The 40,799-nt window shown below is 37.9% G+C and carries 41 protein-coding genes and 2 riboswitches; of the genes, 4 read left to right on the forward strand and 37 right to left on the reverse strand.

Features of this window, described 5'->3' with window-relative positions; genetic code table 11:
* Window positions 1–131: 131 nt before the first annotated feature.
* The 9 genes from fni to prsW form a co-directional block, all read right to left on the reverse strand.
* Window positions 132–1,187, reverse strand: a complete 1,056-nt coding sequence (fni, locus tag K9B36_RS16260) for a type 2 isopentenyl-diphosphate Delta-isomerase (protein WP_223703478.1) — start codon at window positions 1,185–1,187, stop codon at window positions 132–134.
* Between the two features lie 20 nt (window positions 1,188–1,207).
* Window positions 1,208–2,350: a 30S ribosomal protein S1 gene (gene rpsA / locus K9B36_RS16265; RefSeq protein ID WP_223703480.1), complete on the reverse strand. Its 1,143-nt coding sequence runs from the start codon at window positions 2,348–2,350 to the stop codon at window positions 1,208–1,210.
* A gap of 293 nt (window positions 2,351–2,643) precedes the next feature.
* Window positions 2,644–3,225: a lysophospholipid acyltransferase family protein gene (locus tag K9B36_RS16270; RefSeq protein WP_223703482.1), complete on the reverse strand. Its 582-nt coding sequence runs from the start codon at window positions 3,223–3,225 to the stop codon at window positions 2,644–2,646.
* On the reverse strand, window positions 3,222–3,914 hold the full coding sequence (cmk, locus tag K9B36_RS16275) for a (d)CMP kinase (RefSeq protein WP_223703484.1): 693 nt from the start codon (window positions 3,912–3,914) through the stop codon (window positions 3,222–3,224). Before cmk ends, K9B36_RS16270 begins: the two co-directional genes overlap by 4 nt.
* 134 nt (window positions 3,915–4,048) lie before the next feature.
* The gene (locus K9B36_RS16280) at window positions 4,049–4,231 is read right to left on the reverse strand and encodes a YpfB family protein (protein WP_223703485.1); all 183 of its coding nucleotides are present in this window, start codon (window positions 4,229–4,231) and stop codon (window positions 4,049–4,051) included.
* 66 nt (window positions 4,232–4,297) lie between these two features.
* A complete protein-coding gene (locus K9B36_RS16285; RefSeq protein ID WP_223703487.1) occupies window positions 4,298–4,942 on the reverse strand; it encodes a flagellar brake protein in 645 nt (214 codons plus the stop codon).
* A 279-nt stretch (window positions 4,943–5,221) separates the two neighbouring features.
* Window positions 5,222–6,556: a germination protein YpeB gene (ypeB, locus tag K9B36_RS16290; protein ID WP_223703489.1), complete on the reverse strand. Its 1,335-nt coding sequence runs from the start codon at window positions 6,554–6,556 to the stop codon at window positions 5,222–5,224.
* A gap of 15 nt (window positions 6,557–6,571) precedes the next feature.
* On the reverse strand, window positions 6,572–7,582 hold the full coding sequence (gene sleB / locus K9B36_RS16295; protein WP_223703528.1) for a spore cortex-lytic enzyme: 1,011 nt from the start codon (window positions 7,580–7,582) through the stop codon (window positions 6,572–6,574).
* Window positions 7,583–7,962: 380 nt separating this feature from the next.
* A complete protein-coding gene (prsW, locus tag K9B36_RS16300) occupies window positions 7,963–8,616 on the reverse strand; it encodes a glutamic-type intramembrane protease PrsW (protein WP_223703490.1) in 654 nt (217 codons plus the stop codon).
* Window positions 8,617–8,732: 116 nt separating this feature from the next.
* On the opposite strand from prsW, the gene K9B36_RS16305 reads away from it, so the two are divergent.
* A complete protein-coding gene (locus tag K9B36_RS16305; RefSeq protein ID WP_223703492.1) occupies window positions 8,733–9,707 on the forward strand; it encodes an asparaginase in 975 nt (324 codons plus the stop codon).
* A gap of 15 nt (window positions 9,708–9,722) precedes the next feature.
* Here the strand turns inward: K9B36_RS16305 and K9B36_RS16310 are convergent, their stop codons facing one another.
* The 10 genes from K9B36_RS16310 to K9B36_RS16355 all read right to left on the reverse strand — a co-directional run bounded on the left by K9B36_RS16310 (window position 9,723) and on the right by K9B36_RS16355 (window position 19,785).
* The gene (locus tag K9B36_RS16310) at window positions 9,723–10,697 is read right to left on the reverse strand and encodes a YpdA family putative bacillithiol disulfide reductase (RefSeq protein WP_223703494.1); all 975 of its coding nucleotides are present in this window, start codon (window positions 10,695–10,697) and stop codon (window positions 9,723–9,725) included.
* 105 nt (window positions 10,698–10,802) lie between these two features.
* The gene (locus tag K9B36_RS16315; RefSeq protein ID WP_223703496.1) at window positions 10,803–12,080 is read right to left on the reverse strand and encodes a Glu/Leu/Phe/Val family dehydrogenase; all 1,278 of its coding nucleotides are present in this window, start codon (window positions 12,078–12,080) and stop codon (window positions 10,803–10,805) included.
* Between the two features lie 187 nt (window positions 12,081–12,267).
* A complete protein-coding gene (locus K9B36_RS16320; RefSeq protein WP_223703498.1) occupies window positions 12,268–12,855 on the reverse strand; it encodes a genetic competence negative regulator in 588 nt (195 codons plus the stop codon).
* A 158-nt stretch (window positions 12,856–13,013) separates the two neighbouring features.
* Window positions 13,014–13,937 carry a MerR family transcriptional regulator gene (locus K9B36_RS16325; protein WP_223703499.1) on the reverse strand — a complete coding sequence of 308 codons (924 nt, stop codon included), beginning with the start codon at window positions 13,935–13,937 and terminating at the stop codon, window positions 13,014–13,016.
* Between the two features lie 99 nt (window positions 13,938–14,036).
* Window positions 14,037–14,807, reverse strand: a complete 771-nt coding sequence (locus tag K9B36_RS16330; RefSeq protein WP_223703529.1) for a metallophosphoesterase — start codon at window positions 14,805–14,807, stop codon at window positions 14,037–14,039.
* Window positions 14,808–15,031: 224 nt separating this feature from the next.
* Window positions 15,032–15,496 carry a DUF2663 family protein gene (locus K9B36_RS16335; protein WP_223703501.1) on the reverse strand — a complete coding sequence of 155 codons (465 nt, stop codon included), beginning with the start codon at window positions 15,494–15,496 and terminating at the stop codon, window positions 15,032–15,034.
* Between the two features lie 428 nt (window positions 15,497–15,924).
* The gene (locus K9B36_RS16340; RefSeq protein WP_223703502.1) at window positions 15,925–16,584 is read right to left on the reverse strand and encodes a LysM peptidoglycan-binding domain-containing protein; all 660 of its coding nucleotides are present in this window, start codon (window positions 16,582–16,584) and stop codon (window positions 15,925–15,927) included.
* The gene (locus K9B36_RS16345; RefSeq protein WP_223703504.1) at window positions 16,577–17,200 is read right to left on the reverse strand and encodes a CPBP family intramembrane glutamic endopeptidase; all 624 of its coding nucleotides are present in this window, start codon (window positions 17,198–17,200) and stop codon (window positions 16,577–16,579) included. The genes K9B36_RS16340 and K9B36_RS16345 overlap by 8 nt, the downstream gene beginning before the upstream one ends.
* Window positions 17,190–18,731 (reverse strand): RecQ family ATP-dependent DNA helicase, encoded by a 1,542-nt coding sequence (locus K9B36_RS16350; RefSeq protein WP_223703505.1) that lies wholly within the window; start codon window positions 18,729–18,731, stop codon window positions 17,190–17,192. Before K9B36_RS16350 ends, K9B36_RS16345 begins: the two co-directional genes overlap by 11 nt.
* Window positions 18,703–19,785: a helix-turn-helix domain-containing protein gene (locus K9B36_RS16355; RefSeq protein ID WP_223703506.1), complete on the reverse strand. Its 1,083-nt coding sequence runs from the start codon at window positions 19,783–19,785 to the stop codon at window positions 18,703–18,705. Before K9B36_RS16355 ends, K9B36_RS16350 begins: the two co-directional genes overlap by 29 nt.
* A 256-nt stretch (window positions 19,786–20,041) precedes the next feature.
* Between K9B36_RS16355 and K9B36_RS16360 the strand changes: the two genes are divergently transcribed.
* The gene (locus K9B36_RS16360) at window positions 20,042–20,290 is read left to right on the forward strand and encodes a ferredoxin (protein ID WP_223703507.1); all 249 of its coding nucleotides are present in this window, start codon (window positions 20,042–20,044) and stop codon (window positions 20,288–20,290) included.
* A gap of 173 nt (window positions 20,291–20,463) precedes the next feature.
* Here K9B36_RS16360 and K9B36_RS16365 read toward each other — a convergent pair whose 3' ends face one another.
* Window positions 20,464–21,048 carry an ECF transporter S component gene (locus K9B36_RS16365; RefSeq protein WP_223703508.1) on the reverse strand — a complete coding sequence of 195 codons (585 nt, stop codon included), beginning with the start codon at window positions 21,046–21,048 and terminating at the stop codon, window positions 20,464–20,466.
* A 159-nt stretch (window positions 21,049–21,207) separates the two neighbouring features.
* Window positions 21,208–21,358: riboswitch (FMN riboswitch) on the reverse strand.
* Window positions 21,359–21,644: 286 nt separating this feature from the next.
* Here K9B36_RS16365 and serA point away from each other — a divergent pair.
* Window positions 21,645–23,216 carry a phosphoglycerate dehydrogenase gene (serA, locus tag K9B36_RS16370; RefSeq protein ID WP_223703509.1) on the forward strand — a complete coding sequence of 524 codons (1,572 nt, stop codon included), beginning with the start codon at window positions 21,645–21,647 and terminating at the stop codon, window positions 23,214–23,216.
* Window positions 23,217–23,222: 6 nt separating this feature from the next.
* Here serA and K9B36_RS16375 read toward each other — a convergent pair whose 3' ends face one another.
* The 14 genes from K9B36_RS16375 to K9B36_RS16440 all read right to left on the reverse strand — a co-directional run bounded on the left by K9B36_RS16375 (window position 23,223) and on the right by K9B36_RS16440 (window position 37,081).
* On the reverse strand, window positions 23,223–24,035 hold the full coding sequence (locus tag K9B36_RS16375) for a histidinol-phosphatase (protein WP_223703530.1): 813 nt from the start codon (window positions 24,033–24,035) through the stop codon (window positions 23,223–23,225).
* 77 nt (window positions 24,036–24,112) lie between these two features.
* Window positions 24,113–25,402: a GerMN domain-containing protein gene (locus K9B36_RS16380; protein ID WP_223703510.1), complete on the reverse strand. Its 1,290-nt coding sequence runs from the start codon at window positions 25,400–25,402 to the stop codon at window positions 24,113–24,115.
* Complete coding sequence (sigX, locus tag K9B36_RS16385) at window positions 25,392–25,928, reverse strand: RNA polymerase sigma factor SigX (RefSeq protein WP_223703511.1); 537 nt, start codon at window positions 25,926–25,928, stop codon at window positions 25,392–25,394. Before sigX ends, K9B36_RS16380 begins: the two co-directional genes overlap by 11 nt.
* 789 nt (window positions 25,929–26,717) lie before the next feature.
* Window positions 26,718–27,164, reverse strand: coding sequence for a hypothetical protein (locus K9B36_RS16390; RefSeq protein ID WP_223703513.1), 447 nt, complete (start codon window positions 27,162–27,164; stop codon window positions 26,718–26,720).
* Between the two features lie 155 nt (window positions 27,165–27,319).
* Window positions 27,320–27,655 (reverse strand): hypothetical protein, encoded by a 336-nt coding sequence (locus tag K9B36_RS16395; RefSeq protein WP_223703514.1) that lies wholly within the window; start codon window positions 27,653–27,655, stop codon window positions 27,320–27,322.
* A gap of 27 nt (window positions 27,656–27,682) precedes the next feature.
* A complete protein-coding gene (locus tag K9B36_RS16400) occupies window positions 27,683–28,033 on the reverse strand; it encodes a hypothetical protein (protein WP_223703515.1) in 351 nt (116 codons plus the stop codon).
* A gap of 628 nt (window positions 28,034–28,661) precedes the next feature.
* The gene (locus K9B36_RS16405; RefSeq protein WP_223703516.1) at window positions 28,662–29,165 is read right to left on the reverse strand and encodes an ECF transporter S component; all 504 of its coding nucleotides are present in this window, start codon (window positions 29,163–29,165) and stop codon (window positions 28,662–28,664) included.
* A gap of 3 nt (window positions 29,166–29,168) precedes the next feature.
* Window positions 29,169–29,588: a DUF4430 domain-containing protein gene (locus K9B36_RS16410; protein ID WP_223703517.1), complete on the reverse strand. Its 420-nt coding sequence runs from the start codon at window positions 29,586–29,588 to the stop codon at window positions 29,169–29,171.
* Between the two features lie 213 nt (window positions 29,589–29,801).
* A riboswitch (cobalamin riboswitch) is annotated at window positions 29,802–29,998 on the reverse strand.
* Window positions 29,999–30,088: 90 nt separating this feature from the next.
* The gene (locus tag K9B36_RS16415) at window positions 30,089–31,861 is read right to left on the reverse strand and encodes an ATP-binding protein (RefSeq protein WP_223703531.1); all 1,773 of its coding nucleotides are present in this window, start codon (window positions 31,859–31,861) and stop codon (window positions 30,089–30,091) included.
* Entirely contained in the window at window positions 31,855–32,574 is a 720-nt protein-coding gene (locus K9B36_RS16420) for a response regulator transcription factor (RefSeq protein ID WP_263399410.1), read from the reverse strand. Before K9B36_RS16420 ends, K9B36_RS16415 begins: the two co-directional genes overlap by 7 nt.
* A 73-nt stretch (window positions 32,575–32,647) precedes the next feature.
* Window positions 32,648–33,811 carry a c-type cytochrome biogenesis protein CcsB gene (gene ccsB, locus K9B36_RS16425; protein WP_223703518.1) on the reverse strand — a complete coding sequence of 388 codons (1,164 nt, stop codon included), beginning with the start codon at window positions 33,809–33,811 and terminating at the stop codon, window positions 32,648–32,650.
* Window positions 33,812–33,822: 11 nt separating this feature from the next.
* A complete protein-coding gene (resB, locus tag K9B36_RS16430; protein WP_223703519.1) occupies window positions 33,823–35,478 on the reverse strand; it encodes a cytochrome c biogenesis protein ResB in 1,656 nt (551 codons plus the stop codon).
* 12 nt (window positions 35,479–35,490) lie between these two features.
* Window positions 35,491–36,021: a thiol-disulfide oxidoreductase ResA gene (resA, locus tag K9B36_RS16435; protein ID WP_223703521.1), complete on the reverse strand. Its 531-nt coding sequence runs from the start codon at window positions 36,019–36,021 to the stop codon at window positions 35,491–35,493.
* A gap of 328 nt (window positions 36,022–36,349) precedes the next feature.
* Complete coding sequence (locus K9B36_RS16440) at window positions 36,350–37,081, reverse strand: pseudouridine synthase (RefSeq protein WP_223703523.1); 732 nt, start codon at window positions 37,079–37,081, stop codon at window positions 36,350–36,352.
* 291 nt (window positions 37,082–37,372) lie between these two features.
* Here K9B36_RS16440 and K9B36_RS16445 point away from each other — a divergent pair, with 291 nt between their 5' ends.
* Window positions 37,373–37,597, forward strand: coding sequence for a hypothetical protein (locus K9B36_RS16445; protein ID WP_223703524.1), 225 nt, complete (start codon window positions 37,373–37,375; stop codon window positions 37,595–37,597).
* Window positions 37,598–37,660: 63 nt separating this feature from the next.
* On the opposite strand, the gene K9B36_RS16450 is transcribed toward K9B36_RS16445, so the two are convergent.
* The 3 genes from K9B36_RS16450 to K9B36_RS16460 are packed head-to-tail and all read right to left on the reverse strand — an operon-like array spanning window position 37,661 to window position 39,939.
* Complete coding sequence (locus tag K9B36_RS16450) at window positions 37,661–38,194, reverse strand: spore maturation protein (RefSeq protein ID WP_223703525.1); 534 nt, start codon at window positions 38,192–38,194, stop codon at window positions 37,661–37,663.
* Window positions 38,195–38,197: 3 nt separating this feature from the next.
* Window positions 38,198–38,788, reverse strand: a complete 591-nt coding sequence (locus tag K9B36_RS16455; RefSeq protein WP_223703526.1) for a nucleoside recognition domain-containing protein — start codon at window positions 38,786–38,788, stop codon at window positions 38,198–38,200.
* Entirely contained in the window at window positions 38,785–39,939 is a 1,155-nt protein-coding gene (locus K9B36_RS16460; RefSeq protein WP_223703527.1) for a D-alanyl-D-alanine carboxypeptidase family protein, read from the reverse strand. Before K9B36_RS16460 ends, K9B36_RS16455 begins: the two co-directional genes overlap by 4 nt.
* Between the last annotated feature and the right edge of the window lie 860 nt (window positions 39,940–40,799).

The following is a 40,799-nucleotide window of genomic DNA, read 5'->3' on the forward strand; positions in this document are numbered from 1 at the left end:
GGGAAAGGACTTATGACTCGAGGAGCTAGCCGCTGAAGCTGAACAAACCGAAATGCGCAAGCGGCTCGCGGCACGTTTTGCTCCATTAAAAAAAGCAGCGGTACACCTAAAAAGGATGTACCGCTGCTTTTTTATATTGTTCGATTACTATACTCTTTAGTATCAACGCCACGCTGCATTAACCAGTGATACGTATCACCGCTAAGAACAAGCGGTACTCTCTGTAGATCTTGTACCGTAGTAGCACCTAGGGCGGTCATAATCCATTTGAGTTCTTGATGTATGTCTAGAATCAATTGAGAAAGCGCTCGCTCACCCTCATCTAAATAAATACGCAAGAAAAAACCAGCTATTCCTACACCAGAAGCTCCAAGCGCTATCGCTTTGGCGATATCAAATGCGCTTTGTATACCGCCCGAACCAATTACAGACACCTCAGGAACAAAATATTTTACTTCACTGATTGAACATGCTGTCGTTATACCCCAATCGTCAAAGAAGTTTAATCGATGGTCGCGACGCTCGTTTTCAATTTTAGAAAAATTAGTCCCTCCATAGCCTCCTACATCAATAGTAGTAACCCCTACTTCTCGCAATTGTCTTGCAGCTTCTTTGCTAAACCCAAAGCCGGTTTCTTTGACAATAATGGGAACAGATAAGGAGGATGCAATCTGTTCTATTCGGTGCAGTGCTCCAACAAAATCCCGATCTCCTTCAGGCATGACTAATTCCTGAATAACATTCAAGTGAATTTGCATAGCATCAGCCTCCAGCATCTCCACTGCAAGCTTCGCCTCATCCACTGTTGCTTCACTACCTAAATTCGCAAAGATTATTCCATCTGGATTTTCTTTACGCACTATTTCATATGTATAACGCTCATCTTGGTTTTTAATAGCCGACATTTGTGAACCAACAGCTAACGCAATATTACATTCTCTGGCAACGGAAGCCAAGCCTTTATTAATATTAAAGGTTTGCTCTCCACCTCCACCAGTCATTGCATTGATAAAAATAGGCGAACTTAAATCCAGTTCGCCTATTTTTGTATTCAATTTAATAGCTGAAACACTAGAGTTAGGCAAACTTTGATGAACAAACTTAACATCCTCGAATCCATGATGTTTTAATTGACCAGTTGATAAAGCATGTTTAATATGGTCCATTTTCCTTTTTGCTCTACTCACAGCATATCACCTATTGAAAATTATTTTTTAAGCTTTTTTAACTTATCACCAATCATCTCACCTAACTGAAAACCGCCGGTGTCATCAGATTGTGTGTATTGACTGTAGTCTTGGTCTTGCTCTGGCTCTTCAAGCTCTCGAATACTTAGCGAGATTCTTTGATCAGATTCGTTAATGTCCAAAATTTTCACCTGTACTTTTTCGCCCTCGGACAACACTTCTTGTGGAGTACCGATATGTCTATTGGAAATTTGAGAAATGTGAACCAGTCCTTCAACTCCAGGCAGTACTTCTACGAAAGCACCGAATGACACTAGGCGTTTCACTGTACCTTCTGTCACATCTCCATTGGAGAATTTTTCGGTTACTTGGCTCCATGGTCCAGGTAAAGTTTCTTTAATTGACAAAGAAATTCTTTCATTGTCTCTGTCGACGGAAAGCACCTTAACATTAACTTTTTGGCCCTCTTCTACTACCTCTGAAGGGTTCACTATATGTTCATATGAAAGTTGGGAAATGTGAACAAGACCGTCTACACCACCGATATCAACGAATGCGCCAAAGTCAGTAATTCGTTGTACCGTTCCTTTCAAAACTTGACCTGTTTCAATTGAGTCAAGAAGTTCGTGCTTTTTATTGTGCATTTCTTCTTCAACTACTGCTCTGTGAGAAAGGATTACACGATTTTTTTCTTTTTCTAATTCCACTACTTTAAAAGTTAAAGTCTTACCTTTATATTCTGAGAAATCATCCACAAAATAATTTTCTACCAATGATGCAGGTACAAATCCACGTACACCAAGGTCGACAACTAATCCACCTTTTACTACGTCCTTCACTTCGGCTTCGAATACTTCTTTGGATTCAAATTTTTCTTGTAAGTCTTCCCAAGCTTGATCTGCATCGACTGCTTTTTTGGAAAGCACTAAAAGTTCATCTTCTATTTTGGTAACTTTAAGCTCAAGTTCTTGACCGTCTGAAACAACGTCTGTAGCTTTTTCCACATGAAGGCTGGAAAGTTCACTGATTGGAATGATGCCATCTAACTTACTACCGTCTATAGATACAAGAACTTGCTTTTCTTCCACTTTGGTTACAATCCCAGTCACTCTAGATCCAACCTCTAAATTTTTCACTTCTACTTGATTCATGTCTTCTACCATATTATTACCTCCTCTATACAAACCCACTATTCCATTATTTATGTAAGTAACGGTAGCCGTTACGTAAATATGATGAGCATTCGGAACAACTCTCCAAAGATTCATCATAAGTACTTAACCAAAGAAGCATATTCTTGTGTAATAATTTATAAAAGATAAACCATCTATCTTTTATAGTTTAACAGACAGTTCAACTTTCGAAGAAGAAACTAATATATTTCATCAAGAAAAATATAGGTTTCTTTTATAAACTTCTAATAAAAAGAGTATTTTGTCAAGTCAAAACTCTTAAACTATTTATTTTTTTCTAAAAGCTCTTTGATCGAGTTCATAATGATTAGTGTTGCTTCTTCCGCTGAGATTTTATTGTTTCGATGTTCTTCGAAATTAATGGGTTTCCCATAAACCACCTTCAAAGATTTAAATGGTTTGTATGGGCCAATGATTGCACAGGGAATTACCACTGCATCAGATCTTAATGCAAAAAAACCCGCACCTGCTAACCCTTTCTGCAATTCTCCCGATTTACTTCTTGTTCCCTCTGGAAACAGTCCTAATACATTACCCTCTTTTAGCACTTTTAATGCACTTCTTAATGCTTCTCTGTCACTCATGCCTCTTTTTACTGGAAATGCATGTATCTTTGGTAAAATAGTCTTTAATATCGGTACCTTAAAGACCTCTTCTTTTGCCATAAAATGGACGGTTCTAGGTGCTGTGATACCTACTACAGGAGGATCGAGATTATCGATATGATTGGAACAAAGCAGGACAGGCCCATTGTTTGGCATGTTTTCTGCGCCTATAACTTTAATCCGAAAGATAGGCTTTAAGATAATACTCACAATGAATTTAGCGAATGAGTATAAAGTCATGAGTGATTAGTCCTTCCTATATCTTCTACCAAGACCATTATTCTATCCACAACTTCATTAATCGAAAGGGAAGTTGTATCTATCTCTGTTGCGTCTTTTGCTTTTATCAAAGGTGCTATCTCTCTTTCAGAATCCAATTTGTCTCTACGGGCAATTTCTTCTTTTAGTCTTTCTAGATCTGATTCGAATCCCTTGGACAGATTTTCTTCATGGCGTCTTTTCGCACGCTCTTCTACAGAAGCTAATAAGAACACTTTAACTTCTGCATCCGGCAACACATGTGTACCAATATCACGTCCATCCATCACCACTCCGCCTCTTTTGGCAAGAACTTGTTGGCGTTCTACCATTTCCTTCCTTACTACTTGATGCTTTGCCACTATAGATACTGAATTTGTTACTTCATTGGTTCTTATTTGATCTGTTACATCTTCCTGATTTACTAAAACGCGCTGCCCTTGGTTCCCTGATGTTTGTAAATCAATATCCATCCTGCTTACGAGTTTTCTCAACCCATCCTTGTCTTCTAGTTGAACATGATGGCGCATCGCTTCAAAGGTAACAGCTCTGTACATCGCACCTGTATCAATATATATATATCCTAGTTTGTCTGCTACAATCTTTGCTACCGTACTTTTTCCTGCTGCTGCCGGTCCATCGATTGCTACTGATAATTGTTGATTTTTCATAAGTCCTCCTGATTAGACAAAAATGCATTATTATTGTACTTGAAATTTTTCTAGAAAAGTCTATTTTCACCAATGAAAAAAGCAGGTTTCCCTGCAATGATTTTAAACGGTTTTCCAGTAATATTTTATCATATTCATCTGTTTTGGTCGAATGTTTCTATGTGCTCCATAATTTCCATGCCGTCAACACCTTCATAGTGAATGACCTTTGTTAGGTAAGGGGCTACTCCTGTATAAAGAATCATAGCCTGTGCCACCACAAGACAGAACAATTGAATAATAATCAATTTAATAATGACTTTTTCAAATCTTTTCATATTTTCCACTCCACTACGTTCATCACTTTCTTTTATTATGAGTGAATAATGTGGAAAATATTCTCATTACTGAATTTTTCTTAATAAGAGTTGTTGTTCAAAACAATATTTGATAATAACCTGTCTTTCAAATTCTTTAATCTGTTCAAATTGAAGAGATGCTCGTTTTCTACCATTTTGTACATTTACCACTCTGATCACCTTACTTTTCAACTTTAAATAATGTATTTCTCCACTATTTAAATGAATAACAAAGCTTGTTGAGATTGTTTCATTTTCCGGGACAGTTCTATTTGGTGGGAGATTAATGGAACTTCCTCCTGCGCTTATATCATGTGTTAAGGTAGTAAAGGAAGGAAAATCAACCGATATAGGATGCACTGCAACATCGACACTGCTTTCAACTCTCACATATTCTCTTCTTTGTATTTTTATTAAATTATTATGGCCGGGGTAGGAGAATTGGATCATTGGGATGGATTGCATTACTCTCCCTAGTACTTCACTATCAAAACAATAAGCAATTCCTTCCTCTGTTACGAAAGAAACTTTAACTTGGGTACCATTTAATATATATGTAGTCTTGCCATTCTTAATATGGATGGGATAATCAACGTAAAGATCATTTTCTTTTATTTCCTGTATTTTGCATCTATATTTATCTTCACCTTCATGCATCTGAAGGGTTAAAGTCATTCCTGCTTTCAACATAATAATCGCCCCCCTTACAACCACGAGTCTTTCTCTCTTTTTTTACCATTCCTTATAATTAAACCATGTAAATAAAAAAAGGAAAAGCTGAATTTTCGCTTTTCCTCAGTTTTCTTCATTTATGTCTGTTTTCTGATTGATTGTTGCTTTACAATCGTTGCTGTCGTGCTCTTTCCTGTTAAATTACAAATCACTCTTAATCTTGATTGAACAGGACAGTGAAAAATCCAAATGCCGATTTTTTACTGGCTTACAGAACCACTCTTTAAGAAAAGTGCCTTAAAAATTGTAAAGCTCTTCAGGATTTTTTAATTTATCTACTTTTTCTTCTCGACCGTTTTCTGCATTAATAAAGATTTGATATGTGTCTTCATTAATTGTTCCTAAAAATTCATAACATAGCACTTCTTCTCCAACGTCATTTTCAATAACAGCTAGACGGTCTTCCATGATTTTAACATTTCCATTGATAGACTCTTTTGCTTCTTCTTTGGATATACCCGGTTCAGGAATTTCTCTTGACTTATGGGACATAAGATAGTCTTTAGAAGAAAACCCTATCATCTCCCCAGTATCCAAGCTGACTTTCATCTTAATAGCGTCTGGGTAGATTCTCACGCCGTCTTTATCAGAGACAAAGGTGAAAATTCCTACTTTATTGTATTCCACGCTTTCATAGAGATCTAAGCTCTCATATTTGTTCTCCTTTAAAAACGTTCTAGCTTTTTCCGTTGCTTCATTTAGGCTGATATTCTTTTCTTTCGCTTCTTTGTTTTGCACAATGTAGATTGGAATTCCACCTTTTTTGGTTATATCCATATACGTATCAACCTGGTTTTTATCTACAATTTTCAAGCTATAGAAGCCATAGCTTGAACCTTCCCCATTTTCAGTAATTGTAATTTCTTCATCACCTTCAAGGTCAAGATATCTATCGGCTATTTGCTTTGCTTCTTCTTTAGATATTTTCTTTCCCGAGAGATTACTGAAATCTTTATCCTTGTGAGTAATAAAAGTTGGTCCAAATTCTGTTTCCTCATAGCCCTCTACATCTTTTTCTACTGTTTTGAATCCATTAATTATCGTATTATCCTGCGGCTGGTCCTTGGCGGATAAAGCAACCTCTACATCCATCCATCTAAGATTCTCTGCGATTACCATACTCTGAACCTTCCGCAACTCTTTTTGAACTTCACCAGATTTTGCATATAAATTTTGCAGCGTCTCGTATTCTTTTGTTGACAAAGGGTTTTTATCCAAATCACGAATGGCAACCTGATAAGTATAGTCACCAATATTAGATAAAAACTCCTCTGTTTTATTAAAAGGTAGCAGCGTTAAAGGTAGTTGGCCCACATCATTTTGCGCTTCAGATGTTATTCTCCAAACCTCTGCAAAAGATGGAGACAACTGCTCTTTTGAACTCATTGCTAAAGTGGTACCAATTTTGTCATGCAACAGATCCACATGATAAACAAGGTCATGAAAGGAACGCTGATAGTTGTTTTCCGCATTTATCAGGATGGCATTTTTATCTTGATGCTCTTGGTAACCCCAATAGCCAGTTCCAACTACAGCAACCGTTAGTACAGCTATAATGATCATTCTCAACATAATTTTCCACCTCTTTTAGTCACAGAAAACGTGTTTTCCGATCCTTTTTATTTGGGGACGTCCCCATATCCAACCACTAGTAGCAGTATCAGGATTAAAATAATAGGTAGCTCCTTCTGAAGGGTCCATGCCATTAATTGCATCTACAACAGCTCTTTTTGCAGTCTCATTTGGCGTTAACCATATTTGTCCGTCTGCTACTGCGGTAAAAGCCAATGGTTCAAAAATCACGCCAGAAACCGTATTAGGGAAGGTGGGACTGTTTAGTCGATTCAAGATAACGGCAGCAACTGCGATTTGACCTTCATAAGGTTCTCCTCGAGCTTCTCCATATACCGCATTGGCCATTAATTGAATATCATTATCCGAAAATCCCCCTGGCATATTGGTAGATGTTTGCTGTTCTTCTTCTGACTCTTCTTCCGGTGCCGGTTCTGCCGGTTCCTCTTGGGGTGCTGGAGGATCAGCAGGTTGTTCTTGTGGCGCAGGTTGTTGCTCTTGTTGTGGTGTTGGTCCCGGCTCTGCTGGCTGCTCTGGAGCCTGCGGAGTCGGCGCTTGCTCCGTTGGCTGTTTTTGAGGTGCCGGTTGTTGATATTGAGGTTTTGCTTTTTCCCACTGAGAAGCAGCCCTTTGCTTAGCCTTTTCTACTGTTGCGGGAGAAGGCTCCACTTGGTATTTCAATTCCATTCCGCCATAGTGAGTGAACCGCTTACCGCTATTAATTTGTTGGTGCACCCAATCTTTATAAAACTTGGTGCTTTTATTCAACATATCTTTTGTTTTTGGTCCTACTAAACCATCAACATCGTCTAATCCGAATTCCTGTTGAAAATTCTTCACTGCCCAGTAAGTCGTCCACCCATACACACCATCAATTCTTGATTGATAATACCCGTTGTATTGAAGACGCGCTTGCAGCTCAACGACATCATTTCCAGTGGCACCTTTTTGAATAACTTGTTCTGAAAAGGCATTTACACTAGTGTGGTTTATCGTTAAGAGCATACTTGTGCAGAAAAGAAACATACATGAAATTTTAAGGAACTTTTTCACCTTACATTTCCTCCTTTAACTACTTTAAACATTTTGTTACATGTATTTTCTGTAGATGTTGGCATTTTATACAGTTTGTTGGTAAGAAAATAATTATTCCATGAAATGATTTTGCATAGAGTGCGTGATGTTTAGCGTCCTTCCCTGTTGCTTTCCGGTTCAAGTGTTCGCTTTCCGCGGGCCGGTGCGGTAGCCTATTCGGCTTACGTCTGTCGGGTCTCTCGTCTACCGCTACCTCCCCCCGGAGTCTCACACCTTTCACTTCAGTTCACAGGGGGGCATTTTGGCGAAAACGTTTTTACTAAAGGGCTAAAGCCAAAAAAAAAGCTTATAAGGAATGAGTTCCTTATAAGCTAAATTACTGCTGTATTCGCTTGTTTGACTTTCCGTAAACCCAACCACCAAAGGAATATCATAAATGGAACCATGTAAAAACCCCAATGCTTCTGCGTTAAAATAATTACATCATATGTACCATGCAGTAAAAACGGAATTAGTAAAGAAAGGATCAACCAAAGTCTCCGTTTTCTTTGATAGAAGGAAAATTTTCCTTTACCTAGATAAAAACCCATTATTACGCCGAATAACGCATGACTTGATACAGGAAGAACGGCCCTCCCTACTGCAAGTTCTACTCCGTTTGCAACGAGAAAAAGAATATTCTCAGCTGTAGCAAAGCCGAGAGAAACAGAAACTCCATACACAATCCCTTCGTAGTGAGTTTTAAAGTGGATATTATGAAGCACAAGATAGATAAGTATAAACCATTTGAAAAACTCTTCTAGTAGCCCTGAAAGTAAAAAGGCCTTTATAAAGTGGGAAGTTACTCCAAGTTCCAACTGAATCACGTATTGAATAAACATTAGTGGAAAAACGAGCAATGCCCCAAACATAAATATTTTAAATACAAACGATATTATTGGTTCTTTCTGAAATTTATCTCTTAAATAAAAATAAGACAATAACGCTAAACCTGGCGCAATCCCTGCGGATACGATTGCTAGCATAAGAAAGCCTCGTTTCAAACTGTTTTTTTTTATCGTATCATGTTATCGTAATTAAGGAAATGATAGATTAAGGATTTATTTGGATTAATTTGTAATAATAATGAGGTGAAAATAATATGAAAAAAAAGATTTTACTCTTGCATACTGGTGGAACCATTTCCATGTCAGAAGACGAACAAACTGGGGAAGTGTCACCTGGAGACAAAAACCCTCTTGCTTCCACACCCTTAGTGGAGGATCCTACTTTAACAATAGATGGGGTTGAACTGTTTAATCTACCTTCTCCACATATTACCCCAAAGCATATGTTGGAACTTACTAACTTCATCGATCAGCAAGTAAAAAACAATACATACGATGGAGTTGTTGTAACTCATGGTACAGACACACTGGAAGAAACAGCATTTTTTCTCGACCTAACTGTTCAGACAAAAGTACCTATCGTAATAACCGGTGCAATGCGGTCCAGTAATGAAATAGGATCTGATGGTCCATATAATCTTTTATCTTCGGTAAAGGTTGCAGCCAGTAAAGAGGCGCAAGGTAAAGGAGTTCTCGTGGTTCTAAACGACGAGATTCATACCGCAAAGAACGTAACAAAAACTCATACAAGCAATATTGCAACCTTTCAAAGTCCTCAATATGGACCAATTGGAATTGTAACTAAACGCGGTGCATCATTTCATCACTCTCCAGTCACAGACGATAAATATACGATAAGTTCCGTCTCCAAGAACGTTATGCTTTTAAAGGCATATGCAGGGATGGATTCAGCTATTTTTTACCTGTTTAAGCAGATGGAAGTGGATGGCGTTGTGATTGAAGCATTAGGACAAGGCAACCTACCTCCAACAACATTAAAGGGGATTAAAGCTCTCACCGAATCCAATATACCAGTTGTCCTTGTTTCGCGCTGCTTTAATGGGATAGTACAGGACATTTATGGCTATGAGGGTGGAGGAAGACATCTAAAACAATTTGGTGTTATCTTTTCTAATGGTTTGAATGGACAAAAAGCAAGAATTAAATTAATGGTCGTCCTGGAAACCACTAACGATATCGAGAAAATTCAATCTTTGTTTTTAAGATAGAAAAAGGTCGCTCGTTTATGAGCGACCTTTTAATTTGATATAATCTGCAATAAGGCCACCGTGGAATCGACCATTTTCAATAAATATTTCGTTGGCATTATTTCCTGCCGCAATAACTCCTGCGATAAAAATACCATCTATGTTAGTTTCCATTGTTTCTGGGTTAAAAGAGGGCCGCCCCGATTCTTCATCAATCGCAACTCCCATTTTGGTAAGGAATCGGTGGTCTGGATGGTAACCGATCATTGCAAACACATAATCATTCTCTAAAGTTTCTTCTTTCCCACTCTTATCCCTATATGTGATTGTATCTTCCGTTATTTTCGTTACAGTGGCTTCAAATACCATGTTTATCGTCCCATTTCTTACTAAAGCCTCAAATTCAGGAAGAATCCATGGCTTTATGCTAGGTGAGTAGGCATTACCACGATAAAGAACTGTCACACGGGCATCTGCCTTTACTAATTCAAGTGCAGCATCAACACTTGAATTCTTGCCTCCAATAACAGCAACATTCTTTTGGAAGTAAGGATGGCCTTCTTTAAAATAATGAGAAACTTTTTCTAAATTCCCCCCAGGAACACCTAGCTTATTATGGTTATCATAATATCCGGTTGCTATGACAACATATGGGGTACAATAGCTTTCTTTAGAAGTATGTACAATAAAGGTGCCATCTTCCTGTTTATCGACTGAGATTACATTTTCGAATGAATTTACTTCAACGTTTTTTCTTTTGACTACTTCCCTGTAATAGTTTAGCGCTTGAATTCTTACCGGTTTACGGTTTTCTGTAATGAAAGGAACCTCTCCTATTTCCAATTTCTCACTTGAGCTGAAAAAGGTTTGGTGGGTAGGGTAATGATAAATTGCATTTACTATATTTCCTTTTTCAATCACGAGCGGGGAAAGTCCGATATTCTGAATGGCTATTGCTGCAGAAAGCCCACACGGACCTCCACCTACTATGATGGCATCTCTGTTTATCACGGTTGCTTCAACTCCGTACAACTTTTTTTGGCCTTTAAAGTGCCTTTACTAGAGAAAAAAATCCCCTACACTAATGATAGGGGATTCCTTATGGATGTGCAAATATTAAATCCAGCCTCTAAAGCGAGAAGCTTCCGCCATCTTACGAGTACCAACCATGTAAGCCGCTAGTCTCATATCCACACGACGATTTTGAGAAGTTTCATAAACGGTATTGAATGACTTTACCATTACTTTTTCCAATTTCTCTTCCACTTCTTCTTCGGTCCAGTAATACCCTTGGTTATTCTGCACCCATTCAAAATAAGAAACGGTAACGCCGCCAGCACTAGCAAGGACATCCGGCACCAATAGAATTCCACGTTCCGTTAAGATTTGTGTACCTTGAATTGTTGTTGGGCCATTAGCAGCCTCTACAACAATTTTCGCTCGAATATTATGGGCGTTTTCTTCGGTTATTTGGTTTTCTATTGCAGCAGGTACAAGAATATCACATTCTAGTTCCAATAACTCTTTATTTGTAATTGTGTTATTGAACAATTTTGTAACGGTACCAAAGCTGTCACGACGATCTAATAAGTAATCTATATCCAGACCTTTTGGATCATATAAACCACCGTAGGCGTCAGAGATACCAACCACAACTGCTCCAGCATCATGCATGAATTTAGCTAGATAGCTTCCTGCATTCCCGAACCCTTGTACAACTACTTTTGCTCCCTGTAACTCGATTCCGCATTTTTTTGCAGCCTCGTGTATGCAGATTGTTACTCCTTTGGCTGTTGCCGATTCCCTTCCATGAGAACCACCAAGCACAAGCGGCTTTCCTGTAATAAAGCCTGGAGAGTTAAATTCATCGATTCTGCTGTACTCATCCATCATCCATGCCATAATCTGAGAATTCGTGAATACGTCTGGCGCTGGAATGTCTTTAGTTGGTCCCACAATCTGGCTGATTGCTCGAACATAACCTCGACTAAGTCTTTCTAATTCTCTAAATGACATTTCTCGGGGGTCACATACAATCCCACCTTTTCCTCCACCATACGGAAGGTCTACAATTCCACATTTTAAACTCATCCAGATAGATAGAGCTTTTACTTCTTTTTCTGTTACATTAGGATGGAACCGTATGCCACCCTTAGTTGGTCCCACAGAATCATTATGTTGAGCACGGTATCCAGTGAAAATTTTCACGGATCCATCATCCATTCGGACTGGAATTTTCACGGTTAACATGCGTAAAGGTTCTTTTAAGAGCTCGTATACTTCCTCAGGATACCCTAATCTTTCTAAGGCTTTATGTATCACTATTTGAGTTGATTTTAATACATCTAACTTGTCTTCTTTATTAGTCTGCTCATTGCTTTTCTCGGCTACCATAAGTAAACCTCCTAGATTGTTTCACTTAAAATTTATCAAAGTCCATCTTCATGACATAGTATACACCTTCCATACAGTTATGCAAAGATGGAAAATTATATTTTTCTAAAAAAATGAAACCGTTTACAATAAATTCATAAAATTAAAAACAGCCTAATCTACTAAATCCTGCAGATCAGGCTGGCCCTCATTTGAAATACGTATTTAATTGGTTGATCGCATTTTTTTCCATTATTATCTTCCCATACTCTTGCACACGATGAGTTGTTATAGTTGAAGGAAAGCCATATTCGGATAATAAGGCAATTAAGGTATCTACGTTAACACTTGCAGACACCTCTTCCTCTAATAATAAATAAAATACCTGGCGATGAGAGTAGATAGTCCCACTATTCACATTCAATATTTCTAGCCGTTTAGCTAAATCAATTAGATGATCAAATGAGTGAAATTCGTAAAATAATTCTGTGCTTTCATCAACAGTAACCTGCATTTCTATATATTCGTCAGTGAATTCTTCCTCAGATAGTTCTTCTTCTGTGCATGTGACAATGACAACCATTCCTTGTGCTTGCAGCGCATACACCTCCACCGCTAAGGAACCGTTCACCTCAAAGTTCAACTCGTCGCTCGCTTCATCAATCATATCTCGAAATAGCTGATGAACCTTTAGCGAGTCTTTCCATAAATCCTCCTTTGTTAGCCCTCTATCTTCAAGGTCATCGAAAGTGAGGAATATCTTGATTTTATTATAGTTAATTCGTTCCAGACGCATGAAAGACTCCTCCCAACCTTTACACCCTACTACTTCATTCATTTTATGATTAAAGGTGCTAGTTGGTTCTTTAGGTTACACCGTAGACTAAAGGTAATTGTCTAATATTAAGTCAATATTTAAGATAATTTAACTGAATCTTACTCCCACAACTAAATCTATGCCTTCTCAACAAGATGATTTCTTAACCAATGTTCCCAATCTTTCATTGTACTTCCTATGAGGTTTTCTCTAAATGCTTCCTTTTTAGCTTCCGGCATTCTGTCAATGGCTGAACCACCCACACCAATAATTAAATTGGGATGAAGATTTCGAAGTTGTGTAACGAGATCCAATGTTTTTGAAAGATTGATGGAAAGGGTACATGATAAAAAAAGAAATTTAGGTTTGACTTCGTTTAATACAACATGTATATCTCCATCAGCGATACTTGCACCAAGATAGATGGTCTCAAAACCTTTTCTGCGAACGAATAATGTATAAATAAGCAACCCTAGTTCATGCCATTCTCCTGGACCGCAAACGGAAACAGTCTTAGGTAAAAACCCATTAACGGGAAGCCCGTGTAATATCATTCCGATTCTTGAACGAAGAAATGCTGTGGCAAAATGTTCATGAGCACTCGTTATCTCTCCATTCTCCCATTGTGATCCAATTTTAACCAAAAGCGTCCCTAATATATCTATTAAAACCTTTTCTACTGAGAAAAGGCTAAATATTTCATCCATTATTTCATGCGCTTGCCCTTCGTCAAACTCCATGAGCGCCTTTAATAATTGGTCCAACAATTGTTGGGACAGATCGCCATCTTTATCAGTTTGACTATCGGATGATTCCAATAAAGTATGATTGCTTTTTTCTAAAAGGGCTACTGCTTGACTAATTGTAAATCCTTTATTGATTTTCTGGCTGAGCCATTTAAGTATTTTGATATGTTCTTCTGTATATAGACGATGCCCTGATTCATTTCTAACAGGAGCAATCATTTGGTATCTTCTTTCCCATGCTCTTAATGTACCGGGCTGAATGCCTAGCATAGTTGAAGCGGCTTTAATATTGTATTTACCCTCATTATTTGTCATACAAATCCCTTTCTCTCCTAACAAAATACATAGTTGCATTATATATGAGTAAATTGGACGTGTAAACTTTGTATAGGTTTTGGAGAAGCACGCTTTCCATCAATGACCCGTTATTGTTAAAAGATGTACCTCTGGGGGAGCACCTAGCCTTAAAGGGATTAATGATGTACCAAACCCATTACTGACTAACAAGGTCGTATGGCTTAAATGTTGAATAGAGCCTTTTTCATGTGGTCCATAACCAAATATTCGAATCTGCCCTCCGTGGGTATGCCCACTTAGTACAAGACTGATCTGTTGATGGGCGGAGAATTTCTCAACTATTTTGGGACCATGGCTGACGAGTATTTTAAAGCTGTCAGATGTTGTATCCCCAAGCGCTAAATCTAGGCGGTCCCGCTCATGTATCATGTCATCCACCCCAACAATTTCCAACATTTCTTTTTTTTCCGATTCAAATTTATAAGCTGTATTGTCTAAAATTTTCACACCACTATGTAATAAAAGAGAATCAAGTTCATGATAGTCAACTTCGTAATCATTATTGCCCCATACAAAAAAAACAAGACCAAGCTTTTTTAATGTTTCTATATTTTGTTCCACTTGTTTTAAGGAGACACCTTTTTCTACAAGATCTCCACCAATAATTACAAAATCCACTTTGTTAATCAGAGGCTGGATAAATTCCTCTGTGACTCTTCTACGATGAATATCAGAAATAAAAAAGATCCTGACTTTCCCAAAGCTTTTCGGAAACTCTTCAAAGGCTAAAGTTTGCTCTTTAATATTTTGCTGTTTTGCTTCCATAAACATATAAAGCAGTAATATCATTCCACTTATTACCACCGCTCCACCTACATACCAAATAATCAAACCCACAACTCCCTCTCTTTTTTCGCTTAATACGTACAAGTTAAAGTATATTATTATGTTTACATATTCCTAACTAATCGCAAGAACTAAAACGTACACTTGAAAAAACTAAGGGACAAGGAGTTAAACTAGACCCTACCTATTTTAGGGTATATTACTTTACCCATTTAATACTTGTCCACTAACCTATTCGCACGATAAAAAAAGACCCTAAGCAGGCCTCACTTTGATTCATGATAAAGATTAATATCAAACTCCCTTTTCATCATTTCAAACACCAGATGGCGCTGCTTCCACTCCTCTGGCTGAGCCCAAAAATCATCACTTCGCTTTACCATCTCTTTCCTTAAGTCATGATATTCTTTTTCTGCTTTTTCCTTTTTGTATAGTAGATATTTTACCATGCCAAGCTGAAAAGCAATAAACATGACGACCGGCAAATGAATGGGACGATTAAAAAAGTAACCAAACATATCGGAATAGGAGGAAGAATTCAACATAATAAAATAATAAATGTACACTAAGAAAAGACCGAAAGTAAAAAATGTTGAAAGTCTCCAGAGCCATTCTCTTCTTTTAAACTGATCAAACTTCTTTTTTTTACCTACCAATAATTGGAGTGTCCTTTTAGTAGCATCATCGGTGTGCTTATCCAATACTTCAATAACCGGTTCCAATACTATCACCTCAGACCTTTTCTGTTTACATATGCAATTTTTAGATAAAGGATGTAAGTACGTAATATACCTGACTTGATTACCAAAATTGGGAAACTATTCGCAACTGAGAGACGAAAAGCAAGATAACAAGGGTAACGCAGAATATAACAACCTACTCTAGAAGCAACCACCTCTGCGATATTATCCTAATCTATAAATATGCAAGTGAACAGGCTTATATGAAGGAATATAAGAGTGGTAAGCATACTTAGCAAAACACCAGAGTCTTGTTTTTCAACCAAAATAACACACTAATTACCGAAAAATCCACTTGTTATTTTAAGTAACATAAATCCTTGTTGAGTCAGCTACTTTTTAATATCATAAATAATCCTTCCTTGTTGGAACGCAAAAAGCATAGGAGTCCAGTGCTCTTATGCTTTTCGTTTATTACTCTACTCTTTTTTAACCGGTATAATTAGCTTTTGTCCTGTATTAACTTGATTGTTAATGAGGTTATTATAATCACTAATGATTTTCTCCCCTGATCTACTATTGTAGTAATTCATTGAAATTCGATATAGTGTTTCCCCAGTTGCAACAATATGTTCAATGTATTCCACATTTTCTTCCACTTTTTCCTTATTAATAACTTTTTCCTCTTCTGATTCAGCATCTTTATTCCCATCAGAAGCATCGTTGTTGGCTACTTCAGATTCTTTGGTGGCTCCCGTATCTGTGTTTATTGAAGTTTCAGTAGCTTTAGCGTTAGAATCTGTATTTTCTAGAGAGAGCGATTCCTCTTCCTCCACTGTTGAATCAGGTTTTGTCGGCTTTTTAGTTGAAATGCTTATTTGTTCATATGATTCCACTTTCCCACTAGTAGGAAGGAGGGATTTCAATATACTTGTATCTTCACTATTGTAATGAATGGCTAAAATTGAAATCGGGATGAGAATAAATGCTATCCCTAACAACCTAACAATTGGGAATTTAATTTTCCATTTTGTATTCTTTCGTTTCTCCGCATGAATTTCACTTCTTGATGGCAGAGTTTCTGACGTTGCCTTTTCGACCTTTTCTCTTAATGAATCTGCCTGATCATGATTATTCATCTTTTTGTTCATTCCCCTCATCTATCTCTATATCCCTACTTTTTACGAAATCAAGCCTTATCTTTAAAGCGAGTAATACATCAATGATAAAGTGAGCCCAAATGGTAACAAAAATATTTCCTGTGACTTCATAGATATAACCTAAAAGAAAGCTTAGGAGTATGACGGATACTAGCAATAGCCATTTGTGGAGATAACGAATATGTAAAAGAGCAAATACGAGGCTAGCCACCCATATTCCAAAGTGAGTTTGAACGACTCCCCTAAACAATAGCTCTTCCACAACCGCAATAAGCATTGCCAAAAAAACAATATGAGCTACACTTTTGGTTCGAAATAATCTTTCATTTATGCCACCGTCGTCCATAAAGTGTTTAGGTAAATACTTTAGTAATAGAAGATCCAATCCTACTACCGCAATACCAACCATCGTACCTACAAGAAATATATCTTTTACATCCCAAGACCATATCCTGTTAAAGTGCTCCATATCTTCAAAGAAAAACAAGCCAAGTCCTACTGCAATCGCTAAGAATATTAATTGGGAAAGGTATAAGTGAGTAGAAAGTTCTTTATCACTCATATTTTTTACTAATTCCGCTTGTTTATTTTTCATCATGAATATCCTGTACTAATATTTTTTCTAACAACCGCTCCCAAGATAAGGAATTGGCTTTATCGTCCTTCCTACTTCCATTTGAGGGCGACAGTACGTACTCTTCTAATGAAATACCGCAATTGTCACAGCAGTTTTCTACCAAGGACACTTTACTCTCTCCGAAATAACCAAGGATTGCTTTTCTCCTGCAAGCTTTTGACTGTGTCCATTCTTCAAATGACTGAAGTTTTGTCATTTTTGCTGCCGTTCTTTTTTCGATTTGGTTTATTACAAAAGAAACACCCGATTTTAAATTTATTTTGGAAATCGGACCATTATGCTCGATATAATAAGTTATCTGATAAGACAGGTAACGCCATTGCACCTCATTATTAGGAAAACGTAGAGCAAGATCGTTCCAGATCTCTTCTGTTAAGGTTGAGATGGTACCCCACTTTTCAACCATTTCATTCATCACTGCAGTGACCCAAACACTTTCAGGAAGTTCACCTTCTATTAATAAATGTGGGAGCATGCTATCCTCATCACTTTTAAGTAACACTGCGATACTTTTCTCTCCATCCCTGCCTGCTCTGCCTATTTCCTGAACATATGCTTCTAGTTGTGTTGGCTGATGATAATGGATAACAAAACGTACATTTGCCTTATTGATTCCCATTCCAAACGCACTAGTACAACATATAACATTTAATTGTCCGAGTAAGAACTGCTGCTGAATGAGTATCCTTTGATCTGCCGTTAACCCTGCATGATAAAAAGCGACTCCTTCAAGCCCTTGTTCTTCTAAGAATAATGCAATCTCCTCCGCTTTAACTCGGCTGGAGAAATACACCATTCCGGGTGAAGGAAATTGTGATAACAACTCTAAGAGTCGCATTCTTTTTTCTTGGTTATTCTTCAGCTTCTCTACCTTTAGTGCAATGTTTGGCCTGTCAATCGAATTGATATGTTCATTAGGTGAAGTTAAGAGTAGATAGTTCTTTATGTCCTCTATTACAGTTTTAGTCGCGGTAGCTGTAAGAGCTAGACATGGTGGAGATCCAAGCACCTTTTTAACTTTACCAAGCTTTAAATAGTCTGTTCGAAAATCATGTCCCCATTGGGAAACACAGTGTGCTTCATCAACCACAAAGAGTCCAACAGAGAGCTTTTGAAGCTTTATGATCCACCTCTTTACCTGTAGCATTTCGGGGGAGATGAAAATAAACTTATAAATGTTTAAATCTGATGATAACAGCTTTTCTTTTTCCTGATAGTTCAAAAAAGAATTAATGGCAACAACCCTTTTTTCGCCATTTGATTTCATCTGTTGAACTTGGTCTTCCATTAAGGACAGCAAGGGAGAAACAATCAGCACCGTTCCCTGTAGAAGATAGCCTGAAAGCTGATAACATAATGACTTGCCTCCGCCGGTTGGCAATAGCGCCAATACATCATTACCAAGAGCGACATCATGAATGATCTCCTTCTGGCCTGCTTTAAAAGATCGAAATCCAAATTTACTTTTTAATACTTGCTCGAGGTTCATGCCTATCACCCATCTTTGAAAGTACAAGTCTTATTTGAAAGTAGCTGATTTTTGCATCCCCCAAATAATCTTTGATTCGTTTAAGCTGATTTGTCTTTAATTCACTTACCGCATGCTGTATTAACTGCATATTCTCTTCATCTATATATGGACTAAGTGAAAAATCTTGCACATTCAAAGCTAACTCCACAATATGGTCCTCTATCGTACTTTCTTTTAGCTTTCTAATTGCTGCGATTTCTTGCAGCGTGTACCCTTGTTTAAGAAAATAAAGACTTTTTTGTGTTGTAGAAGTTATATTAGGACGATTTATTATATCGTTGCATAGTCTATTTATTATCGGAAATAACAAGGCTTCCGAAACCATCACCTGCAGAAAAAAGTGAAGCACAGATTGAAATTCAACTTTTACCCATGTTTCGTCAAGCCTTAACTTTTTGGATATTTGTCGAACTGTTAACCCTGCATGAAGATGACCAGATAATTGTGCCACAAAAATGTATGCTTGATGTTCCGGCACTTTCTTTAATATACGATAGGTCTCGTCATAAAGCAGTCCTGCAAATTGCTGCTTTGATATACCTTGATTAAGCACCATGTTTTTAACGGTGTGTTGTATCGATTCTTCATATTGAATTGGAAGGAAATCCGTTTTTTCTTTTTGAAGGTTAGACAGGGTTTGTATTAGCAAGGAATATCTTTTCCAAAATATTTCCGCCTTCCCTTTATATAACCACCCGTTCAAGTATTGCGAAAAAGGATATTCTTCCCTTCCTTTTGCTAGAACCTTCTCTCCTGTGGAAGTGATGCTATAGTAATTATTACTGTCTGCAATGATAAATTTTTCCTTTTCAAGCAGGATAATAATTTTTTCTAGCTGTGGTCGTGTAAGATCAGGGAGAATTCCAAAAAGAAAAGAAACCGAAAACAAATTTCCATCCTGTATTGTTTGGGATGACTTCTTTCCTTTAAACAAATGATAAATGGCAGAGATGGTTCTTTCACCTCGAAAAGCATGGATACAGTGTAAGCAAAGATATTCCAATGATTTCAACAATATTCAACACCTTTTTTCATCTATTTCTATTTTATCAAAACTTTGTTGAATTGTGACATGTTTATCCTTATAAAAGGTCGGGTAAATTAATGACATTCAGCCAAAACCCTTATGTGATAAGCATTCTCATTGACTTTTCTATTGAAAAGTTCGGAAAACAGATTTACAATATAGAATATGAGGAATACGTTTCCAGTAATTAAGCGGAAATGCTAATCTTATTGGAGAGTTACAAATTGGGAGGTTTATTTTCATGGCAAAATATACGATTGTTGACAAAGAAACTTGTATTGCATGTGGTGCATGTGGTGCAGCTGCTCCAGACATTTACGATTACGACGATGAAGGCATCGCATTCGTAACACTTGACGACAACCAAGGAATTGTTGAAATTCCAGAAGTGTTGGAAGATGACATGATGGATGCTTTTGAAGGATGTCCTACTGACTCTATCAAAGTAGCTGACGAGTCATTTGACGGAGATGCACTTAAATTCGAATAGAACTTAAAAAAGAGCCGCATACCGGAATGGATATGCGGCTCTTTTTTCAATGTTCTACTTGATATGCTCTACTCATGGGCTCAAGCGACTAACAAACTCGCTTTGTGCTCTTCGTTTAGCTTTCCAGTGTGTTCGTTCGTTACTTTATAAAGAATTACACTTCTGATTGTCATTTAAACGTTTTTCATATTCCACTGGCGATCTAGCCAGAAAGAAAGCTTTTTGTATAATAACAAAAACAAAAGTGTTACAATGAGTCCTTTTATAATATTAAAAGGTAATATTCCATATACAATAGATTTGATAACAACAGAAGTTGAACCTGAATCTATGTTTAAAAAGAAAGCAAAGGCAGGCAAGAATATATAATAATTTAAAATACTCATTATTACTGCCATCGAGATTGTGCCGGCAGCTAATCCAATTCCCAGTCCTTTTGTAGTTCGTATTTTCTTGAAAATATAGTACGTTGGAAGGATAAATAGCACTCCCGCAGTAAAGTTAGCAAGTTGCCCTACTGGTACTCCTGTCATACTTCCCTGTACCATATAATGAAGCAAATTTTTGATCGCTTCTACAGTAATTCCTGCTACAGGTCCAAAAAGAATGGCTGCAAGCAAGGCAGGCACATCACTAAAATCTACTGATAAATATGGCGGCAATAATGGCAATGGAAAGCTTAGCCACATTAACAGGTAGGAGATTCCACTCAACATACCTACTGTAACCATTTTCTTAATGCGTACTCTCTGATTCATTCGACTCTCTCCTTTTTCTTGGAGATCCACCTCGTACGAAAAGAGAAATTCAAAAAACTTATGACACATACAAAATCCCGTTACCAAAAGGAGAACGGGAAGGTATGAAGGCATAAGCAAACAAGCGTATAAAACTCTCGTTCTAAACGTTCTTTGAACCTCCATCTTCTCCCATCCAGACTATACTGTCGGCCATGGATTTTCACCATGTCCTGCCCATAAGAATCGCTTCTTAATTACGGCTCGCGGGCTTAGAGAGTTATTCCTCATCACCGCCGATCGGGAATTTCACCCTGCCCCGAAGATAGATCATATTATATGATTTACAATTTTATTATACTAGTAAAATGGCAAAAAGAAAAGCAAAATGAATCGTTATTCATTTCAACTTGTAGAAATAAGGGATTCGTCCTAACGTTCTTATTATAGGGAGTCGAAATGTCTTTTGTCTGCAGAATAAAACAGATTATTATTCATTTTTTAAGTCTTACCATTAAGATAGCGTTTTCATTCGTTCGACCTTTATATTAAGGATTGACATGTTCTTTTTAAGGTGGTAAATTATCAGAAATTTTATAATATTTGGGAGGGGTTATATGTTTCATGTACTTGTTGCAGACTCTATTAGTAACGATGGTCTGGCTCCATTATTGGAAGCAGAAAATATACGGATTTATCGAAAAGACCAGAATTCATCTTTTGCAACGGAAAAAATTGATGCTTTGTTAGTCCGGAGTGCCACACAGGTGAACTTCGATCTATTGAACGAGTTGCCAAACTTAAAGGTTATAGCAAGAGCGGGGGTTGGTGTGGACAATATAGATGTAGCTGCTGCAACTAAGAAGGGAATTGTTGTGATTAATGCGCCAGATGGCAACACTATCTCCACTGCGGAACATACATTTGCGATGATTGCGTCATTGGTCCGATACATCCCCCAAGCTAATTTAAATGTTAAAAATGCACAATGGGACCGTAAGAAATTTGTTGGAACCGAATTATTTGGAAAAACTCTAGGAATTGTGGGGTTTGGCCGAATAGGAAGTGAAATCGCCAAACGAGCCAAGGCATTTCAAATGAAGATAGCTGTCTACGACCCTTTTTTAACGGATGCTCGTGCACAGAAACTTGATGTGGCCTCTTTAAGTTTGGAGGAAGTAATGCAAAAAGCTGACATTATAACGGTTCACACTCCATTAACTAAAGAAACTCGAGGACTATTTAACGAATCCAATATGCAGCTATTAAAGCCAGGGGTATTCCTTGTAAACTGTGCTCGTGGAGGAATCATTGATGAGGATGCTCTCTTACATTATTTAAACACCGGACATGTGGCAGGTGCAGCACTAGATGTATTTGAGATTGAACCTCCTACTAAGACAGAACTAATTCAACATAAGAATGTAATTGCAACACCCCATCTTGGTGCATCCACAAAAGAAGCACAATACAATGTGGCATATCAGGTTTCTGAAGATGTGATGGCTTTTTTAAATGGCCAATCAGTGACAACAAGCATTAACTTACCTACCATCCCCAAAGAAATCTTAAATAAAATAAAACCTTTCTTTCAATTGGGTAAAACGGTTGGGTCCATGGTTTCCCAGTCTTCTAGTAGCCCTGTAGAGGAAATTACCGTTACCTATGCTGGCAAAATAACGGAGTGGGAAACTTCCATCATAACGAAAAGTGTCTTAGCAGGATTTTTACAACAAAGAGTAGATCAAACCGTAAATGAAGTAAATGCTAGCACAATCGCAAAAGACAGAGGAATTAATTACGGAGAGAAACATCAGAATGAGAGCTTTGGGTATTCCAATTTGCTACAGGTGCATGCAAAAGGAAAACGGGATGACATTCTGATACGTGCAACCTTTATGGAAGGCTATGGCGCTAGGATTGTCCATATGAACGGTTTTGACATTGACTATGCACCGAAAGGCAATCTATTGTATGTACAGCATCTTGATCGCCCTGGAGTAATAGGTCAACTAGGAAATATATTCGGTAAACACGAGACGAATATCGCGACGATGCATGTAGGTCGCATTCTCCAAGGCGGTAAAGCTATTATGATGCTTTCAGTAGATAAACCATTAGTTAAAGAACTGCTCGATGAAATTCTACTCATACCAGATATTTCATCCGCTCTTACCTTAGAACTCTAAATAGTTTTAACCTAGCTTCATTTCCTTTCTCTGACCTTTATCAAACACCATTAGCCGCTCATACCCTACTTCCTTAGCAAGGGTCAGTGCTTTATCATAATCGGCCCCTACATCTTCTGGAAGATGAGCGTCTGATGAGAGTACAATCGGCACGCCTTTTTGATAACACATCGTTAGTAATCGCTTGTCCGGATATAATTCCCCGACAGGCTTTCGTAGCCCTGCGGTACTAATTTCCACACATGTTTTCGAATTGGCAAGTGCGGTTGTGGCTCTTTCATATTGCTGTAATAGAAAATCTTTCTCTTTCGGCACATAATTGAAGATTTTCACCAAGTCCAAATGTCCCACAATATCAAACAAATTTGACTCCGCTAGTGTAACTACTTGGTCAAAATACTTCTCATACACCTCATAAGTATCCCTTCTATCCCACTCTTTGCGGTACTCTGCAAGATCAATACCAAAGTCACCAACCCAATGAATAGATCCTATTACATAGTCAAATGGATAGGACTGGATAAATTCTTTCATTTCCTTATGCTTGTTAGGTGTATAATCCATTTCAATCGAAAACTTTACATCATGGTCCTTTCTCCAGGCTTCTTTAAAAAGGTTATAATAATCTTCCATATCATAGTATCGACGTTCATCCACCCATGGATTGCTTAAGATATTCTTAGTCTGGTAAAAATGGTAGGCATGCTCTGAGATGCCTAATTCTTCAATCCCTTTTTCCTTCGCTACCTTGATGAACTCTTTCAGATAATCTAGCGTCAAGGTTCCCCGTTCTAAATGATTATGATAATCTGTCAGCATTTTCATCGCACTCCCTCTTTTTTGTCTATTATACTACTTGTGGTTTATAGAAAAAAAGCGCACATCACTGTACGCTTTTAATATTGATATGGTATTGGATTAGCTGACAATGGAACATCAATTGGTTCATTCAGTTGGATATTCCCAATCATTCCACCCTCTGAAGTTTTAAAAAGTACTTGCTCAAAACCGAATTCTTTAGCCGTCATCATGATGGCTTCAAGAGCAAAGATATTTTCTTCTGTATTTTCTAGTGAGCTTTCTTGAGAAAGAGAGATTATCACCACAGATGGTTCTACCTTGTCTGCAGTTATGCTTTCAACCACCATATTTTCAGGAATAGACGCTTCCACATCTTGAGACCCCTTGAAGTGCTCAGCACCTTTATACATCGACTCTAATGCTTCCTCAAAGGTTTGGTAATCTGTACGTGAAGGTACCAAAAATACAGGAGAATGTTCAAAAGCTTGATATTTATAATAGGCTCTTGCATTTTCCCTTTTCACTACTACCGGTTCATTATATAATAAATTACCTACCTGAACATTTTCTTTACTGCCATTAGTTGTAAATTCATAGGAAGAGTAATACGTTCGGAATGTTTCGTAAAGCTCATCACTCATCATAGTATTTTGCAAGGAACTCAGACCCGCAAAAGTTGTTCCCACTTCTAAGATGGCTTTGGGCTTTCCTGTATTGTCCTTACCTTCTGTCAGAGTAGCTCCTTCATTAATGAAAGGACTGATTACCCCAAGGTCAGAATAATTCAACTCATAACGTATCCTTTCCAAGGCAGCTATATAAGAATCTTCCTTATCCTTTGGTACTACAATAGATAGTGGAACCGTAAATGGTTCGGGATCAATGTCAGTCATATCAGCAGTAGCGCCAATTGTTATCACATATTCCGTATCTTCATTCACATTCGTCACAACGAAAGTAGAATTATTATCGAAAGCTACCAACTCATTTGTCTTAAAAGTTGTATCTTCTTCGGATGTGCCGTCACTTTCTTTATCTTCTGTTGCTTCAAAGGATTGAATTCCTGCCATTCCATCGCCACCACGAGAATCATCCCCGTCCATTTGTTCCATCTCTTCCCCACTCCTGTTCTCTACGGCCGAATCATTCATAGTGGAATCTTGGCTGGACATATTTTGAAAAAACAAAGGAGTAATCATGGCAAAAATCAGTACAGCCGCCGCTAATGCAAGTGCTGGCATAACTTTAAACTGTCGTGGTTTTTTATTTAAACGCATTTCTACTTCACGATAAATTTGTTTAGGGTCTCGATTATCTTTAATTATAGGCATTTGGCGTAAAACCTTTTCCAGTTGGTCTTCCTCTATACGCTGCTTACGACGCATTGCTGCTTCCCCCCTTCTCTTGGAGTTCTTCCATGTGAGCCTTTAAGACCTTTAAAGCTCTATGCTGGGTTGTTTTCACCTTACTTTCCGTCCATCCCAAAATTTGGGCAGTTTCTTGAATAGATAAGGCTTGTATGTACCGCAGGATAAGAACCAGTCGATGATCCACTTTACATTTATCCAAGCATTGGTACATCTGTTGCACCTGGTCATTTTGTACAGCTATCTCTTCAGGTAATGGAGCATTATCCTTTACCTGTTGTGTATTCCAGTCAAACGTTTCAAGCAGCTTACTTTTCCATCCTTTTTGTTTTCGGAATGAATCAATAGCAACATGTTTGGCAATGGAAAATAACCAAGTTTTCTCACTGCTCTTTCCTTCAAACCGATCATAAGAACGCAATACTTTTATATAAACTTCTTGAACGAGGTCTTCCGCTTGCTCTTTGTTTTTAACCATATAAAATAAAAATTGAAAGACATCATGATGATATTTTTCATAGAGCTCTTGAAAAACGGTATTCATCCTTTCCCTCCGTTCATTACATTAGTCGTATATTAAAATAAAAAGTTACATTACAAATATATGACAAAAATTACAATTTGGCTATATTCTTTTAGGAATTATGAGAGGATTAGTGAAAGGCTAGACTGATAAGTAGCTTATAAAAATTAAAAGAACCAGTACCGGTTCCATTTTATTATAAGCGAGAGGATTAGAACATCATAGACTATTTTTTGTATTAACCTCCTTTAAAAACATTTATCTCTAGGATCTAGACTCTTTGCGTAATACATTTATTAACTCTCAAAGTAATACTTAAAAACATACAAAAAAAGCACAGCTATCAGGCTTCCTATAATTTTTTGGGCCATGTTAAAACGCCGCTGTTGATTTCCGCAAAAGGCTACGCGTTCCACGGGGCGGTGCTGGAGCCTCCTCGGCTGCGCCTGCGGGGTCTTCAGCTACCGCTATCTCCCGTTGGAGTCTCCGCCTATTGCTCCAATCTACGCTTGTGAAGTACTTTTATCAACCTTCATCCTTAACAGAGACATCCATGCTAAATTAAAATTCGCACCATGGCGCATGAAAATATAGGTTACTTTCATGATAGCCTTTTATTATTTAACTAGCTAATTAATCCAAAATCACCTGAAATTCTCCCTAACGTTTAAGATTAGAAGAAGATAAAAGACATATTTTTATGTAGTAATTAGTTCTAAAATAACAAAAAACGCTTGAAAAACTCCAAGCGTTTTGTACTTTTTCTTATGGTTTCTTCTTCAACAACCGCACCCTTTAGTGCAATAACACTTATTTTGTATTTGCACCGTTTTGTTTTAGTGTTTTATCAAAGTATTTCTTCATATCTTTATTGACAAAAGAATATATTTTGTCTCTATTAGAAACATAAAATATACCTTCATGATAATGGACTACTACTCTTCTATTCTTCATCTCAAATGACACACCTGCTAATGCACGAGGAAGTTCATTTTCAAGTATTATATCTTCGTTAGAAATTGAATTGAACCATTGAACAAGTTGTTTCGCTTCGGTTTCCGTTTTGTCTAAACTAAAATCAAGATGTTCAATTGAAACTCCTCCACCAATTTCAACGTTATAATATTCTTGAAATACCCCAACCTCTTCAATTTTTTTAAATGGAACAGGTTGGTGTGCTATTTGATTATTTTTTATGTTGAAAGGTATAATGGCACCGATAAAAACTAAACTTAACGCGACTAAAATTTTTTTCATGCAAGCCCCCTACATATTTCTAACGATTTAGAAAATGAAATTTTTCAATTTTTTTGAAGTTTTGTGCTATTGGTCTTACATTGATAAAAAATGATATGCCGAAACTGAACGCATTCTCTTGTTAAGCATTTGCACCTGTTAGTTCCACAAGAGGATTAAATACCAGTGTTAAGTTTTTTTCTATTTTTAAGATATGAATTTATAATAATAATCCACCAAACTACAATATAAAGTTTCACTAATAATACAACTAATGCCCACGGTTGTAGTAGTAACAATTGGTAATACCAATGTTCCATTTCTGTTCTGCTACCTCTCCCTAAAGATGATACTATTGCTAAAATATGATGTGATGGGATAATCACTATCATAAATATAGATAATAAAATCCACTTTCGATAAACAATACTAATTATTGCACTAACAAAGGTTATTCCAAGAATTAAGTAAAATATTACAAAAAACCAAACTGGGTCATTTGCAGTCGCCATTACATCATCTCCCCATTTCTTTAAGATTTAAGAAGGTGTTCCATAAACCTGCTCCGTTAGTTCAACAGTGGCAGCGACAGCATGTACAACTTTCGCCCCGTTAGTGAGGATTTTTTCTGCAATTACTTCTCTAATTTTCATGCCTGCCCTGATGTTTTTATTATTCATAAGAATAACTTTTACCATCTGGTATATTTTCAAATCATTAATGGTTATCTCTTTATCGTTGTTATCCGTAATTACTGTATCCTTTGTTACTTCGACAGAGCATAAGTAACCGATGGCATCAGTATTTCCTTTCTTATCTCTATTAACAGCATTCGAATAATCCACTAGTACATTATTTTGATTAATTTCAGAAACAGTACCTTCGAACAAACTACCTTGACTACTACAACTCACTAATAATAGTAATGTTAAAAGAAGTATCATTAAGTGCATGTAGGAGGATCTGTAAACTCGTTTCAGCTCAACATGACGGCTTTCATTCCGAGTTTCAATTAATCAGTTGTAATAGCTTAATAGCAATTCTCCTATTTCGTGTTTTGGCACTTATAAGGAAACGTCTCGCACAGTACAAGCTTTAACAAAGTAATAAAGCTACTATTACATTAACATAAATATCCAGTACACCTATAACATTTTTCAGAAAAATAAAAAAAGCAGAGGAAACACAAATTCCCCTGCTAATTGCAATGTTATTTTTTTTAAATATATTTGTTTTTAGCGTACTAGTTGTGCTGCTACTTGGGGTTTTGCACCTCAAAACCGAACCCGTTAAGCTATCCAGGCTTCCCTTGATTTTGGCTCTTATAAAGTTGTATGTTGATAATAATGCTATTCTAGCGATGATTGGAGCAAAAGGCGGAGACTCCAACGGGGAGATAGCGGTAGGCTGGAGACCCCACAGGCGCAGTCGAGGAGGCTCCAGCACCGCCCCGTCGAACGCGTAGCCTTTTGCGGAAATCAACAGCGGCGTTTAAACAGAGCCTTAAATTTAAATCTATTATTCTTGAAGCATATAACCTGCTCTTTCTTTCAGTAACCTTGACAACACTGGAAATAATATTATAAAAAACACCATATTGCCAATTGCATGATTTATGTCAAAAGGTAGTCCAGCTAGGTAATATGGCCAGAACAGCTTTCCGATCACTAAACGTTCTAGCGACATGATGAACCCAAATATTAAACCACAAATTCCAGCATAGATGCCCAGAATAATGACTGGAGTTTTTTTAAACCATTTCCCGATTACTCCACTCAAAATCCCGATAATGGACCATGCAATAATTTGAGAAATCGTCCAGGTTCCACTTCCTAAAACCATGTTTGTTGCCACGGTACTCCCGGCCGCAAGGATTAATCCTGTAATGGGACCCATCCAAAAAGAACAGATTATTATAATCGCTGTTACCGGTTGAACATTAGGTATTGACGCGAAGGCGAGTCGTCCCACCACACACAATGCAATCAACACCCCGAGTAAGGCAATTTTTTTGGTAGACATGACTTATTCCCACTTAGAATAATCGAAATGAACCACATCATCTTCTTCAAGAATATAATCTGCAGCACCTACCATAATTTCTTCTTCATTTACTGTATACGTCCAGAATAGGGAGTTTTCCGTGTCGGAATCTAAACCGTCAATTCCAACAATGAAAGCTCCACTTTCATCTAAAGTAAGATCATAATTACGTTCCATCACATCCATCAGTGATTCTCCCTCTTCAAATTCTATACTTTCTTCACTGATTATTTCTTCCCCATCTTTGGTAAGCTTTACTGAAGCTTCTAATTGTTGTTCTTCTGATTGTGGTGCTTCCGCATTGGAATTATTATTAGTATTATTGTTTGTTGTCTCACCAGCTGCACAACCTGCTAATGCTAAAGTAAGAGTGGTCAATAGTGTGATTAGAAATTTTTTCATGTCTTTTTCCCCTTATGTATGAATTGGTAAAACTGGTACTGCAAAAATTTTGGTCTTAATCCCTCCAGACTCCTCTAAGAATATCCCCTGTTGTAAAGTTAACTTTTTTTGGAAGCAAATAAAAAACCCCATCCTAGGATGAGGTATAAACGGCATTAATAAAAGCACAAAAAGCTAAATAGCCGTTTCTCTCACTCAACCCCCGAAGCATTGAAACTGGTTTAGTACTTGGCAGGTCTACTGACTTATGCTTCCTCCTACTTTGAGCCTTCCCATATAGCTGCCTATTAAGCCAATCCATACAGTGGTAATCTCATTTCGTCCACATTTACAGTTGCGGGGACAGTTTTGGCATTTCACCAAATTCCCTTTTAAGTCACCGTGGTGACACCAACTACTTAATTATATTCAGTTAACTAGTTATCATCTTACACAATTAAAGCAAGCATGACAAGAAATTGTTTCATAGTAAACAAGATTTTTCGCTAAGGTAAAACATATTACTGGCTGATTCGTGGAATAAACAATGAAAATGTCGTTCCTTCGTTTATTTTAGAATGAACAGATATATTCCCGTGGTGTGTTTCGACAATATTCTTTACTATTGCCAATCCTAACCCAGTTCCTGCTCTTCCACGAGTTCGGGCTTTATCTGCCTTATAGAATCTCTCAAAAACGAACGGCAAATCCTCCTCGGGGATACCATGCCCAGAATCTTGAACATCCATTTTTAAACCAAGTTCTGTAAGGCGGACATATATAATAATCTCCCCACCATTTCCAGTATGGCGCAGTGCATTGTCTACAAGGTTGGTTAGAACCTGCTCCATCTTGTCTACATCCAATTTGAACATTCCCTGTCCTGTCATTTTATAGCTTAATAGAACATTTTTCTCCTTGGCCAAGCCTTGGAATTTTCGAATTATCTTCTCTATAAAAACCGGAATGTCGGCATTTTCATAGTTTAATGAAATATGTCCAGCTTCCATTCTTGCGAGATCTAAAAGATCATTGACAAGCCTTCCCATTCTTAGTGATTCATCATAGATGACAGAAGCCAATTCTTTTTTCTCTTCAGGAGTTTCCGCTATATCGTCAACGATTGCCTCACTGTATCCTTGAAGCATCGAGATTGGCGTGCGGAGCTCGTGTGATACATTTGCGATAAAGTCTTTACGAAGCTTATCCAACCTACGCTCTTCTGTCATATCACGAATTACCGCAACCGCTCCTCTTATATGAGTTTGGCTATAAAGCGGACTCATCACGATAACCCATGTTCGTCCTTGATAGGTTAATTCGATTGCTTGTTCCTTTTCTACCGAAACTGCCCGCTGAAACATTTCTCTTACTTCCCCAGGAATATTTTCATCTTTTGTATTTCCTTCCTGGTAATACCATGCTTGTAAAAAGCGTTCAGCCGGTGGATTGGAAACGAGAATCGTCCCATCTCTATTAAGAGTGATTACGCCGTCAGCCATGCTGCTTAAGATATTTGCTAAATGTTCTTTCTCTTGGTTTAACGCATTTATATTAAACTTTAGTTGCCGCCCCATTTGATTAAAAGCAATCGCAAGCTCACCAATTTCATCGTGGGTGACCATTGGCAGCTTCGTATCAAATTTCCCTCGTGCAACCTCAAAAGCAGCTTCCCGCATTTTCCTTAGTGGTGCAGTGATTCTTGTAGAAAGAAAGAATGCAAAAATCGTTGTTAAGAAAATCGCAAATCCGGCAGCTAATAGAATAAGTTTGGTTGTTTGCTTTGTGGTTTCTTTAATTGCAAGCAAGGATTGATAGATAAATACTGCTCCGTCCATATCTTCTTCAATATGAAGCGGAATGCCCACCACCATTATCTCTCCTTGCATTGCATCATCTACGACATTATCCTGGAGATATGTTTTTTTCGTCACAATCGGCTGATCTTCAAACACTAGAGATAGCTGGGGATCCTCAAGAAAAAAAGAGGCTGGCAGATGGCTTAAGTTTTCGCTTGGTGAGTGAGAATAATCGTCTTTATTAGAGAAAATAACGACACGAGTCGATTCGTCCATAAGCTCCCAGGCAATGGATTTGAATTGTTCATTGTCTGTATGCTGTTCTAAAATGAGGGCAATTCTATTTGCATCCTTTGTTAGTTCTTTTTCTGCCTCTTTCACATGATAATTCTCAAAAAACTCCAACAAAAGAATAGTTAGAACAAAGAGAACAAAGGAAACTAAAAGTAAAATGGTAAGCCAAAGCTTACCAACGACACTTTTCCAGATCATGATTCACTGCCAACCTCAAACTTATATCCGACACCCCATACAGTTACAATCATTTTTGATGCAGCCTCAGATACTTTATTAAGCTTTTCTCGAAGTCGTTTAACATGGGTATCTACCGTTCTTAAGTCACCAAAAAATTCATATTGCCATACTTCCTTCAGCAATTGCTCTCGATCAAATACTTTGTCAGGTGATTTCGCAAGGAAGTACAATAACTCATATTCCTTTGGAGTTAAATTAACCTCTTTCCCATCACATGTTACACGATGTGCATCATTATCTATTGTAAGATGCGGAAATACCACAACATCCTTTGTGGTAGTTTCTGTTGTTAAAAAAGTGGTAGAAGAGGACCGTCTAAGTAATGCTTTCACTCTCAGCACCACTTCTCTAGGACTGAAAGGTTTCACTATGTAATCATCTGTTCCTACCTCAAAGCCTTGAACACGATTAATTTCTTCTCCTTTTGCTGTAAGCATAATGATAGGAGTAGCTTTTTTCTCCCTAATTTCCTTACATACCTCCATACCATCCATTCCTGGCATCATAATGTCTAATAATATAACATCATAATTATTTTCTAATGCCATCTCTAAAGCAAGTGATCCATTATCCGCTTCTTCAATGGTATAGTTTTCTCTTTCTAGATACATCCTCAGCAATCTTCTAATTCGATCTTCATCATCGACAATAAGTATTTTCATCTCTTTTTCCAATGATACCCCTCCTGCACATGTGGTGTTTCAAGAAAAGCCTTCACATGTTTGTGAAGGCTCCATATTTCTTTTGTTACATAGCATACGAGTGTAAGCCAGCTATAATCAGGTTAACTCCTATTAAGTTAAATAAAATTATAGCAAATCCAATTAAAGTAAGCCAAGCCGAGTTTTCACCGTGCCAGCCTTTGGAAAGACGTAAATGTAAATATGCTGCATAAAATAACCACGTAATTAATGCCCACACTTCTTTTGGATCCCAAGCCCAAAACCTTGTCCAAGCTATCTGAGCCCATATCGCTGCAAAAATTAATCCTCCCAGTGTAAAAACAGGAAAACCAATTGTTACTGCACGATATCCTATTTCATCCACTAACTCTAAATTAACATTCTTTACGACAGGCTTCAATGCTTGACCAATCGGCTTTCGTAAAATAAGACGGAAAAGGCCGTATAGCAAGAGACCTGCAAAAAGTGACCATAATACCGTATTTAGCTTTAATGTGTTTACATAAGAAGGTAAGTTAACAAGTGCATCCATTCTATCTGCTGTTACCAGTTCCCCTTGATTGGGACCAACTAGCGCTGGAAGATGGTATTCGACATTAGCTTGTGCGCCATTTTTATTTACATAGTCGAACTCTGCTTGATATCCCGTTGCTCCAAAGCCGATGGATAAAAAGATGTAACCAAGAAAACTAATTAAAACGTACAATGTCAGCTCCAACCAAAATGGTTTTTGACTTTTTTTACTGTAGTCTATTACTTTCACCAAATAAATTAAGCCCGCTGCAAAACTAATAGATAAGATGGCAATACCTAATGCAACCGTTGATACATGGATAGCCAGCCAATGACTTTGAAGAGCTGGAATTAATGGTGCAATATCTCTTGGAAACATACTTGCATAAGCGATTAACAGTAATGCGATTGGTAAGGTAAATACACCAAGCGTACTAGTTTTATAGATAAAATAAATAAAAATAAATGCTAATACGAGCATCATTCCGAAGAAAGTTGTAAATTCAAATAAATTACTCAGAGGGGCATGTCCCCCTGCTATCCAACGAGTTATAAAATATCCTAGTTGTGCGAGAAATCCTAATATAGTAATAGAAATCCCTATTTTTGCAGCCTTACTGCTGCTCTTCGCACGAATAGCTCCTCCGAAAAAGGCGGTGCCTATTAGATAAAGGATAAATGCAGCATATAGTAAATTCCCACTAAGCTGTGCCATGTATGATCCTCCTATTTCTCCACTTTCCCTGTATTAATTCCTTTATCTTCCTCTACTTGGTCGACAGGAATGTCAATGGAAGTGTCTTGAAGTGCTTTGTTAATGTCGTTCTTTAGTCCAAACCAATTTTTATTAGTATGCCCTGCTACCCATATTTCATTACCTTTTAATTGTACCCAAACGCGGCGGTGGTTCCAATACATTCCCTGAATAACACCTATCATAAATATTGCTCCACCAAGCCCTAGCAACCATAAAGTATGGTCTTTCCTTACAGTCAGACCTGATACGTTCCTGGTTTCAATACCAGCAAAGGTCATCTTGTAGTCGTTCGTTCCATTTGGTTCAATATTTTGCTGAATAGCAACTAAACTAATTTCTCCACTTGGTGTCTGGGGAGTAATCATACGGAAAACAAATGCTGGGTTATCCGGGATACGTGATTTAGTGTTAGGTTCACCGTTGTCCAAAATAAAGTCAGGAAAATAAGATACCAATTCCACAGAGTTACCGTTCCCTAAATCATATTTCTTTTCCGGACTTATTAAATCTACTTTAATTGTTCCAAGGCTTTCCTCCGTTTCCTTGTTCTCTAGATCAAAGGACATCGCCTTGAATTCATTTAACTTGTAATCCACTTGATACATTGCATAGGAATCATGTTTCAAAGGCTGGTTGACTTTTATAGCATGCTCCTTTATCTCTTCTAGTTCAGGCTCTGCACCAGGGATAATTTCCCCTTTTCTTTCATAAAGGACTGCATTCGTTTGAAAATTGCTCGCAATCGCTCCTTCTCCAGCTCGTGAAATGGCAGACTGAAATACTTCATCAGAAGATTCACTATTATATGTCTCAAAAATAAAACCTTCATTTTTAATATAATATTGCCCATTTGTACCTTCAACTGGCCTAGTTTCCCCTTCTCGAACCCACACTACCTCATCTACATACATCCCAGGGAAAAATCGCAACATCGCTCCAATCAGGAAGATAATCAGTCCAATATGATTTACATACGGTCCCCAGCGCGAGAAACGATACTTCTCTGCGAGGATATTGCCGTTTTCTTCCCGAATAGTATAATGTCTCTTGGCAAGTCCATCTTTAATGTTAGATAGCTCCAATTTAGTGTCTTTGTCCTGGATACTCGTCTTCCCAAAAACACGTTGACGTTTCATAAAGCTTTCATGCCTTGTTACTTTTTGAGTCTTTAAAGATTTATAGAGTGGGATAAAACGGTCTAAACTGGCGATTACCAATGAAATCCCCAAGCCTGCAATCAGCAGCATATACCACCATGATCCATACAAATCATGGAACCCTAGTTGATAATACATTTTACCAGCAAACCCATATTCATTTTCATAATATGTATTCGCAGGCAAATTTTGTGGAATAAACCCTTCCTGGGGGAAGATTGTCCCAAATGAGGAAGCGGACAATAATAGCACGATAATCCATACTCCTACCTTTACTGATGAAAAGAAATTCCAGACTTTGTCCACGATGGTTTTGTTATAAGTTTGAGAGCGTCTTGCGCTACCTTCATACCGCATATCAAGAAGTTTTTCTTCAGCCTTATCGTTTTCAGTGGGCTTTCCACAAGCTTCACATAAAATGGTGCCTTCCGGATTAAGATGCCCACATTCACAAGTAATTTCCTTCATACATAAAACTCCCTATTGTTTAGGTCTGATCAATTCCATATATTCCTTCACTTTTGCTTCTGTTAATTGGCCTGAATCTTTTTTTAGTATTTTCCCATTTTCATCAATTAGAATGGTCGTAGGCAGAGGTACAATTCCGTAAGCCTGGCGAACTTGGTCATTTTTATCAAGTAAAATAGGAAAAGATAAATTATATCGGTCCGCGAAACGTTGAACTGCCACATTCGTCTCCTGTATATTTACGGCAAGTATTTCAACACCCTGCTCTTTGAATACCCTGTATTGGTTTTCCATATAGGGCATTTCCCGTTCACATGGCTTACACCATGTTCCCCAGAAATTCAAAAAAACACCTTGTCCCTTTAAATCAGATAACATAACTTCATTACCCTGGAGATCTGTTAACACAAAATTAGGTGCCTGATCTCCCACACTAACTAATTCCTTTGTTGTAAAAAAATTCGTATAAAGTGTGTACCCGATAGCGGATAACAGGAGAAGAAGAATTACCGAACGCATCACCAAACGGTTCTTTTTACTCATACTTTATAACTCTCCTATACCTAGTAATCTCATCCTTGCTATTATAACATTTACCTCTTTTACCTTAGAGGAAGAATATGAATCTTATGTGACAATAAATAAAGCGGGAGGAGTTTACCTTACTTCGTACATCATTAGACATGAACAACATCATTAGCTCTTGATTTCCGTAAAAGACTACGCGTTCCACGTGGCGGTGTTGGAGTGTCCGCCTTTTTCTCCAGTCATCGCTGGAATCACCGTTTTATCAACACGCAACCTTAACAAGTGTAGACTTAAAAAGAAAAGCGGAAGCGGCAACTTCCCCACCTCCGCGTATATACGTCTTTTATTTCCCTTGCGGTTTTGTTGCCATCACTCTTAGCTGTTTTACCTCATGCGGTGTCAGCTCTCTTGCTTCCCCGGCAACTAGTCCTTGTAAAGTTAAAAAACCATATCTTTCACGTTTAAGCTTCATTACTGGATGACCAATAGCTTCAAACATTCTGCGTACTTGGCGATTTCTACCTTCGTGAATTGTTACTTCAAAAATAGCGGTTTGTTTCGTTTTTTCCATCGAAATCATTTTGATTTTGGCGGGAGCAGTTTTTCCGTCCTCCAGCTTAATCCCTCGTTCCAAGCTACGAATTGCTTCTCTCGTAGGAATTCCTTTTACTTTAGCAATATACACTTTGTCCACCTGAGATGTCGGGTGCATGATGCTGTTGGCAAATTCCCCGTCGTTCGTCATAATCATAAGACCAGACGTATCATAATCTAAACGGCCAACAGGATAAATCCGCTCTTTTATAAGAGGAAAGAAGTCTGTCACAACTTTTCTTCCTTTATCATCACTAACACTTGAAATGACACCTCTTGGTTTATAAAGTACAAAATAAACAGGTTCTTCTCTTTCCACCGGTACACCTTGGACTTCTATTTTATCTTGAGGTGTAACCTTAACCCCAAGCTCTTTTATAACCTTACCATTTACTCTTACTTTACCTTCTTGAATTAACTCTTCTGCTTTTCTTCTGGATGCAATACCTGCATGTGCTATCACTTTTTGTAACCGTTCCATATCTTTCACCTCATTCAACATCTTACCTGACTTTTAAATGAAAAGCCAAGAAATCTACCTTCTATCATACCCAATCTATACAAACTCTAATTATACAGCTACCATTTTATAAAAAGAAAGAAAAATCTCAGATAGTAGTTTAGATCTATAATTTTCAATTATTTATAGTACTAAATTTAATGCTTTTACATTATTCCGCTAATTGTTGGGAACTGGTAATATAAATTTATAAGCAGGGCAACTTTCATCTTAATCGGCATTCCAAATATTAAACATGAAAGGGAGAATAACATGTCCTCTGAAAAGTTCAAGCACATGCTGATGGTACTTGAAACGTATAAAAAATCAGAAATCACCCATACCATTTGTACCCACCCACTTCATACATTTAAAGTATGCTATCATCCTGAGACTAATGGTTATCAAATAGTCAATGAGGATACAAACCAAGCAAAACTATACGATAATGTTGACTCAGCTGCTATTGCTCTAGAAGAGGCTATTTTGAGCAAATGAAAAACTTCCACAGAAAAATGAGCAAAGAGAAGTTTCTCCTTGCTCATTTTTCTGTTCTTCATCTTACATTCCAAAGAACAAAGTTACCACCAGAATAGATACGATGATTCCTACTAAATCTGCTAGCAAACCTACTTTTAAGGCATCTCCCATCTTCTTAATCCCCACGGCCCCAAAGTAAACAGTAAGAACATACAAGGTCGTGTCAGTACTCCCTTGAAGAACAGATGCAAGACGCCCCATAAATGAATCCGGTCCATAGGTGGCGATCATATCAGATGTCATTCCAAGTGCTGCCGTTCCTGAAATTGGCCGAATGATGGCTAAAGGGACGATCTCGGCTGGCACTCCTATTGCTTGTAAACCTGGTCTTAAAAAGTCGACAAGGAAATCTAAGGCACCCGAAGCTCGGAAGATAGAAATTGCCACAAGCATTCCTACTAAAAAAGGGATAATGGAAATAGCAATTTTGATACCTTCCCTTCCACCTTCAACAAAAGACTCATAGGTTGGTATCTTTTTGAATGTACCATAAAGAAGGATAAAGCCAATAATCATGGGAATTAGCCACAGTGAAATCATGGAAATGAATTGCATATTCTACCTCCTTCTACCCATTCTCCGGTAGTAGAAAAATCGGTCAATTAAAATGGCTGCAATGGTGGAACATCCTGTAGCCACTAATGTTGGTCCAACTATTTCCGTTGGTGCGGCTGATTCATAATTCATTCTGATGGCTATAACAGTAGTAGGAATGATTGTGATGCTCGCTGTATTAATTGCTAGGAACGTCACCATGGAACGGCTGGCTTCCACTTTTCCCCCATTAAGCTCACGCAGTTGCTCCATTGCTTTTATTCCCATCGGCGTAGCAGCATTTCCAAGACCGAACATATTGGCTATCATATTGGAGAGCATGTACCCCATAGCAGGGTGGTCAGACGGTACTTCTGGGAAGATTCGCTTTACAAACGGCTTAAACAAAACCGCCAACTTTTCTAAGAGCCCTGCGTCTTGGGCAATTCTCATCAATCCGAGCCAAAAAACTAATATGCTGATAAAGCCAATACAGATGGTGACCGCCTCTTTTGCCCCTAAAAAGATAGCCTCATTCACCTTATCCATCGTGCCATTAATCATTGCAAATATAATACCAATGACGGTCATGGCCACCCAGATAATATTAATCATGACAAGTTGCCTCCAAAGATATAAAAGATATTCCGGAAGAAGGACCAAAAACCTCCAGACTCTTCTTTCTCTTTCTCAAAGTAAATCGGAGTTTCCATAACTGCTTCATTGTTAAGAATAAGAGTATAGCTCCCTACCACTTCAGGAACCTCATTGACAGAACGTTCCCATTCTTTTTTAGGGGTTTCTAAGGTGATATTTATTCGGATATTTTCCCGCTCTTTTAGTGTCAGGGGATAATGAATATCCCTTTTAATGTAGACTTTATTTTTATAAAAAGAATGATCAATGGCTTTAAGCTTTCCTTTATCTGCAAGATTATATAGCTTGTAATCAACAAACGCCTTATTGAACATATATATATGATCCTTCCAATCATCTGGCCCATTTAATGTAACCACGATCGTATCAAGACCATCCTTGGAGGCTGTCGTTATAAGCGTCCTTTTAGCCCTTTTGGTATAACCAGTTTTTCCACCTGTAGCATAAGAATACATTCCTGTTACAAGACGGTGCTTATTGGTCCAGCTTCTATCCCAGGATTCTCCAGGAGCTGCCGGAGCACGGTAAACTTTCGTTCCGGCAATCTCTTTAAACTTCTCATTCTCCATTGCATAGCGTGTTAATAGTGCCATATCGTATGCGGTGGAATAATGATTCTCATGGTCATCAAGTCCATGGGGATTGGCGAACTCTGTATTAATCATGCCAAGCTCTGCAGCTTTTTGATTCATCAAATAAACAAATCCTTCAAAACTTCCACCAACATGCTCTGCTATGGCTACAGCAGAATCATTTCCAGACCGGAGCATTAACCCATACACAAGGTGTTCCAATTTAATTTTTTCGCCTCGCTTTAAATATAGAGAGGAACCCTCGGTACCAAATGCCCTGTCGCTTATGGTGACGATATCCCCCATTTTCCCGGATTCAATGGCGAGAATAGCAGTCATGACCTTCGTTATACTCGCAATTCGTTCCTTGTCATGGGCATTTTTTTCATAAATAATTCTACCGCTCTCTTGTTCTATTAAAACAGCATTTCTCGCACTGACTCCTACCTGCTCCGCTTCAGCATTCCATGGAAATAGTATACTTAGCACCAGCAGCATAATCGATGCGATGATGAACATAATTCTGGCTCGCAACATCTAATCCCCATCCCTTATCTATGTTTGTACAAGTTTATGCACGACCTGTCCTAATATGAACATATTTATTTAAGAGGCAGGTTAAAGCATTTTTTAGTTATTGGTTTAAGGGAGACACTTAGAGGCAGGGAGCATTTTGTACAAGGAACTTAAAAAAGGCTACTTGAACACCGCTATTCCTCTCCACGAAAGGCTTCGCGTCAGCGGGGTGCTTGGGAAGCCTCCCGCAGGAGTCTCCGCCATTCGTTCCGATTCACAGCTAGGGTATTTGGAATCGGATGTTGCTCAGTTGAAACAGAAATTCATAGGTAGGTAAAGGAATAGCTTGCTATTTAAGGAATCTTCATAAGAAGACTTGCACTTGTACAAGGAACTTTTAAAGGTCTATTTGAACACGCTGTTCCTCTCCACGAAAGGCTTTGCGTCCGCGGGGTGCTTGGGAAACCTCCTCGGCTAAGCGCCTGCGGGGTCTTCTCAAAGCACTACCTCCCGCAGGAGTCTCCGCCTTTCGTTCCGTTTCACAGCTGGGTTAACAAGAATCAGATGGTATACACATGAAACGGAAATCCTATAGTAGTCAAGGAATAACTTGTCTAATCACAGGAACCTTCATATGAAACCATCCAATCATAAATAATGTAAGAANTCACAGCTGGGTTAACAAGAATCAGATGGTATACACATGAAACGGAAATCCTATAGTAGTCAAGGAATAACTTGTCTAATCACAGGAACCTTCATATGAAACCATCCAATCATAAATAATGTAAGAAGGTAATCACATATAAAGTGCTCTTCCCTGTGGATTGGAGTGGCAGGTGGTCGACTCCTGCGGGCGATAGCGGTAGACGGGAGACCCC

The organism is Sutcliffiella deserti, from assembly GCF_020037475.1.
In the GTDB taxonomy this organism is placed as follows: Bacteria; Bacillota; Bacilli; order Bacillales; family Bacillaceae_I; genus Sutcliffiella_A; species Sutcliffiella_A deserti.

Coding starts and splice junctions, on each gene's coding strand:
- rpsA (WP_223703480.1), bottom strand. CDS start 2,350: ATGGTAGAAGACATGAATCAAGTAGAAGTGAAAAATTTAGAGGTTGGA.
- K9B36_RS16270 (WP_223703482.1), bottom strand. CDS start 3,225: ATGACTTTATACTCATTCGCTAAATTCATTGTGAGTATTATCTTAAAG.
- cmk (WP_223703484.1), bottom strand. CDS start 3,914: ATGAAAAATCAACAATTATCAGTAGCAATCGATGGACCGGCAGCAGCA.
- K9B36_RS16280 (WP_223703485.1), bottom strand. CDS start 4,231: ATGAAAAGATTTGAAAAAGTCATTATTAAATTGATTATTATTCAATTG.
- K9B36_RS16285 (WP_223703487.1), bottom strand. CDS start 4,942: ATGTTGAAAGCAGGAATGACTTTAACCCTTCAGATGCATGAAGGTGAA.
- ypeB (WP_223703489.1), bottom strand. CDS start 6,556: ATGTTGAGAATGATCATTATAGCTGTACTAACGGTTGCTGTAGTTGGA.
- sleB (WP_223703528.1), bottom strand. CDS start 7,582: ATGTTTCTTTTCTGCACAAGTATGCTCTTAACGATAAACCACACTAGT.
- prsW (WP_223703490.1), bottom strand. CDS start 8,616: ATGCTAGCAATCGTATCCGCAGGGATTGCGCCAGGTTTAGCGTTATTG.
- K9B36_RS16305 (WP_223703492.1), top strand. CDS start 8,733: ATGAAAAAAAAGATTTTACTCTTGCATACTGGTGGAACCATTTCCATG.
- K9B36_RS16315 (WP_223703496.1), bottom strand. CDS start 12,080: ATGGTAGCCGAGAAAAGCAATGAGCAGACTAATAAAGAAGACAAGTTA.
- K9B36_RS16320 (WP_223703498.1), bottom strand. CDS start 12,855: ATGCGTCTGGAACGAATTAACTATAATAAAATCAAGATATTCCTCACT.
- K9B36_RS16325 (WP_223703499.1), bottom strand. CDS start 13,937: ATGACAAATAATGAGGGTAAATACAATATTAAAGCCGCTTCAACTATG.
- K9B36_RS16340 (WP_223703502.1), bottom strand. CDS start 16,584: ATGAATAATCATGATCAGGCAGATTCATTAAGAGAAAAGGTCGAAAAG.
- K9B36_RS16345 (WP_223703504.1), bottom strand. CDS start 17,200: ATGAAAAATAAACAAGCGGAATTAGTAAAAAATATGAGTGATAAAGAA.
- K9B36_RS16350 (WP_223703505.1), bottom strand. CDS start 18,731: ATGAACCTCGAGCAAGTATTAAAAAGTAAATTTGGATTTCGATCTTTT.
- K9B36_RS16360 (WP_223703507.1), top strand. CDS start 20,042: ATGGCAAAATATACGATTGTTGACAAAGAAACTTGTATTGCATGTGGT.
- K9B36_RS16365 (WP_223703508.1), bottom strand. CDS start 21,048: ATGAATCAGAGAGTACGCATTAAGAAAATGGTTACAGTAGGTATGTTG.
- serA (WP_223703509.1), top strand. CDS start 21,645: ATGTTTCATGTACTTGTTGCAGACTCTATTAGTAACGATGGTCTGGCT.
- K9B36_RS16375 (WP_223703530.1), bottom strand. CDS start 24,035: ATGCTGACAGATTATCATAATCATTTAGAACGGGGAACCTTGACGCTA.
- K9B36_RS16380 (WP_223703510.1), bottom strand. CDS start 25,402: ATGCGTCGTAAGCAGCGTATAGAGGAAGACCAACTGGAAAAGGTTTTA.
- sigX (WP_223703511.1), bottom strand. CDS start 25,928: ATGAATACCGTTTTTCAAGAGCTCTATGAAAAATATCATCATGATGTC.
- K9B36_RS16390 (WP_223703513.1), bottom strand. CDS start 27,164: ATGAAAAAAATTTTAGTCGCGTTAAGTTTAGTTTTTATCGGTGCCATT.
- K9B36_RS16395 (WP_223703514.1), bottom strand. CDS start 27,655: ATGGCGACTGCAAATGACCCAGTTTGGTTTTTTGTAATATTTTACTTA.
- K9B36_RS16405 (WP_223703516.1), bottom strand. CDS start 29,165: ATGTCTACCAAAAAAATTGCCTTACTCGGGGTGTTGATTGCATTGTGT.
- K9B36_RS16410 (WP_223703517.1), bottom strand. CDS start 29,588: ATGAAAAAATTTCTAATCACACTATTGACCACTCTTACTTTAGCATTA.
- ccsB (WP_223703518.1), bottom strand. CDS start 33,811: ATGGCACAGCTTAGTGGGAATTTACTATATGCTGCATTTATCCTTTAT.
- resB (WP_223703519.1), bottom strand. CDS start 35,478: ATGAAGGAAATTACTTGTGAATGTGGGCATCTTAATCCGGAAGGCACC.
- resA (WP_223703521.1), bottom strand. CDS start 36,021: ATGAGTAAAAAGAACCGTTTGGTGATGCGTTCGGTAATTCTTCTTCTC.
- K9B36_RS16440 (WP_223703523.1), bottom strand. CDS start 37,081: ATGGAACGGTTACAAAAAGTGATAGCACATGCAGGTATTGCATCCAGA.
- K9B36_RS16445 (WP_223703524.1), top strand. CDS start 37,373: ATGTCCTCTGAAAAGTTCAAGCACATGCTGATGGTACTTGAAACGTAT.
- K9B36_RS16450 (WP_223703525.1), bottom strand. CDS start 38,194: ATGCAATTCATTTCCATGATTTCACTGTGGCTAATTCCCATGATTATT.
- K9B36_RS16455 (WP_223703526.1), bottom strand. CDS start 38,788: ATGATTAATATTATCTGGGTGGCCATGACCGTCATTGGTATTATATTT.
- K9B36_RS16460 (WP_223703527.1), bottom strand. CDS start 39,939: ATGTTGCGAGCCAGAATTATGTTCATCATCGCATCGATTATGCTGCTG.